At 66.8% G+C, this 48448-nt stretch carries 43 protein-coding genes, 7 tRNA genes and 1 pseudogene (1 of these 51 only partly in view); 30 read left to right on the forward strand and 21 right to left on the reverse strand.

Annotation, left to right across the window (positions count from 1 at the left end):
* Window positions 1–2154, reverse strand: partial view of a beta-glucosidase family protein gene (locus AC5P6E_RS07285; RefSeq protein WP_329835070.1) — the 5' portion only. The gene continues 642 nt to the left of window position 1, outside the view; 2154 of the gene's 2796 nt are visible here — the first part of the coding sequence; the start codon lies at window positions 2152–2154; its stop codon lies beyond the left edge, outside the window.
* Between the two features lie 338 nt (window positions 2155–2492).
* On the opposite strand from AC5P6E_RS07285, the gene AC5P6E_RS07290 reads away from it, so the two are divergent.
* Window positions 2493–2927: a VOC family protein gene (locus AC5P6E_RS07290; RefSeq protein WP_010485036.1), complete on the forward strand. Its 435-nt coding sequence runs from the start codon at window positions 2493–2495 to the stop codon at window positions 2925–2927.
* Between the two features lie 287 nt (window positions 2928–3214).
* On the forward strand, window positions 3215–3919 hold the full coding sequence (locus AC5P6E_RS07295; protein ID WP_010485034.1) for a helix-turn-helix domain-containing protein: 705 nt from the start codon (window positions 3215–3217) through the stop codon (window positions 3917–3919).
* A gap of 9 nt (window positions 3920–3928) precedes the next feature.
* Here AC5P6E_RS07295 and AC5P6E_RS07300 read toward each other — a convergent pair whose 3' ends face one another.
* Window positions 3929–4807 (reverse strand): sterol desaturase family protein, encoded by an 879-nt coding sequence (locus tag AC5P6E_RS07300; RefSeq protein ID WP_227199619.1) that lies wholly within the window; start codon window positions 4805–4807, stop codon window positions 3929–3931.
* 116 nt (window positions 4808–4923) lie between these two features.
* Between AC5P6E_RS07300 and AC5P6E_RS07305 the strand changes: the two genes are divergently transcribed.
* The 7 genes from AC5P6E_RS07305 to AC5P6E_RS07335 all read left to right on the forward strand — a co-directional run bounded on the left by AC5P6E_RS07305 (window position 4924) and on the right by AC5P6E_RS07335 (window position 13640).
* Window positions 4924–5874 carry a LysR family transcriptional regulator gene (locus tag AC5P6E_RS07305; RefSeq protein WP_329836078.1) on the forward strand — a complete coding sequence of 317 codons (951 nt, stop codon included), beginning with the start codon at window positions 4924–4926 and terminating at the stop codon, window positions 5872–5874.
* 92 nt (window positions 5875–5966) lie between these two features.
* Complete coding sequence (locus tag AC5P6E_RS07310) at window positions 5967–6617, forward strand: DsbA family oxidoreductase (RefSeq protein ID WP_010485027.1); 651 nt, start codon at window positions 5967–5969, stop codon at window positions 6615–6617.
* A 35-nt stretch (window positions 6618–6652) separates the two neighbouring features.
* Window positions 6653–7660 (forward strand): cyclase family protein, encoded by a 1008-nt coding sequence (locus tag AC5P6E_RS07315; protein WP_329836076.1) that lies wholly within the window; start codon window positions 6653–6655, stop codon window positions 7658–7660.
* A gap of 241 nt (window positions 7661–7901) precedes the next feature.
* Window positions 7902–8516, forward strand: coding sequence for a translesion DNA synthesis-associated protein ImuA (gene imuA, locus AC5P6E_RS07320; protein ID WP_191863645.1), 615 nt, complete (start codon window positions 7902–7904; stop codon window positions 8514–8516).
* A gap of 9 nt (window positions 8517–8525) precedes the next feature.
* Window positions 8526–9935, forward strand: coding sequence for a Y-family DNA polymerase (locus tag AC5P6E_RS07325; RefSeq protein WP_329836073.1), 1410 nt, complete (start codon window positions 8526–8528; stop codon window positions 9933–9935).
* A gap of 6 nt (window positions 9936–9941) precedes the next feature.
* A complete protein-coding gene (locus AC5P6E_RS07330; RefSeq protein ID WP_099560285.1) occupies window positions 9942–13052 on the forward strand; it encodes an error-prone DNA polymerase in 3111 nt (1036 codons plus the stop codon).
* 81 nt (window positions 13053–13133) lie between these two features.
* The gene (locus tag AC5P6E_RS07335; RefSeq protein ID WP_019336451.1) at window positions 13134–13640 is read left to right on the forward strand and encodes a hypothetical protein; all 507 of its coding nucleotides are present in this window, start codon (window positions 13134–13136) and stop codon (window positions 13638–13640) included.
* A gap of 102 nt (window positions 13641–13742) precedes the next feature.
* Here the strand turns inward: AC5P6E_RS07335 and ptsJ are convergent, their stop codons facing one another.
* Window positions 13743–15029, reverse strand: coding sequence for a MocR-like B6 salvage transcription factor PtsJ (ptsJ, locus tag AC5P6E_RS07340; RefSeq protein ID WP_010485015.1), 1287 nt, complete (start codon window positions 15027–15029; stop codon window positions 13743–13745).
* A 76-nt stretch (window positions 15030–15105) separates the two neighbouring features.
* Between ptsJ and AC5P6E_RS07345 the strand changes: the two genes are divergently transcribed.
* The 9 genes from AC5P6E_RS07345 to AC5P6E_RS07385 all read left to right on the forward strand — a co-directional run bounded on the left by AC5P6E_RS07345 (window position 15106) and on the right by AC5P6E_RS07385 (window position 22999).
* Window positions 15106–15879 (forward strand): YggS family pyridoxal phosphate-dependent enzyme, encoded by a 774-nt coding sequence (locus AC5P6E_RS07345; protein ID WP_329836069.1) that lies wholly within the window; start codon window positions 15106–15108, stop codon window positions 15877–15879.
* Window positions 15876–16577, forward strand: a complete 702-nt coding sequence (locus AC5P6E_RS07350; protein ID WP_329836067.1) for a glutamine amidotransferase — start codon at window positions 15876–15878, stop codon at window positions 16575–16577. Before AC5P6E_RS07345 ends, AC5P6E_RS07350 begins: the two co-directional genes overlap by 4 nt.
* Complete coding sequence (locus AC5P6E_RS07355) at window positions 16574–16798, forward strand: hypothetical protein (RefSeq protein WP_010485009.1); 225 nt, start codon at window positions 16574–16576, stop codon at window positions 16796–16798. The genes AC5P6E_RS07350 and AC5P6E_RS07355 overlap by 4 nt, the downstream gene beginning before the upstream one ends.
* A gap of 108 nt (window positions 16799–16906) precedes the next feature.
* Window positions 16907–17413, forward strand: a complete 507-nt coding sequence (locus AC5P6E_RS07360; protein WP_043402059.1) for a hypothetical protein — start codon at window positions 16907–16909, stop codon at window positions 17411–17413.
* 124 nt (window positions 17414–17537) lie between these two features.
* Window positions 17538–18047, forward strand: a complete 510-nt coding sequence (locus AC5P6E_RS07365) for an RNA polymerase sigma factor (RefSeq protein ID WP_019336455.1) — start codon at window positions 17538–17540, stop codon at window positions 18045–18047.
* A complete protein-coding gene (locus tag AC5P6E_RS07370; RefSeq protein WP_329836062.1) occupies window positions 18044–18970 on the forward strand; it encodes a FecR family protein in 927 nt (308 codons plus the stop codon). The genes AC5P6E_RS07365 and AC5P6E_RS07370 overlap by 4 nt, the downstream gene beginning before the upstream one ends.
* A gap of 64 nt (window positions 18971–19034) precedes the next feature.
* Window positions 19035–21506 (forward strand): TonB-dependent receptor, encoded by a 2472-nt coding sequence (locus tag AC5P6E_RS07375; protein WP_329836060.1) that lies wholly within the window; start codon window positions 19035–19037, stop codon window positions 21504–21506.
* A complete protein-coding gene (locus tag AC5P6E_RS07380; RefSeq protein ID WP_191849583.1) occupies window positions 21493–22293 on the forward strand; it encodes a ChaN family lipoprotein in 801 nt (266 codons plus the stop codon). Before AC5P6E_RS07375 ends, AC5P6E_RS07380 begins: the two co-directional genes overlap by 14 nt.
* Window positions 22286–22999: an energy transducer TonB family protein gene (locus AC5P6E_RS07385; protein WP_329836059.1), complete on the forward strand. Its 714-nt coding sequence runs from the start codon at window positions 22286–22288 to the stop codon at window positions 22997–22999. The genes AC5P6E_RS07380 and AC5P6E_RS07385 overlap by 8 nt, the downstream gene beginning before the upstream one ends.
* On the opposite strand, the gene AC5P6E_RS07390 is transcribed toward AC5P6E_RS07385, so the two are convergent.
* The 8 genes from AC5P6E_RS07390 to AC5P6E_RS07425 all read right to left on the reverse strand — a co-directional run bounded on the left by AC5P6E_RS07390 (window position 22996) and on the right by AC5P6E_RS07425 (window position 33057).
* Window positions 22996–23430 (reverse strand): RidA family protein, encoded by a 435-nt coding sequence (locus AC5P6E_RS07390; RefSeq protein ID WP_143994892.1) that lies wholly within the window; start codon window positions 23428–23430, stop codon window positions 22996–22998. The two genes, AC5P6E_RS07385 and AC5P6E_RS07390, sit on opposite strands and share 4 nt — an antisense overlap.
* A gap of 185 nt (window positions 23431–23615) precedes the next feature.
* Window positions 23616–24518: a cation diffusion facilitator family transporter gene (locus AC5P6E_RS07395; protein WP_227199625.1), complete on the reverse strand. Its 903-nt coding sequence runs from the start codon at window positions 24516–24518 to the stop codon at window positions 23616–23618.
* Between the two features lie 28 nt (window positions 24519–24546).
* The gene (locus AC5P6E_RS07400; protein ID WP_043402035.1) at window positions 24547–26835 is read right to left on the reverse strand and encodes an Orn/Lys/Arg family decarboxylase; all 2289 of its coding nucleotides are present in this window, start codon (window positions 26833–26835) and stop codon (window positions 24547–24549) included.
* Window positions 26836–26855: 20 nt separating this feature from the next.
* On the reverse strand, window positions 26856–28208 hold the full coding sequence (gene adiC / locus AC5P6E_RS07405) for an arginine/agmatine antiporter (protein WP_006461445.1): 1353 nt from the start codon (window positions 28206–28208) through the stop codon (window positions 26856–26858).
* A 76-nt stretch (window positions 28209–28284) separates the two neighbouring features.
* Complete coding sequence (locus AC5P6E_RS07410; RefSeq protein ID WP_329836054.1) at window positions 28285–29718, reverse strand: DcaP family trimeric outer membrane transporter; 1434 nt, start codon at window positions 29716–29718, stop codon at window positions 28285–28287.
* A 514-nt stretch (window positions 29719–30232) separates the two neighbouring features.
* A complete protein-coding gene (gene dsbG, locus AC5P6E_RS07415; RefSeq protein WP_171954463.1) occupies window positions 30233–31075 on the reverse strand; it encodes a thiol:disulfide interchange protein DsbG in 843 nt (280 codons plus the stop codon).
* 30 nt (window positions 31076–31105) lie between these two features.
* On the reverse strand, window positions 31106–31909 hold the full coding sequence (locus tag AC5P6E_RS07420; RefSeq protein ID WP_329836052.1) for a redoxin family protein: 804 nt from the start codon (window positions 31907–31909) through the stop codon (window positions 31106–31108).
* A gap of 80 nt (window positions 31910–31989) precedes the next feature.
* Window positions 31990–33057, reverse strand: a complete 1068-nt coding sequence (locus tag AC5P6E_RS07425) for a GlxA family transcriptional regulator (RefSeq protein ID WP_019336511.1) — start codon at window positions 33055–33057, stop codon at window positions 31990–31992.
* 186 nt (window positions 33058–33243) lie between these two features.
* Here AC5P6E_RS07425 and AC5P6E_RS07430 point away from each other — a divergent pair, with 186 nt between their 5' ends.
* The 7 genes from AC5P6E_RS07430 to AC5P6E_RS07460 all read left to right on the forward strand — a co-directional run bounded on the left by AC5P6E_RS07430 (window position 33244) and on the right by AC5P6E_RS07460 (window position 34581).
* Complete coding sequence (locus AC5P6E_RS07430) at window positions 33244–33657, forward strand: heavy metal-responsive transcriptional regulator (protein WP_010484978.1); 414 nt, start codon at window positions 33244–33246, stop codon at window positions 33655–33657.
* 89 nt (window positions 33658–33746) lie between these two features.
* Window positions 33747–33822 (forward strand) — tRNA-Ala (locus AC5P6E_RS07435).
* 54 nt (window positions 33823–33876) lie between these two features.
* Window positions 33877–33952 (forward strand) — tRNA-Glu (locus AC5P6E_RS07440).
* 184 nt (window positions 33953–34136) lie between these two features.
* Window positions 34137–34212 (forward strand) — tRNA-Ala (locus AC5P6E_RS07445).
* A 48-nt stretch (window positions 34213–34260) separates the two neighbouring features.
* Window positions 34261–34336 (forward strand) — tRNA-Glu (locus AC5P6E_RS07450).
* A gap of 46 nt (window positions 34337–34382) precedes the next feature.
* Window positions 34383–34458: transfer RNA gene (locus AC5P6E_RS07455), tRNA-Ala, on the forward strand.
* 47 nt (window positions 34459–34505) lie between these two features.
* Window positions 34506–34581, forward strand: a tRNA-Glu gene (locus AC5P6E_RS07460).
* Between the two features lie 96 nt (window positions 34582–34677).
* On the opposite strand, the gene AC5P6E_RS07465 is transcribed toward AC5P6E_RS07460, so the two are convergent.
* The gene (locus AC5P6E_RS07465; protein ID WP_043403080.1) at window positions 34678–35094 is read right to left on the reverse strand and encodes a GNAT family N-acetyltransferase; all 417 of its coding nucleotides are present in this window, start codon (window positions 35092–35094) and stop codon (window positions 34678–34680) included.
* 77 nt (window positions 35095–35171) lie between these two features.
* Between AC5P6E_RS07465 and AC5P6E_RS07470 the strand changes: the two genes are divergently transcribed.
* Window positions 35172–36128, forward strand: coding sequence for an SOS response-associated peptidase family protein (locus AC5P6E_RS07470; protein ID WP_329836050.1), 957 nt, complete (start codon window positions 35172–35174; stop codon window positions 36126–36128).
* 45 nt (window positions 36129–36173) lie between these two features.
* On the opposite strand, the gene AC5P6E_RS07475 is transcribed toward AC5P6E_RS07470, so the two are convergent.
* Together AC5P6E_RS07475 and AC5P6E_RS07480 are read right to left on the reverse strand one after the other, a co-directional pair.
* A complete protein-coding gene (locus AC5P6E_RS07475; RefSeq protein ID WP_010484956.1) occupies window positions 36174–36371 on the reverse strand; it encodes a hypothetical protein in 198 nt (65 codons plus the stop codon).
* A gap of 69 nt (window positions 36372–36440) precedes the next feature.
* Window positions 36441–36821 carry a response regulator gene (locus tag AC5P6E_RS07480; protein ID WP_010484954.1) on the reverse strand — a complete coding sequence of 127 codons (381 nt, stop codon included), beginning with the start codon at window positions 36819–36821 and terminating at the stop codon, window positions 36441–36443.
* 132 nt (window positions 36822–36953) lie between these two features.
* Between AC5P6E_RS07480 and AC5P6E_RS07485 the strand changes: the two genes are divergently transcribed.
* A tRNA-Leu gene (locus AC5P6E_RS07485) sits at window positions 36954–37039 on the forward strand.
* 89 nt (window positions 37040–37128) lie between these two features.
* Here AC5P6E_RS07485 and AC5P6E_RS07490 read toward each other — a convergent pair.
* Window positions 37129–37428 carry a hypothetical protein gene (locus tag AC5P6E_RS07490; RefSeq protein ID WP_224328272.1) on the reverse strand — a complete coding sequence of 100 codons (300 nt, stop codon included), beginning with the start codon at window positions 37426–37428 and terminating at the stop codon, window positions 37129–37131.
* Between the two features lie 109 nt (window positions 37429–37537).
* Here AC5P6E_RS07490 and AC5P6E_RS07495 point away from each other — a divergent pair, with 109 nt between their 5' ends.
* Both AC5P6E_RS07495 and AC5P6E_RS07500 read left to right on the forward strand, forming a co-directional pair.
* Window positions 37538–37996 (forward strand): carboxymuconolactone decarboxylase family protein, encoded by a 459-nt coding sequence (locus AC5P6E_RS07495; protein ID WP_019336516.1) that lies wholly within the window; start codon window positions 37538–37540, stop codon window positions 37994–37996.
* Between the two features lie 98 nt (window positions 37997–38094).
* Window positions 38095–38616 (forward strand): annotated as a pseudogene (locus AC5P6E_RS07500) (GGDEF domain-containing protein); the annotation flags it as partial.
* On the opposite strand, the gene AC5P6E_RS07505 reads toward AC5P6E_RS07500, so the two are convergent.
* Together AC5P6E_RS07505 and AC5P6E_RS07510 are read right to left on the reverse strand one after the other, a co-directional pair.
* Window positions 38613–40439: a methyl-accepting chemotaxis protein gene (locus AC5P6E_RS07505; protein WP_329836048.1), complete on the reverse strand. Its 1827-nt coding sequence runs from the start codon at window positions 40437–40439 to the stop codon at window positions 38613–38615. The pseudogene AC5P6E_RS07500 and the gene AC5P6E_RS07505 overlap by 4 nt on opposite strands.
* Before the next feature lie 255 nt (window positions 40440–40694).
* Entirely contained in the window at window positions 40695–41240 is a 546-nt protein-coding gene (locus AC5P6E_RS07510; RefSeq protein WP_329836047.1) for a GNAT family N-acetyltransferase, read from the reverse strand.
* Between the two features lie 152 nt (window positions 41241–41392).
* Between AC5P6E_RS07510 and AC5P6E_RS07515 the strand changes: the two genes are divergently transcribed.
* On the forward strand, window positions 41393–42481 hold the full coding sequence (locus AC5P6E_RS07515) for a DUF5694 domain-containing protein (RefSeq protein WP_043403094.1): 1089 nt from the start codon (window positions 41393–41395) through the stop codon (window positions 42479–42481).
* Between the two features lie 39 nt (window positions 42482–42520).
* Here the strand turns inward: AC5P6E_RS07515 and AC5P6E_RS07520 are convergent, their stop codons facing one another.
* The 4 genes from AC5P6E_RS07520 to AC5P6E_RS07535 all read right to left on the reverse strand — a co-directional run bounded on the left by AC5P6E_RS07520 (window position 42521) and on the right by AC5P6E_RS07535 (window position 48016).
* Entirely contained in the window at window positions 42521–42751 is a 231-nt protein-coding gene (locus AC5P6E_RS07520) for a hypothetical protein (protein WP_010484939.1), read from the reverse strand.
* Window positions 42752–42813: 62 nt separating this feature from the next.
* Window positions 42814–45003: a PAS domain S-box protein gene (locus AC5P6E_RS07525; protein ID WP_019336521.1), complete on the reverse strand. Its 2190-nt coding sequence runs from the start codon at window positions 45001–45003 to the stop codon at window positions 42814–42816.
* 208 nt (window positions 45004–45211) lie between these two features.
* On the reverse strand, window positions 45212–47593 hold the full coding sequence (locus AC5P6E_RS07530) for a Tex family protein (protein WP_100446061.1): 2382 nt from the start codon (window positions 47591–47593) through the stop codon (window positions 45212–45214).
* Window positions 47594–47800: 207 nt separating this feature from the next.
* A complete protein-coding gene (locus AC5P6E_RS07535; protein ID WP_005410085.1) occupies window positions 47801–48016 on the reverse strand; it encodes a hypothetical protein in 216 nt (71 codons plus the stop codon).
* Window positions 48017–48448: the final 432 nt, after the last annotated feature.

The following is a 48448-nucleotide window of genomic DNA, read 5'->3' on the forward strand; positions in this document are numbered from 1 at the left end:
CGCCAGCCATGGCGTGCGCACCGGGCCATTGGTTTCCAGCACCAGCACGGTCTTCGGGTTGGCCTTGGCCACCGCCGAGATCAGCGCGTCCTGGTTGTCCGGCAACTGCATGTCCGGCAGATCCACCGATTCGGCGGCCCACTGGGTGGCGAACACGATGGCGACGTCGGCCTGCGCGGCAGCCCTGGCCGCGGCGGCGGCGTTGGTGCCGTCCACGTACTCGATGGTCGCCTCCGGACGCGCTGCGCGCAGCGATTCCAGCGGCGAGGACGGGTGGAAGATCACCGGGCCCGGCCAGGTGGTCGGCAGCACGCCCGGCACTGCATTGGTGCCCTTGGCGGTCACGCCCACCATCGATGAACCGCCGCCGCCAATCACGCCCTTGTCGGCGTGGCCACCGATGATGACGATGCGCTTCACCGTGTCGGCCAGCGGCAGCAGGTTGCCTTCATTGCGCAGCAGCACGCTACCCTCTTCCACCGTGCGCTGGGCGACGGCGAAGCCGGCCTCGGCATCGACCTTCTGGTGCTGCGGCGGGTTGTCGAAGTTGCCATGCAGGAACATCGTGCGCAGGATGCGCGCGACCATGTCATTCAGGCGCGCCTGCGGCACCACGCCGCCATGCACGGCCAGGCGCAGCGGCTCATCGAAGAACACCGCCGCGTCGAACACTTCGCCGGCCGACTGCTGGTCCAGGCCGGCCAGCGCCGCCTTCGAACCGCTGTGCACGCCACCCCAGTCGGACATCACGAAACCGGGGAACTTCCATTCCTGCTTCAGCACCTGGTTCATCAGGTAGCCGTTCTCGCAGCCGTAGGTGCCGTTGATCTTGTTGTACGAGCACATCGCCACGCCCGGGCGGCCGGCTTCCAGCGCGATCTCGAAGGCCAGGAGGTCCGACTCGTGCATGGCCTGTTCGCCAATGCGCACGTCGTGGAAGTTGCGGCGGGTCTCCATGTCGTTCAGCGCGAAGTGCTTCATCGAGGAGATCACGTGCTGGCTCTGCACGCCCTGGATCAGCGCGCCGACCATCGAACCGGCCAGCAGCGGATCTTCACCGGCATATTCGAAGTTGCGGCCATTGCGCGGATCACGCTGCAGGTTGACGCTGCCCGACAGCAGGATGTTGAAGCGCTGCTGCCATGCCTCGCGGCCCATGGTCGCGCCACCCGCGAAGGCGACCTGCCGGTTCCAGCTCGATGCGGTGGATGGGCCCGATGGCATCGCCGTGGCGAAATCACCGGGGCGGATGCCGCCCGGATTGGTCACGCCGACGCCGGCATCGGCCGACTGCTGCGACGGAATGCCCAGGCGCGGCACTGCCGGCACGAAGCCGGCCGAACCGACCGCGCCTTCCGGCAGCGGGCCACCGTCCTTGCCCAGCCCGAAGTAACTGTGCAGCATCTGGAACTTCTCGTCCTCGGTCATCGCCTTCAGCAGCAGCGCAGCGCGCGCATCGGCGTTGAGGGTGGTGTCCATCCACGGCCTGTCGCCATGTTTGTCGGCGGCATAGGCCAGGGTCAGCAGGGTGGCGCGCAGGGTGTTGCCTTCCAGCTTGAACGGCGCACTGCTGGCGGCCTGGAAACCATCGCTGAAATAGCTGGCATCGGCTTCCAGGGCGACACGCGCCGGATCGAAGCCTGCGGCCTTGGCCGATTCACCGGCCACCGCACCGAGCAGCACCGCCGGTGCACCCAGCCGCGAACGGGTGACCAGCGCTGGCAGCTGCGCGGCACCTGCACCGGCATCGGTATAGACCGCCACCGTGTGGCGGCCATCGTCCAGGCGCAGGTAGCTCAGGCCCGGCTGGTCCGGGCCGGATTCAGCGGCGATCGGCAGCCGGGTCAGCACGGCCTGGCCGCGCTGGATCTGGCCATCGTCACTGCCGGCGGCGATGAAGCGGTACTCGTAGCCCAGGCCATCGGCCAGCACCTGCAGCGGATCGACCTGGCCGATGCCGCGCTGCACCTGGCGCACGCTCACCGCGTCCACCTGCAGGGTCTTCAGCTGGGCGGCCAGGGCCGGCATCGTCTCGGCGGTCGGGGCCTGTTCCAGGGTCAGCACAGTGAACGCGGCGGGGTCGGCCCAGGCCGGGGCGGCCAGTGCGACAGACAGGGCCAGGGACAGTGCAAGCGGCTTTGTAAACGTTTTCATCGGCAGGCGTAATTCCGTTGCCAAGGCAATCGGTCCAGGGAAAGTGCCGCCGAAGGGTGCAGCGTTCATGCCGCGCAGGAATTGCCAGGCAACCTCCCGCAGGCCGAAGGACGGGCCGGTCTGCGCCTGGGACCCTCCTCCCGGCGTGACAACCTGCCTGTCCGGGCCGCGCAGGGCGACCCAATCCTGTGAAGATTGTGCGAGGGCGTTCACACCTGTCAACAGGACCTAAGTCACAGAGGCAACCCGGCCAGCGGTTATCAGGCCATCACCGGCGGTCATCAGCAGGCTGCGTGGGGCTGCCGATAATGAGGTGTCACCGGCCCTGGACCCCGCCCATGAACATACACCGCGACTTCGATCATCTCTGGCGTGACCGCTGTGATACCTCCACCCAGCGCAGCCCACGCGTGCTGATCCGGGTATTCGTTGCCCCTGGCGAACTGGAGCGCAGCGTGGCGTTCTACGAGCAGTTGCAGGGTGTGGTGGCCGATGCGGGCTTCCCGTTTCCCGATGCCGGCCTACGCCTGGCGATGGTCGGTGCATTCCTGCTGATCGAAGGTTGCGATGAGGCGCTGGCGCCATTCACTTCGACCACGGGGACGCTGCTGGTCGATGACGTTCGGCCCTATCACGACAAACTGGTCGCGGCCGGTGCCGAGATCATCTTCCCGCTGCAGGTGGTGCCGACCGGGGCGGCGTTCAATGCGGTGCATCCCGATGGCACGGTGGTCGAGTACGTGCATCACCGGCCGGATCCGCACGGGCGGTGAGAGTGCGCGCGGCCGGGCTGCGCCCGGCACCCGCAGAGGCAACGGCCAATGCAACAGCAGAAGCAAAAGCTGGGTTCCTGTGGGGTGGCGGGGTGGGTCCGGTTGCGGGGGACGGCGCAAGTACGTCCATGTAGCCTCGGTCGCGCCATCCATGGCGCTCACGCCCCCGCAACCGGACCCACCCCGCCTTCGACAATTCGCCGCAATCTGCAGTAGATCCACGCCAGGCGTGGATGCTCTTCGATCAATCGTCGAATTAATCGATTTCGATGGAGATTCATCCACGCATGGCGTGGATCTACAATCCCTCCATGTCCTCCCCCGCCCTGCCCTGGAATGGCACGCTGCTGCTGGATGCTCACGTGGCGGTGCTGCAGGGCCATGCCGGTGACAGCAGCGTACATGCGCACTACGCCCATCAACTGCTGCTGAGCGACGGTACGCCCTGGCAGGTCGAAGTCGATGGCGTACGGCAGCAGGGCCAACGGCTGTGGCTGCCCTCCTTCCAGACGCATGCGATCCTGTCGGCGCCGGAAGCGGGCTGCACGGTGTTCCTCGAACCCGCGCATGCCGATTCCACGCAGATCCAGCAGCATCTGCACGCACTGCCGGGCAATACCATGGAGCTACGCGACTGGCTGCCACGGCTGAGCCGCCCACAACCGCTGGACCGCCGCGTGCAGGCGGCATTGGCCCGTATCGCCCAGCACCTGCCTGACCCGGTGCCGGCCGCCGATATCGCCGAGGCGGCGCACCTGTCGGCCAGCCAGCTGCACCGGCGTTTCCAGTCCGACCTGGCGGTGACACTCCGCGGCTGGGTACTGTGGCAACGCCTGCGCAATGCACTCACGCATCATCTGCACGGCCACAGCCTGACCGACAGTGCGCATGCCGCTGGATTCGCCGATCTGGCCCATCTGTCGCGCAGCCTGCGCCGCATGTTCGGCATCAGTGCCGCGCAACTGCAGGGCCTGCAGCTGCACGCGGCCTGACACGACCCATCATCCGCGCCTGCGCAGACCTTCCGGCAGCTCCGGCACCTCGCCATGTGGCAGTTCTCGGAACGGCGCCAGCAGTTGCCCGGGGTAATCGCGCGGATAGTCCGGCTGGCTGCCGATGCCGAGGTCGTGCTGGCGCAGCCGATAGCCCGGCGCATCGAAGGCAGTCCCCAGCAGGTGATCCCAGACGGTCAGGAACAGGCCGAAGTTGACGTCGCCGGCGGTGCCGTAACGCATGTGATGGAAGCGGTGCAGCGGCGCCCAGGCCATCACCCGGCCCAGCACGCCGGGACGCATGTCCACGTTGGAGTGCTGCAGCAGCAGCTGGATGGCAATGGCGAAGGCCAGCACCGCCGCCACCGGCATCGGCAGGCCCAACAGCAGCAGCGGTAGCACGCCGCCCACCGCTTCGGCGGCCTGGTGCAGTGGGTGTTTCATCAGCCCGTTGAAGCCATACATGCGGGTCACGCTGTGATGCACGGCATGCAGACGCCATAGCCAGCCGATGCGATGGCTGGCGTAGTGCACCAGGGTGATGCCGAGATCGGCAGCGATGATCGCCACCAGTAGCTGCAGTGCGAACGGCCACTGCAGCGGCCACAACTGCCACGGAATGATCGCCGCCAGCAGCGGCACCGCCGCGATCGACAACAGGTTCAGGCCTTCGTTGACCAGCGCGTGCAGGGCGTCACGCACACGGTCGCCGTGGTCGCGGTTGAACGCAGGGTCATACGGCCAGGCGCGCTCGGCGACGAACGAAACCGCAATGGCGATCGCCAGCAGGGCCAGCAGCCACAACGGATCGCCATGGCAGTGGCCGACCCAGACGACGGCAGTGGCGACGAATCCAAGCAGGAACAGCGGGGCATACAGGCGGAGCATCCAGTGCTTCATGGGCAACCCGGGAAGTGAGGGGCCAGCATGCTGGCGTGGCGTGTGGGTTGCTGGCTTGAACAAACGGCGCAACCCTGCGGGCACCACGCTTCCCACATCCACGCATGGCGTGGATCTACAATGATGCTCTCATCGCGCCCGGGACCGGCATGGACTCCTTCAACCTGATGCGCGCCTTCCGCCGCATCGTCGAACGCGGCGGGCTCGCTCGTGCCGCCGAAGACCTGGGCATGTCGCCGGCCGGCCTGAGCAAGCAGTTGCGCACGCTGGAAACGCACCTGGGCGTGGTGCTGCTGCAGCGGACCACGCGGCGCATGAGCCTGACCGAAACCGGCCACGCCTATTACCGCGAATGCTGCCGCCTGCTCGACGAGCTGGAAGCGCTGGAACGCGGCATCGCCGAACAGCGCGGCGAGGTGGCCGGGCGCCTGCGCGTGAACGCGCCGCAGTCATTCGCACTGAGCACGCTGTCGCCGCTGCTGCCGCGCTTCCTGCAGCAGCATCCACAGTTGTCGCTGGACCTGGTGATGGAAGATCGCCTGCTCGATGCAGTCGGTGAGGGTTTCGATGTGTCGCTGCGGCTGCGTGCCGAACTGGATGATTCACGCCTGGTGGCGCGCCGGCTGGCGTCGCTGCAGCAGGTGCTGTGCGCGGCCCCGTCCTACCTGCGGCAGCATCCGGCACCGCAGGCGGTGGACGATCTGCAGGCGCACAGCGTGCTGGCCTACAGCCTGTCCGACTCCCCCGGCAGCTGGCCGCTGCTCGGTCCCGATGGCCAGGTGACCATCACACTGCCCGCGCGCGTCACCGTCAACAACAGCTTGCTGCTGCGCGACCTGCTGGTGGCCGGCATGGGCATCGGTGCCCTGCCCTCGTTCCTGGCCGCTCCGGCACTGGTGCGGGGCGAACTGCAGCAGGTGCTGCCCGACCACCGCTATCCGCCGCGCTTCGTGCATGCGGTCTATCCCACCTCGCGCCACCTGCAGCCCAAGGTGCGCGCCTTCATCGATTTCCTGCACGCCGAGCTGCCCGGCTGCGCCGGCCTGGATTCGTAACCGCCAGCGAAAACTGAGCTGCCCGCGGCGTGCTGTTTCGGCCACGCCGCGCTGCCTAATCTGCCGCCTCCCCTCTCACCGATGGCAGGCAGATGTCTTCCGTTCCTTCCCCCGCCACCGCCGCGCCGGTGGTCGATTTCTTCCACGACGTGGTCTGCGGCTGGTGCTTCGTGCTGGCCCCGCGCCTGAAGCAGGTCTCCGCCGAACTCGGCATCCAGGTGCGCCACCGCAGCTTCGTGCTGCAGGACTCGCGCGCACAGATGGTCGAGGTGTTCGGCTCGATGGAGCGCGCCAAGGCGATCATCCTGCGCCACTGGACCGACTGCGCCGCGCATGAAGACACCGCGCGCATCGATATCGAAGGCATGCGCGCGCAGGACTTCGAGTATCCCTCCGGCTGGCTCGGCGCACTGGCCTGCCAGGCCGCCGGCATGCTCGGTGGCAACGACGCCCATGGCGCGATGTTCGATGCCGTGCAGTGGGCGCACCTGCACCAGCACCGCAACATCGGCGACGCCGAAGTCCTGCTGGATATCGCCGAAGCGCTGGGCCACCCGCGTGGCGCCTTCGCTGACCACATGCGCAGCGACGCAGTACGCCAGCGCGTGCAGGTCGATCGCGCCGAAGCCGCTGCCCTCGGCATCCGTTCCATACCCACCGTGATCGGCGGCAACGGCCTGCGCCTGCAGACCCTGCCGCTGCCACACCTGCGCCAGGCCCTGGCGCACCTGGTCGCGGCCTGAGCCGCACCCTCCCCCACCCTGCAAGGAGATTCCCCATGACCCCACGTACCCTGGCCACCGCGCTGGCCCTGCTGCTGGCCGGCACCGCAGCTTCCACCACCGTGTCCGCGCACGAACGCGCACCCTCCGGCCAGCAGGTCGGCACCAGCCCCTGGGGGCCGAAGGACGAGATCGGCCGCCTCAACCTGATCACCGAGGCCTCGCGTGCGGCGATCCTGTCGCGGGTCAGCGGCGGCAAGGCCTATGACCTGGCCACCGAGTACTACGTCGGCATGCCCAGCTGGCAGGATGCCGGCGACCCGCACTACCAGTTCTGGATGACCCACACCCCGCGCGGCACGGTGATGGATGATCCGATGGGCGTGGGCGAAACCATGAACCTCACCCGCAGCTACACCGGCACCGCGTTCTCGATGTACAGCCACACCGGCACCCACATCGATGCGCTGAACCACTTCGGCATCCATGGAAAGATCTGGAATGGCTTCGAGGCCGACAAACACCTCGGCGACCGTGGCTGGAATGTCACCGGCATCGAGAAGTTCCCGCCGTTGATCGCGCGTGGCGTGCTGATCGACGTGGCCACCGCCAAGGGCGTGGACATGCTGCCGGACAGCTACCGCGTCACCCGCCAGGACCTGAAGGATGCGCTGGCACGCCAGAAGGTGAAACTGCAGCAGGGCGACGTGGTGCTGATCCGCACCGGCCGCATGCGCCTGTTCGAACAGCCCAAGGCCTACATGGCCAACCCGCCGGGCATGGGCCTGGACGCAGCGCGCTTCCTGATCGAGGACAGCGGCGCGATGATCGTCGGTGCCGACAACCTCAGCTTCGAGACCTTCCCCTCGGAGGTGTCCGACGACTACGTGCCGCTGCACACCTACCTGCTGGCCCAGCAGGGCGCGCCGATCATCGAGCTGGTGGCGCTGGACGAACTGGCCCACGACAAGGTCTACGAGTTCGCCTTCATCGGCGGCCCGCTGAAGATCCGCGGTGGCGATGCCGCGCCGCTGCGCCCGGTCGCGCTGCCGGTCCGCCCGTAACCGGGGGCATACCCGGGTAGCGCCGGGCCATGCCGGGGGGCCGACCTTGGTCGGCACCCCTACCCCTTCAGCAACCTGAAATCCGACCCTCCGATTTCATTAGTAATTCTACTCACAAGGCGAGTAGCATGTCCGGTCTCAGCCCCTGATACCGGCCCGTCGATACTCGCGTCATGCCCGCCGTTTCCGCCCGTTCCTGCCGCTTCCAGCCTGCCCGGCGCCTCCCCTGGAGGACCCGCTGATGGGTGCCGTCGTCGCCCTCGACCGGCTGCTTGACGGCCGCCAGCTGTGGCGCGGCCCGGCCCGCCAGGGGCCGGCCAGCGACCATCTGGCCAGCGGTCACCCGGCACTGGATGCGCGCCTGCCCGGCGGCGGCTGGCCCAGCAGCGGGCTATGCGAGGTACTGCAGGCCGCGCCCGGCGTCGGCGAACTGGCTCTGGTCTGGCCAGCGCTGGCGAAGCTGAGCCAGCGCGACCGCCCGATCGTGCTGGTCGCCCCACCCTATCGCCCGCACGCTCCGGCCTGGGCAGCGGCCGGGCTGGATCTGACCCAGCTGCAGATCATCCACGCCGCGCCGAAACAAGCGCTGTGGGCCACCGAGCAGTGCCTGCGCTCGGCCGCCTGTGCAGCAGTGCTGTGCTGGCCACACCAGCCCGATGACCGCTCACTGCGCCGCCTGCAGGTGGCGGCCGACAGCGGCCAGTGCCTGGGCTTCGTGTTCCGCGAGGCGCAGGCAGCACGCAATCCTTCCCCGGCCAGCCTGCGCCTGCAGCTCGACCACGGCCAGGTGCGGGTGCTGAAGTGCCGTGGCGGCCTGCCGCCAGCGCAGCCGTTGCCACTGGCCATCGCCCACTGAGGCCGCGCCATGCACTGGGCCTGCCTGTTGTTGCCGCAGCTGGCGCTGGACAGCGTGCTGCGCCTGCAGCCCGACCCGCAGCGGCCACTGGTGCTGCTGCAGGGGCCGGCACAGCGTCGCGTACTGCGTGCGGTCAGCCCGGCCGCCCGCGCAGCGGGGCTGCGCCCGGGCATGCTGCTGTCGGCTGCGCAGGTACTGGTGCAGGACCTGCATCTGCACGATTACGATCCCAACGCCGAACAGCAGACCCGGCAGCTGCTGGCCAGCTGGGCCTATGCCTACAGCTCGCAGGTCAGCCTCGATTTTCCGCATGCGCTGGTGCTGGAGATCGGTGCCAGCCGTGCCCTGTTCGGCGATTGGCTGACGATCGAACAACGCCTGCGCCACGGCCTGCACGAACTGGGCTTCCGCCATCGCCTGGTCGCCGCCCCCAACCCGCATGCCGCGCGCGTGCTGGCCAATGTGCACGATGGCCTTGGCATCGACGCGCAGCAACTGCCCGCCGCACTGGCGCAGCTGCCACTGGCGCGCAGTGGCCTGCCCGTTGATGCGGTGACCGTACTGGCACGCTCCGGCCTGCGCACGCTGGGCGCGGCCTTCGATCTGCCACGCGAAAGCCTGGCCCGCCGCTTCGCCCCCGAGGTGCTGCAGCAGCTGGATGCCGTGCGCGGCCTGGGCAGCGCGCCGTTGCGCTATTACCAGCCGCCGGACCGGTTCGATGCGCGCATCGAATTCGAATACGAGATCGAATCCAGCCAGGCCCTGCTGTTTCCGCTGCGGCGCCTGCTGCTGGATCTGGCCGCGTTCCTGTGTTCGCGCGATGGTGGCGTGCAGCGTTTCGACCTGCATTTCGAGCACGACATGCTGCCGGCCAGCGTGCTGACCATCGGCCTGCTGGCGCCCGAGCGCGATCCCGCGCTGCTGTTCGAGATCGCACGCAACCGCATGGAAGCGTTTGCCCTGCCGGCCGGCAGCCGCGCACTGCGCCTGCAGGCCGAGCAGCTGCCACCGTTCGTGCCCGCCGCGCGTGACCTGTTCGATACCCGGCCGGCACAGGCGATGCCCTGGAACCAGCTGCGCGAGCGCCTGCGCGCGCGGCTGGGCGATGACGCCGTGCAGCCGCTGGCGGTGCAGGCCGACCATCGCCCCGAACGCGCCAGTGGCATCCAGCCGCCAGCCAAGCCTCCGTCGTACTGGCCACTGCGCCCCGGCTGGCTGCTGGACACGCCGCAACCACTGCGTGATCCGCGGCTGCGCATCGTCACCGGACCGGAGCGGATCGAATCGGGCTGGTGGGACCAGGCCGATGCACGGCGCGACTATTACGTGGTGGAAACTGCTCACGGCCAGCGCGGCTGGGTCTTTCGTGAGCGCAACGACCCGCATGCGCCGTGGATGCTGCACGGCTGGTTCGGCTGAGCCGCCATGCACGACGAACTGCCCGGCTACGCCGAACTGCACTGCCTGTCGGCCTTCAGTTTCCAGCGTGGCGCCTCGATCGCCGAAGAACTGTTCGCGCGCGCCGCCGGCCAAGGCTATCGAGCGTTGGCGATCACCGACGAATGCTCGCTGGCCGGCATCGTACGCGCTTGGCAGGCGGCGAAGACGCATGGCGTGGCGCTGATTGTCGGCGCCGAATTCCAGGTCGAGGATGGGCCGAAACTGGCTCTGCTGTGCACCGACCAGGCCGCCTATACGGGGCTCTGCCAGTTGATCACCACCTGCCGGCGGCGGGCCGCCAAGGGCGAGTACCGCTGCCTGCGCGAGGACCTTCTCGGCCTGCCCGTCGGCCTGCTGTGCCTGTGGCTGGACCGGCAACCGGCCGCCACCGACCTGGAACTGCTGCGCGCCGGCTTCGATGATCGGCTGTGGCTGGCGGTGGAGCTGCACCACGAACACGACGATGCACGCCGCCTGCAACAGCTGCAGTCCTTCGGCGAACGCCATCGCCTGCCGCTGGTGGCCAGTGGTGATGTGCACATGCACGTACGCCGCCGCCGCGCCCTGCAGGACACGCTGACCGCGATCCGCCACCGCTGCAGTGTGGCCGAGGCCGGCTGGCGCCTGTTTCCCAACGGCGAGCGCCACCTGCGCCCGCGCACCGCGCTGGCCCAGCTGTACCCGCCTGAGCTGCTGGTCGAGACCCTGCGCATCGCCGAGCGCTGCCACTTCACCCTGGAACAGCTGCAGTACACCTATCCGCGTGAGCTGGTGCCCGAAGGGCATGATCCGGACAGCTGGCTGCGCGTGCTGGTCGAGCGTGGCATCCCGTGGCGCTGGAAGAACGGCATCCAGCCGGCACAGCGCGAGCAGATCGAACACGAACTTGCGTTGATCAAGCAGAAGAACTACGCCTCCTACTTCCTCACCGTGCAGGACATCGTGCGCTTCGCCCGCAGCCAGGACATCCTCTGCCAGGGGCGCGGCTCGGCGGCCAACTCCGCGGTGTGCTTCGTGCTGGGCGTGACCGAGATCGACCCGGCGCGCAGCAACCTGCTGTTCGAGCGCTTCATCTCCGCCGAGCGCGACGAGCCACCGGATATCGACATCGATTTCGAGCACGAGCGCCGCGAAGAAGTGCTGCAGTACGTGTTCAAGCGCTATGGCCGCGAGCGCGCCGCACTGACCGCAGTAGCAATCAGCTACCGTGGCCGCAGCGCGATCCGCGACGTGGCCCGTGCACTCGGCCTGCCGATGGACCAGGTCAACGAACTGGGCGCGGCGATGGACCACTGGGGCGGCCACGTACCACTGCCGGAGACCCTGCGCGAGCGCGGCTTTGATCCGGAAACACCGCTGATGCGGCGGCTGCTGGCACTGACCACCGAGCTGATCGATTTCCCGCGCCACCTGTCGCAGCACCCGGGCGGCTTCGTGATTTCAGAGCACCCGCTGTCGACGCTGGTACCGGTGGAAAACGCGGCGATGGCCGACCGCACCGTCGTCCAGTGGGACAAGGACGATCTGGATGCCACCGGCCTGATGAAGGTCGACTGCCTGGCGCTGGGCATGCTCACCGCCATCCGTAAATGCCTGGCGATGCTGCAGCAGCACGGCCTGCACAGTGGACGCATGGATGCGATCCCTGCCAAGGATACGAAGACCTACGACATGATCTGCGCCGCCGACACCATCGGCGTGTTCCAGATCGAATCGCGTGCGCAGATGGCGATGCTGCCACGCCTGCAGCCGCGCTGCTTCTACGATCTGGTGATCGAAGTGGCGATCGTGCGCCCCGGCCCGATCCAGGGTGACATGGTGCACCCCTATCTGGAACGGCGGAGGATCCTGCGCGAGCAAGGCCCGGAGGCACTGAACGATCCGGACAATCCGCTCTACCCACCGCAGCTGGAACGCGTGTTCGCGCGTACGCTGGGCGTGCCATTGTTCCAGGAACAGGTGATGCAGCTGGCAGTGGAAGCAGCAGGTTACACACCTGGGCAAGCCGATGCCCTGCGCCGCTCGATGGCGGCATGGAAGCGTCGTGGCGGCCTGGAACCGCATCGGGAGAAGTTGCTGGCCGGCATGTTGAAGAATGGCTTCAGCCGCGACTACGGCGAGCACCTGTTCGAGCAGATCAAGGGCTTCGGTGATTACGGTTTCCCGGAAAGCCATGCTGCCAGCTTCGCCCTGCTGACCTATAACAGCTGCTGGCTGAAGTGCCATCATCCCGCCGCGTTCACCGCCAGCCTGATCAACAGCCAGCCGCTGGGGTTCTACAGCCCCGACCAGCTGCTGCAGGATGCACGCCGCCATGGCATCGGCGTGCTGCCGGTGGACGTGCGCCACAGCGACTGGGACTGCACGCTGGATTTCAGCAAGGGACCGGCGGCGATCCGGCTCGGCCTGCGCCTGATCGATGGCTGCAACGAACCCGTCGTGCAGGCCATCATGCGCGAACGTGCGCAGCGCCCGTTCGACGATGTGGGCGACCTGTGCCAGCGCACCGCACTGGACCGCCGCCAGCAGGGCCTGCTGGCCGATGCCGGTGCACTGCGTGGGCTCAGTGGCCATCGCCATCGTGCACGCTGGGATATCTCCGGCGTGGAAAACCGGCTGCCACTGTTCGACCAGGCCCGCGCCACTGCCGAAGCCCGTGTGCCGTTGCCCCTGCCCAGCGCCTGGGAGGACATGCAGGCCGATTATCGCAGCACCGGCACCACACTTGGCCGCCACCCGATCTCGTTCCTGCGCGCGCAGCTGCGCAGCCGTGGCTGTCTGGACGCTGCACAACTGGCCGGGCATGGCCATGGCCGTCGCGTGCGCATCGCCGGCCTGGTACGCATGCGCCAGCGCCCGCAGACCGCCAGCGGCGTCACCTTCCTCACGCTCGAAGATGAGACCGGCATGGTCAACGCCGTGGTCTGGCGACACCTGGCCGATCGCCAGCACCGGGTGCTGGTCGATACCCAGCTGATGCAGATCGATGGCCGCCTGGAACGCGTCGATGGCGTGCAGCACGTCATCGTGCAGCGCATGCACTGCCTGGATGAACTGCTGCAGGGACTGCGCAGCCACAGCCGCGATTTCCACTGACGATACACAACGTCACACAACGAACTGGCCATTGCCGGTCCGCATCCGCTATCGTCGGCACATCCAAGGAAGGACGACCCGATGCCCCGTGCGCTGCTGCTGACCACCCTGGTGGTCTCGACCCTCGCCCTGCTGGTTTCCGGCTGGACCGCCTGGAGCCTGCATCGCAGCCAATCACCACAGCGCATCATCGAGGCGCGCGGGCTGGTCATCCACGATGCAAGCGGCCAGCCGCGGGTGATCCTCGGCGCACCGGTTCCCGATCCGCTCAGCCAGGGCCGCACCCAGGGGCCGCGTGCCACCGCCCTGTCAGGCCTGATTCTGCTCGGTCCCGATGGTTCCGAACGCGGCGGCTACGGCACCAGCGACCGCGGCGGCGAAGCCCTGCTGACCCTGGACGATGCCACCGGCACCACTGAAGTATTCAAGGTCGTCGCCAACCCGGACCGCGGCGCCAGCCTGATGGTCAAGCACCAGAACAACACCGGCGCCATGCTCACCTCCTGGCAGGGCAAGCCGGAGCTGATGTTCGTCGATGACAGCGGCCAGTCCTACTACGTGCGCCCCGGCGCCAACGCCGCGCCCTGATCTGCTTGTGTAGCGTCGAGCCATGCTCGACTGCTTCTATCAACAGCAGCCGAGCATGGCTCGGCTCTACAAAGGCGAAGCAACGTCGAGCATGGCTCGACGCTACAGAGCGAACACCGCCGCCAGGTCATCCGCCAGCTGCCGCAGCTGCGCTGCCCCCAGCGCAGCGCAGGTGATGCGCAGGCCATGCCCCGGCGCTGCCACCGAGAACACTTCGCCCGCGCGCACATGCCATCCACGCGAAGCCAGGGCCAGCACCTGCGGATGGCTGTCGGCCTGCAACGGCAGCCACAGGTTCAATCCTTCCATCGGCAACGGTGTCGGCAGGCCACGCGCATGCAGCAACTCCTGCAGCGAGCGCAGGCGCTGCTGGTAACGCTCACCTGCCGAAGCGATCTTCGCCCGCTGCGTTGCCGACGACAGCACCGAGGTCGCCGCATCCTGCAGCAGGTGACTGACCCAGCCGGTGCCGGACGCCAATCGCAGCCGCAGCCGCATCGCGGTCTCTTCATCGCAGGCCAGCCAGGCCAGCCGCAGGTCCGGGCCGAGCGGTTTGGACAACGAACGCAGCAGCGCCCAGCGCCGGCCATCCAGCGGCAGCACCGAGTGATAGGCCTGCTGCGAGAGCAGCGCGTAGTGATCGTCGATCAACACCGCCACCTGCGGGTAGGCCGCCAACAACTGCCGCAACGCCCGCGCCCGCTTCGCATCCAGGCTGGCCCCGGTCGGGTTGTGTGCCCGCGGGGTCAGCAACACCGCGCGTGCACCGGCCTCCAGTGCCTGCCGCAGCGAATCGACCTGCATGCCATGCGCGTCCACCGCCACCGGCAACGGCGCGTGGCCCACAGCGTTGAGCACGTTGAGGCTGCCGAGGAAGCACGGATCCTCCACCGCGATGCGATCCCCCGGCAGCAGCCACGCCGACAGCAGGCGTTCGATGCCATCGACCGCGCCATGGGTCAGTTCCAGCGCATAGCCCTCCGGGCAGTCCGCATCCAGCGAGGCGCGTGCCAGCGCCTCCAACCTCGGGTCGACCGTGCCCACGCCATACAGCCGTGGTGCGGCCGGGGCCAGGCGCAGGTTCGGCAGCAGGCGTGGATCCGGGTTGCCACCGGCCAGGTCCTGCAGGGCCAGCCCGGGCGTACTGCCTTCACGCGCCAGCGGCGGCGGCAGGCCACGCACCACCGTGCCGCGGCGGCCCGCCGTGCTGGCCAGGCCCGCCGCATCCAGGCGCTTGTAGGCAGCAGCCACGGTGTTGCGGTTCACTCCCAGCTGCTCGGCCAGTTCACGCACCGGCGGCAACACGCTGCCGGCCGGAAGGCGGCCCTTGCCGATGCCGTCGCGGATGCTGTCGAAGATCGACTCGGCGCTATGCCCGGTGATTTTCATTTTGTCCTATGCCAAAATATCTCTTGTCCTGTGCCAGTGTATCCCACCCTGGCCACCCTGCATTGGAGGTGCCCGCATGCCCCTTGCCGCTGCCGACTGGCCCGTCGCCCAGTCCGTTGAACAGATCGCCGCCAACCTGGTCACGGTGCGCCAACGCATCGCCGATGCCTGCGCCCGCGTCGGCCGGGACCCGGCCAGCGTGCGCCTGCTGCCGGTCAGCAAGACCGTCGATGACGCCCGCATCCGCATGGCGGTAGCCGCAGGCTGCCACGAACTGGGCGAGAACAAGGTGCAGGAGGCACAACGCAAGGCTGAAACGATGGCCGACCTGGGCGTGCACTGGTCGGTGATCGGCCATCTGCAGACCAACAAGGCGCGCTACGTGGCGCGCTTTGCCAGCGAGTTCCAGGCGCTGGACAGCCTGCGCGTAGCCGAGGCCCTGCAGCAGCGCCTGCAACTGGAAGACCGCACGCTGGATGTGTTCGTGCAGGTCAACACCTCGGCCGAACCGAGCAAGTACGGCCTGGAACCCGACGCGGTCGAGGCCTTCGTGCAGCAGCTGCCGGCCTTCGATCACCTGCACGTGCGCGGCCTGATGACCCTGGCCATCTTCACCCCCGATGTCGAGCGCGTGCGCGCCTGCTTCGTGCGCCTGCGCGAACTGCGCGACCAGCTGCAACGCACCGCCCCGCCCGGCCTGGACCTGTCGCAGCTGTCGATGGGCATGTCCGGTGATTTCGAAGTGGCCATCGAGGAAGGTGCCACCGTGGTCCGCGTCGGCCAGGCCATTTTCGGTGCCCGTGCCACCCCGGACAGTTTCTACTGGCCGAACAGCGGAGCACCGGCATGAAGCACGCGGTTGTCCTGCAACACGTTGCCTTTGAAGACCTCGGCACCCTGAAACCGTTGCTGCTGGCGCAGGGCTGGCAGCTGCACGTGCTGCAGGCCGGCGTCGATGTGCTCGATGGCACCGAAACCGCCGATCTGCTGGTCGTGCTGGGCGGTCCCATCAGTGCCAATGACACAGGGACCTATCCCTTCGTCAACGACAGCATTGCCCTGCTGCAGCGCCGGCTGCAGCGGCAGCGGCCGACCCTGGGCATCTGCCTGGGTGCACAGCTGATGGCGCGGGCACTCGGTGCCAGTGTCGCTCCCAGTGGTGGCAAGGAAATCGGCTTTGCGCCACTGCTGCTGACCGATGAAGGCCAGCGTTCTCCGCTGCAGTCCCTGCAGGGCATTCCGGTACTGCATTGGCATGGTGAAGCGTTCGAACTTCCGGCCGGTGCACGCCGCCTGGCCAGCACGCCGGCCTGCCGTCACCAGGCATTCGCCATCGGCAGCCACGCACTGGCCCTGCAATGCCATCCGGAACTGGACGCCCGCCAGTTCGAGCGTTGGCTGATCGGCCACACGCTGGAGCTGGCCCAGACCGGCATCGATCCCAACGACCTTCGCGCGCAGGCGCGTCGCTATGGCGCACCACTGGCTGCGGCCGCCACCGCGATGTTCGACCATTGGCTGCAGGACCTGCCGGAGACACCACAATGAACTACCGATTGCAGATCCACCGCGATGGCGCCCACTGGGGTCACTTCGACTGCAGCGGCCCCGATGCCCTGCAACGCATGGACGCCATCGCCGCACAGCTGCCTGCCGATCAGGGCTTCCAGCTGAAACGGCAGAAAGGGGTCAGCGAAGAGCGCATCCTGTCCAGCAATGCCGATGGCCTGCGCGTACTGGCTTCGCAGATCCAGTACCGCGACATCTGACCCGACGATGGTAGTGCCGGCCGCTGGTCGGCATCCGACGGGAGAACAGGTTTGCCGGCCAGCGGCCGGCACTACCCTGGCTGTTCGCCCGCGTGCGAAGCTTCACGGATGCTGACCCTGCAACGCGGCAGCCACCACGGACTGCTGATCGCCCCGCGCTGGCCCTCCACCCGTATCCAACTGGAAGAAGAGGTACTGCAACGCCTGCTCGACGCGCAGGCAATGCTGCCTGCCGGGCTGCGCCTGCTGCTCACTCGCGGCTTCGAACCCAGCCACAGCCGTATCGGTGGCTTCCGCGGCGTGGTGCGACGGCTCGGCATTGCAGTGTTCCGCACCTGCTACCCGCAGCGCCGCGATGAGATCGATGCCATCTTCGGTGCCAACGGCCACGACATCGATGGCCGTCATATCGATGTCTCACTGGTACTGCACGGCAAGCGGCTGCGGCTGCTGCCTCTGGGCGTATTCACCCCACCGCGCTGGCAGGATCGTCGCGTCGCCCATCATGCCGAAGCGGTCGCGCAGGTGAAGCGCAGCCTGCAGCATTGCGGCTTCGAGCTGCATCGCAACCCCACCGAAGCCCTGCAGATCCACTGCGACTACCGCCCGCGCTGACGCTGCGGTGGCCCATGTGTACTGCGCCTCATGCCATAGATGCAAATGATTCTCTTTTGCTGTAAGGTGCAGCCGCTGCCCTTGCCGCCGCGGGCTGTTCCCTTTCCCAGTTGTCGCCCGCCACGTGTCCACGCCTGTCGAACCGACGGATGTCGCGCAGCTGTGCGCAGCCCATTACCGGCCGCTGCACGCCCATGTCCGCCGCAAACTCCCGCAACGCAGCGACGCTGATGACGTCGTCCAGGAAACCTGGCTGCGTGTCGTCAAAGTCGCCACCAGTGGCCTGCTGGGCAATGGCCGCGCCTATCTGTACCGCGTCGCCCACAACCTGATCGCCGATCACTACCGGCAACGCCAGCGCCGTCGCGAAGAGGTGCTGGATGACACGCAGTTGAATGCCATCGCCGATCCTGCGCCCCTGCCCGAGCAGCGACTGCTCGACGCCGAACAACTGCGCCACCTCGACGCGATCATCGCCGCGCTGCCGCCACGCTCGCGCCAGGTGTTCCTGCTGGCCCGTGTGGAACAGTTGGCGCTGGCCGAGATCGGGCGCCAGCTGGGGATCAGCCGGCAGACCGCGCACGGCCATCTGCTGCGCGCCCTGGTCGCATTGCAGCAGGTGCCGGGCGCATGAGCCAGGAGACCATTACACGCGAAGCTGCACGCTGGTGGCTGGATGCGCACGACGGTGACCGCGATGAGAACGCGTTCGAGCAATGGTGCCGGGCCGATCCACGCCATGCGGCGCAGTACCTGCACCTGCAGGAGTTGTGGCAGGCCGGTGCGGCGACGCCCAGCCTGCAGCGGCAACAGCAGCGCAGGCAACGCCGTCGCCTGCGCGAAGCCGGCATTGCGGTTCTGTTGCTGTGCGCGCTGGGTCTCTACAGCCGCCATGCCTCGCCACCCGTGGCACAGGTACTGCGTACGGCCGCTGGCGAGATCCGCGAGGAAACTCTTCCGGATGGTTCGCATGTCCTGCTGTCACCTGGCAGCGAAGTGAAGGTGCGCATCGATGGGCAGCGCCGCCAGCTCCAGCTGCAGCGCGGCCAGGCCTGGTTCCAGGTCGCCGCCGATGCCGACCGGCCATTCCAGGTGCATACCCCACAGGGCACCGTCACTGCACTGGGGACCGCATTCGATCTTGCCGTGCAGGGCAACAGCAGTGTGGTCACCGTTACCGAGCATCGCGTGCGCGTGGACAGCGGCAACGTCAGCATGCTGGCCGACGACGGCGAGCAGCTGCGCTTCGATGGGCAGGCAACAGCCCATGCAACAACGGCTGCCCCCGGAACATTGGCCTGGCGCGAGCGGCGCCTGCACTGGGTCTCGGCCCCGCTGGCCGACGTCACGCAGGGCCTGGACCGCTGGCATGGCGGGCATACGTGGGTCGTCGGCGAGCAGCTGCGCCAGCAGCCGGTCACCCTGCTCGGCAGTGCCGACGGTGCAGCCAGCAATCGCGACCAGCTGGCCACGCAACTGCAGGTGCGCGTGCTGCGCCTCGGCGCGGGCATACAGGTGTGGCTGCCGCCACGCAGGGAGCAGCGTGATGGACCCTGACATCCGGCCTGCGACTGCGTCTACCCAGGATGACGACGTTCTGCGTCAGCCCCTGGAGCCCCCGATGCTGTGCCCCCGCCCCCTTGTCCTTGCCCTGTCGCTGGCCTGCACCAGCGCCCTTCCGCTGCTGCCCGGCAGTGCCCACGCACAGACCGCCACACGCACCTACGATCTGCCCGCCCAGCCGCTGGCGGCCGCGCTGGACGCCTACAGCCGGCTGACCGGTGTCGACCTGGTGATCGGCGCGGCGCTGCCTGCCGGTCATTCGGCCCCTGCTCTGCGCGGTGACTTCGACGATGCGCAGGCCCTGTCACGCCTGCTGGCAGGCAGCGGCCTGCGACCGCGCTTCGTCGATGCGCGCCGCGCCGCCCTGGAACCGGCGCCGGCTGAACGCATCGATGGCAGCCGTCGCACCGGCCCGCTGCGGGTGCAGGGCACTACCGCGCACGGCCAGGCACCGGGGGCCGGCGCCAGCCAGTATGTACCGGCCATCCGCGATGGCTTTGCGCCCTCGGTCGGCAGCGAGCGCGTGGCGATGGCCGAACGCCAGGAAGGCAACAGCCTGCTGCGCTCGATGCCCGGCACCCACAGCTTCCATTCGCGCAGCCAGCCGGGCCTGCAGGTCAACATCCGCGGCATGACCGGTGCCGGCCGGGTCAACACCATGATCGACGGTGTCACCCAGACCTTCCGCAACAATGCCGGGCATGGTTCGGGCGGTCCGTTCGCCTATGTCGATCCCTTCCTGCTGGCCGGTGTGGACGTGCAGCGCGGTGCGGTCGCTGGCGGTGACGGCGCTGGTACGCTGGCCGGCAGTGCCAACTTCCGCACCCTGGATATCGACGATCTGCTGGGTGAGGGCCGTGACTGGGGCCTGCGCGCCGGCTATCGCCATGGCAACAACGGCTATGGCAGCGGCCGCACCTTCGCCGGTGCATGGCGCCACAGCGAAGAAGGTGGCGACCGTCAGTTCGGCCTGCTGGCCGCCGCCAGCAGCAGCCGCAGCAGCGAATACGCGACCGCGCGTGGGCAGAAGAACAACGCCGACCCCGGCAGCCAGCAGCCCAGCAGCTGGCTGCTGAAAGCACGCCTGCAGCCCAGCGACCAGCATCGGCTGGACCTGAGCCACATGCGTTACGAAAACGACTTCTACCACAACTACCCGTGGCAGATTTCCGCGCGCAACCAGCGCGCCAGCTACCACTACACACCCTATTCGCCATGGATCGACCTGCGCGCGACCTTCGCGAGCAACAAGACCCGGCTGTTCTATCCGCCGGTGGAAGATTCAAGCTACATCGGCCGCCGCACCCACAGCAGCCTGAGCAGCTGGACCCTCGACAACACCAGCCGCTTCGACATCGGCGCACTGCAGGCGCGCTGGAACACCGGCATCAAGCACCAATCGGACATCTACGTCGCCGATACGCCCATCCTGCGCGGTGCCAACCCGCAGGGTCGCAGCCAGTTGGACAGTGTGTTCAGCACGCTGGAGCTTCAGTACGACATCTATGCCCTGACCGCAGGACTGCGCCAGGACCGCTTCGGCATCCGTGGCCATATTCCGGTGTGTTCGGATGTGCCGGGCCAATGCACGGAGATCAATGGCGGCGACATCGGCGTGCGTCGCACTGAGCGTGCACTCAGCCCGAGCCTGGCGGTTTCACTGCAAGCTACCGACTGGCTGCAGCTGTTCGCCGAGGTCTCGCGCACGTCGCGGCCGCCGCGCGTGCAGGAAATGTTCTTCGAGAAGATCCCACTGGAGGACGCCAGCGTCGCCGACGGCATCGGCGCCAATCCGTTCCTGCGCCGCGAGCGCTCGCGCAACCTGCAGTTCGGCGCCAACCTCAGCACCGACTCGCTGCTGGTCGAGGGTGACCTGGCACAACTGCGGGTCACCCGCTTCGACAACCGCATCCGCGACTACATCAAGCCGCAGTACCTGCTGATCGTGCATCCGCCGGAAGTGGAACCGTTCGTGGTGCCGATCGACAGCGATCCGCAGCTCAATGCCTGGACCGATGTGCTGGACGCCGACGACTTCAGCGCCACCACGCGCTGGATGAACCACCCAGGCATCGTGCGCATGCGCGGCATCGAGCTGGAGGCGCACTACGCCAGCGAGCACTACCACGCCACGCTGAGCTGGACCCGCTCGCGTACCAGTGCGCCGGCCATCGAGTTCGTCAACCTGGAAGACATCACCGCGCTGCCCGACCGCTACTGGACGCTGGACGTGGGTGGCCGCTGGTGGCAGCAGCGCGTGCAGGCCGGCCTGCGTGCCGAGTACTCCGGGCCGACCGAGGAAGGCTACGACTTCTTCCAGACCCGCAAGACCGGCGGCACCGGCGTGCTGCTGGACTTCTACGCCAGCTTCAAGCCGCAGGCCAATACAACCCTGTGGCTGAACATCGAAAACCTGCAGAACAAAGCCTATGACAACAATGCCTCGATCGACAGCATCTTCAGCCCGATCCTGGACCGCGGCAACGGCCGTGGCCGCACCGTCTCGATGGGCGTCAATGTGGCGTTCTAGCCGTCGCTGGCTGCCCGTATGCATGCTCGCGCTGGCCACAGTGACCAGCGCGCAGCCGATGCCCGGCACGGTGATCGACCTGGCCAGTGGCCAGCCCCTGGACGAGGCCGCCTTCGTGAAGCGCGCGGCCACAGCCCAACGGATGCTGCTCGGCGAGCGCCATGACCTGGCCGGCGACCACGCCGCCCAGCGCTGGTTGCTGCAGGCCCTGCAACACCAACGCCCGCAGGCTGCCCTGGTACTGGAGATGATCGCCAGTGAGCGCCAGCCACGCCTGCAGCGGGTGCAGCGCTGGCTGGCCAAGGGCAACCACGCCGACGATACGCGCCTGCAGGAGTTGCTTGACTGGGATGCGCGCTGGCCGTGGACGGCCTATGGCGGGCTGGTACAGGACGCCACCGCTGCGGGTACGCCCCTGTTCGGTGGCAACCTGTCACGCGCCGAGGTCAACACACTGCTGGCTTCGACCAAGGCAGTCCGGTTCCCGGTTGCCACTGCACGGCAACGCCTTTCGGCGGTGGTGCTGGCCCAGCATACAGAGGCCGCGCCGATGCTGGACGGCATGCTGGCCGTGCAGCAGGCCCGCGATAGCCGCATGGCGCAGGTGCTGACCCATGCGCCTGCACCGGCGCTGCTGGTTGCCGGCCGCTGGCATGTACTGCGCGGCACCGGCGTGCCTGGCTACCTGCCGCCAGAAGCGCCGTCTCTGGTGATCGCACTTGCGTCACCCGGCGAATCGGTCGACGCCGCCGATGCAGATCTGCTGTGGGTGCTGGACGATGAGTGAGCGCGGCCAACACTGGCAGGCCATCGCGATCACCATCGGCCTTCATCTGCTGCCCTTGCTGCTGCTGGTGCATTGGGTCGCGACGCCACCCATGCTGCCGCCACCGGAACAGGACGTGCGCATCAGCCTGCGCCTGCTGGCACCGGCCGCGCCGCCACAGCCGGTAGAGGAACGCCAGGCCGAGACCCCCAGCCAGGCGCAGCAGGCCCGCGCCTCGCAGCCCACGAAGTCGCCGCCGCCACCCAAGCCTACGGCGGCGCGCGAGGGAGAGCTGGCCGCCAGCGAAACGGGTGGGACGGGCCGCCAGCCACTGCCAGTCGCCCCGCCTGCGGCCGCGACCGATGCAAGTCCCGCACCGGCATCGATCACGGCCGCGCCGCCCGCTCCAGACGCGCCACCGGCAGACTTCCAGGCCGGCGCCGCCAGCGACCAGTGGGAAGCCCGCCTGATGGCGCGGCTGGAGCGTTACCGCTACTACCCTGCCGCCGCGCGCTCGCGCCGGCAGCAGGGCACTGCGTGGGTCAGGGCCAGCATCGACCGCGAAGGTCGCCTGCTGGCGCTGCGGCTGGAGCAGTCCAGTGGCCAGCCGATGCTCGATGACGCCGCGCTGCAGACCTTCCGTCGCGCGCAGCCGCTGCCGCCCATTCCCGATGAACTGAAGGCACCGCAGGAGCGGGTGGTGCCCGTGGAGTACTACCTGCGCTAGGCGGCATAGGCCTCCGCCTCGATCTCGAACAACATGCCGTCCAGCGCCAGCCGCGGCACCGGGATCAGCGTGCAGGTGGGCGCCGCGCGGTTCGGCCAGCGCCGCCGCACCTGATGGGCGATGATGCCCAGCCGGTCCTCGTCGTGGTCGACCACCAGAATACGCAGCCGTACCACGTCGGCCAGGCTTGCCTGCGCCGAGCGCAGCGCAGTCTGCAGGTTGTCCAGCGCCTGCCCGACCTGGTCTTCGAAGCTGGGTGAGAGACGGCCCTCGGCATCTTCACCGCCCTGCCCGGCGATATGGATCACGCGCGCCGGCAACCGCACCACGGCAACGTGTGAGTACCCGTTGGCGGAAGAGTCGTAAAGCCCCGGGGGATTGAACAGTTCCAGCAGGCCATGACTGAGGTCCGGGGTGGTCAGCAGGTTCATGCCGCATGCCTCGTAGGGGATGCGAGACAGTCTGCGACCTCAACTCTGGTTGAGGTCAAACAGATCCGGTGCAACAGACTGGTCTGCCACGCGTAACGATCACGCCGACGTGTAGAGCCGAGCCCGTGCTCGGCTGCGCTGCGCGAATGGCAGCCGAGCATGGGCTCGGCTCTACCGTTCCCCGCTCACGTCCACGCCGGGTCTGCCGTGAAATCGATGGTCAGCCAGAACGTGCTGCCCCGCGCATCCAGGCGTACCGCGATTTCATCGCGCATCGCATCAACCTCGCCCACCGACCCCAGCGGCGTACCTGGGTCGGCCAGCACATGGATCTCGATGAAGCGCATCCGCCCCATCTTCGCCACGTGACTGGTAAAACCGGCATAACCGCGCTCGGCCACGAATGCCTGCATCACCTGCTGCACGCGCCGGTCCAGATCATCCGGCGCCACCTGCAGTACTTCACGCATGGCCTTCCACGCGCTGCGCGCCGGCACCGGCAGCACCGCCAGGCTGATCAACGCCAGCACGATCGAATCCAGGTACGGCACCCAGTGGTGCCATTCGCCCCCCTGCAGGGCCAGGGCCAGTACGAAGGCCAGTACCACCGCCAGGCTCATCAACCCACCCAGCAGCCAGCCACGCACGTCCAGCCACAACAGCGCCGAGCGCAGATGCCGCGCTCGTTGGGCGACAAACAGCGCCATCGCCAGGTTGCTGGCACTCAGCAGTGCCGCCCACCACAGCGCGGGCCCGAGTTTCACTTCATGCCCGCCCGTGGTCAAGCCAATCACCGCGTTGGCCAGCGCATACACGCAGGCCAGCGACAGGATCACCCCACCGAGTGCCTCGACCATTGGCTCCAGGTGCCAGTAGCCGTACTGGAAGCGCGGGCTCTGTTCCCGCGCCACCAGCCGCAGCACCGACAACGACACCAGGGTCAGCGCGACGTCGACCAGGCTGTACACGCCATCGAACAGGATGGCCTGCGATCCCACCAGCAGGCCACCGCCGAAGCCGACCGCGCTCACCGCCAGGGTGACCCCGATGGAGAACTTCAGGATGCGTTGCTCGCGCGCGGTATCCATCGTCCGCCGAACGGCCGACCGTTGCCGGTCAGGCCTTCAGCACCTCCACCTTGTACGAAACCGCATCACCCTCCTGCTCGATGATCAGCCCGTGCACGTCCGACTCGAAGCCCGGGAAACGAGCGTTCTGTTCGCGGGCGATGCGCAGCGACTGGATGATCGGCTCGTCACTGTCGCCAAAGCGCTCGCCCGGCATGATGGTCGGAATGCCCGGCGGGTACGGCACCAGCATGGTCGCGGCGACGCGGCCACTGAGCTGCTCGATGTCGACCCGCTCGATCTCGCCCTTGACCAGGTGGTTGTAGGCATCGGCCGGGGTCATCACCGGGGTCGGCAGATCCACGTACATCTCGCGCATCACCTTGGCCACCGCAAATTCCTGGTTGAACGCATGCAGTGCATCGCACAGGTCACGCAGGCCCCAGCCGGCGTAGGCATTGGGATAGTCGGCCGCCAGCGTCGGCAGTGCCTGGCTCAGCGGCGCGTTGCGGTCATACAGCTCCTTGAATGCCATCAGCTCGGTGACCAGCGTGCTCCACTTGCCCTTGGTGATGCCCATCGAGAACAGGAACAGCACCGAGTACAGGTTGGTCTTCTCCACGGTAATGCCGCGGCCCCACAGGAACTTGCTGAGCACCGCCGCCGGGATGCCCAGCTTGCCCATGCTGCCGTCCATCGCCAGGCCCGGGGTCAGCAGGGTCACCTTGATCGGGTCGATCAGCACGTAGTCATCGACCAGGTTCTCGAAGCCGTGCCAATGGGCATCCGGTTGCAGGTACCACTCCTCGCGTTTGGCCACCAGCGGCGCCGGCGTATCACCCTTGTCCAGGCTGCGCTCGACCTGGGTCGGCTGCCACACACTGAACCACCAGTCGTCGCGGCCCAGATCGTCACGGACGTGCAGCATCGCGCGGCGGAACGCGATCGCCTCGTCGTGCATCTCCTGCACCAGCGAACGGCCAGCCTCGCCTTCCATCATCTTCGAGGCCACGTCGCAGGCCGCGATCACCCCGTAGTGTGGGCTGGTCGAGGTGTGCATCATGAACGACTCGTTGAAGCGCTCGGCGTCCAGGTTGCGTTGCGCCGAGTTGCGCACATGGATCATCGAGGCCTGCGAGAACGCCGCCAGCAGCTTGTGGGTTGAATGCGTGGTGAAGATGATCGCATCCTGCTCACGGGGCTTGCCTTTGGCCATGCCGTAGTGGTTCTCGTAGAACGGATGGAACGCGGCGTAGGCGTACCAGGCTTCATCGAAGTGCAGGAAATCGACCGCGCTGCCGATCTCATCAGCGATCTTCTCGGCGTTGTAGCACAGGCCGTCATAGGTCGAGTTGGTGACCACTGCGATGCGTGGCTTGGAACCGGCCTGGTAGGCCTGGCTGGCCAGCGGGTTGGCAGCAATGCGCTGCTGCAGCGACTCCGGCGTGAACTGGTCCAGGCTGATCGGGCCGATGATGCCGTGCGCGTTGCGGCTTGGGGTGAAGTACACCGGCACTGCACCGGTCATGATCAGCGCGTGCAGCAGCGACTTGTGGCAATTGCGATCGACGAACACCACGTCACCGCGCGCCACCGTGCCGTGCCAGACGATCTTGTTGGCGGTGGAGGTGCCATTGGTGACGAAGAAGGTATGGTCGGCGCCGAAGTTGCGTGCCGCTTCTTCCTCGGCATCCTTGATCGGGCCGGTGTGGTCGAGCAGCGAGCCCAGCTCCGGCACCGAAATCGACAGATCGCTGCGCAGGGTGTTCTCGCCGTAGAACTGGTGGAATGCACGCCCCACCGGCGACTTGGTGAACGCCACGCCACCGGCATGGCCCGGCGTATGCCAGGAATAGTTCGACTCGGCCGCATGATGGATCAGCGCCTTGAAGAACGGCGGCAGCAGGTTCTTCATGTAGTCTTCGGCTGCGCGCATCACCTGCCGCGAGATGAAGCTCTTGGTGTCTTCGAACAGGAAGATGAAGCCGTGGATGTACTTGAGCAGCTTGCTCGGCACCTTCTCGATGGTGCGGCGCTCGCCGTACAGGAACACCGGCAGGTTGGCGCGGCGCGCACTCTGCTCACGCAGGAAGGCAGTCAGGCGCTGGAACTCGCCGTCCACCTCTTCGCTGCCATCGATCGAAATCAGCACTGCCGAGGCCGCTACGTAGGTGCGGGCGCCAGCACGGGCATCATCCAGGTTCAGGCCGCACAGCACGCGCTGGTCGTTGCTGCGCAGTTCTTCCACCAGGGCGCGGATCAGGATGCCGCCGATGCGCGGCGACTCGTAGTCGTTGTCGATGACAATGACCGGATAGTCCAGGGACTTGAAGTACACGTTGATTCTCCTTGTCGAACTCAGGAACGCTGGGCGCCGGCGCTGATGGCCGATGCCTCGCGGGCGCGCTGCCGCTGCTGGCGGCGCTCCTCGCTGAAGAAGGGATAGAACACGGTGATGAACAGCACGAACAGGAAGGCGTACTGCACGATGGTTCCCGACGAGCCGTAGATCGCCCACAGGCAGTACACAACGGTCAGGCTGGTCAGGGTCCAGAACGCACCGGTATGGACCAGGGTGTGCGAACGCTCGACCACGAAGTAGCAGGCCACGCACGAGTAGATGTAGGGCAGCAGGGTCAGTACCACGGCGGCCGACGTGATGACGTCGAACTGGGCCGACGCGGTTTCCGAGGTGGAGGTGACCAGCACCGCCAGGGTCATCAGCACCGCTACGATCAGCACGCCCTTGACCGGCACGTCATCCTTGTTGGTCTTGCTGAAGATGCTCGGGAACAGCCCGTCGTCGGACGCCGCCTTGGCGCTCTGTGCGGTCAGCAGGATCCAGCCGCCCAGCGAACCCGCCGCGCCGATGAAGGCGCACAGGCTGACCAGCGCACCGCCCCAGCCACCGACGGCCTTGGCCGCAGCCAGCGCGAACGGCGCATCGGAGGTCTGCAGCTCGCCGTTGGGCACCATGCCCATGATCACCGAGGAACTGGCGATGTAGGCGATGGCAGCCAGGAACACACCGGCCAGGGTGGCACGGGCCACGTTCTTTTCCGGGTTTTCCACCACGCCGGCGGTGACCGAAGCGGATTCGACGCCGATGAAGGCCCACAGGGTCAATGCCGCAGCACTGGAGATCGCGCCGAAGTTGGATTCACCGGACACGTTGTAGGCGCCCTTGAAGATGTCGGCATCGAAGAAGAACCAGCCGAAGATGGCGATGCCCAGGATCGGCACCAGTGCGAAGCTGGTGGTGACCGTCTGCACACGGCTGACGAAGGCCGGGCCGATCATGTTGGCGAAGCTCAGCGCCCACACCAGCACCAGCACCGCGATGCAGCGCACCAGTGGCTCGGACAGGATCGGGAAGAAGTAGCTGAAGTAGCCGACCGCCGCAATCGGGATGGCGACGTTGCCGATCCAGTTGGCGAACCAGTAGATCGTATTGGTCTGGAAGCCCATGTAGGGCCCGAACCAGTCGCGCGCATAGGCGTATGGACCGCCCGCTTTGGGCGCCAGCTTGCCCAGCTTGGCGAACACGAACGCCAGCAGCAGCGCACCGGCGGTGGTGATCAACCAGCCCCAGATCGAGGCGGTACCGATCTTGGCCAGGCTGGAGGGCAGCAGGAACACGCCTGAGCCCATCATGTTGCCGGCGACGAGGAAGGTGGCTCCGACCACCCCGATTTTCTTTGCTTCTGCCATGACAATCTCCTGTACTGGCATGAGCCCGGTGCGGCCGGGCGTGGGGACGGTTGCGCTGGCGTAACGCCGCTGGCGCTTACTTGATGAAGTTGTATTGCAGGCTGCCCTGCACCCGGACCGTGTCGCCGCGCGCGCCGCCCTGCTGTTCCAGGCGCCCGTACAGCAGCTCCATGCCCATCGTCCACGACGGTGCCGGGCTCCAGATCAGGTTGAACACGCCGTAGCGGCTCTGACGGAATGCGTCGGTCGCCAGTGCAGCATTCCGCTCCAGGGTCAGCTGGCCGACGATCAGGTTCGAACGCCACAGCTCGGACCAGTAATGGGTGTAGCCAACGAAACCACCGTGCAGGTCCAGCGCATCAAGGCGGCCATCGGCACCGACCACCGCGTCCAGCCCGGAGCCGGTCAGGTCAGCGGTGTAACGGCTCAGGCCGCGCCCACCGAGGGCACCGAACAGCAGCAGGTCGCGCTCGCCCACCGACGCCGATCCGCTCAGCTGCAGGCCACCGGCCATGCGCCGGTCGCGCTCATCGTCACCGTCATAGGCCAGGCTGCGTGCCACCGCGCCCAGTTGCAGGTGGCCCCAGTCGCGCTCCATGCGCGCCGTCACCGTCACATCCGGCAGCCGGTTCACCGCCGTGCGCTCATCGCTGGCACCGGCAAGTTCAGTCTTAGGATCTTCGGCGGCAACAGTCAGGGTGTTGCCCTTGCCCATCGCAAAGCTGTGGTGGATGCCGGCCACCAGCAGATAGCCCGCACCACCCGGACCTGCAAAATCCAGCGTGTCAGGCAGGCTGTCCGGATCCATGAAGCTGGAATAGCCGTAGCCCGCGTAGGTATTGCCGAGCTGGCCATAGGCGTGTCGCAGGCGGAATTCGTAACCATCACTGCTGCCGAAGAAGTCGTTCTCCAGGTAGAAGCGCAGGTTCCCGTGCGAGGTCGGGCGCCGCGCCTCGAAACTGAAGCGGGTCTGCTTGGCATGGATGTTGAAATTGGACACGTCACGATGACGGCCGCCCACTGGCATCGACGAAGGAATGAACTGATCTTCGTCGCCGGCTGCGCGCGAATCGGCGATGGCATCGAGCTTGGCGTAGCCGCCGATGCGGATCACCGTATCGGTGCCGGGAATGGCGAAGAAACCCTTCAGATCCGGGTCGGTTGGGCCGGCCGCACTGTCCGGTCGCGATGCCGCGGTGGAAGGATCGGCCACCGATTCACGCTGTGGCAGCACCGGTTGTGCCACGCCCGGCACCTGGGTGGGATGCAGCAGATGGGTAGCGCCTGCAGGTGCAATTGCAGGCGCAGGGATCTGCGCGATGGCAGGCGCAACCGCGCCATCGCGCTGCTCAAGCCGATCCAGCCGCTGCTGCATGCCTTCCAGTACCTGACGCATCGCCACGATCTCACGGCGCAGCGCCTGCGCGTCCTCCTTGTCATCAGCCTGTGCATATGCCGGCGTGATCGCCAATGCGGTCAAGCAGGCCAGACTCAGTACCGCCACGCGCATTGCATCCTCCCTGGACGTCCATGTTCATCTCGCAGGCCGAACGCACGCATGCGCGGCTCCGGCCCCACGTTGCCGTTGCTGGAAATGCGGATACTGCGTCGACGGCGGCGGCCAGCCTGCGCACTGCAGGCAACAGGACGATGACACTGCCCTGCCCGCACCGACGTCGACTCCATCAAGGCCGCGCTGCCAAAGAGGTGGCGACCGCAGCGGTCTGGGTAACAAGCACGGAGTGAGAATGTCGTGAATGGCTGTGCCGGCCGACCCTGATCAGGGCGTGGCGAGCGCGGCATCCGTCGCGCAGTGACGCTGTATTCCATGCGTCACAGGCTAATCCGCCTGTCGTTTTTGGCCTTGATTGGAATCAAGGCGCGATGCTTGATGTCAGTCACGATTCAGACGTGACGATGAACCAACGTTGCGCAGGCCTGCAACCGGAAGACCGGCCACAGAATGCGACAGGCCCGCATGCTGCCATGCGGGCCTGTGCAATGTTTCATGAGGCTGGCGCCACTCAGCGCGGGCCAAGCACCGTCTGCAGATCGGCACCCTGCGGCAGGCCCGCACGACGCTGTACCTGGCCCTGTGCGTCCTGGAACAGAATGCCCGGCGTGCCCTGGAAGCCCATTTCGATCATCAGTACCTGATTGGCATCGAGCTTGCCAGCAATCTCGCGGCTGATGTTCGGCAGCGCCTTGATGCCACCGCGATCAAAATCGTGCTCGTTCTGCAGCAGCGCTGCACTCGGGTCACGGGCTGCGAGGATGGCCGCCGCTTTGGCCGGGCTGTCCTCGCGGATGACGCCGACCATGATGTGACGCAACTGCACCTTGCCCGCATCGACCCACGGCCGTGCCGCTTCCCAGAACTTGTGGCAGTAAGGGCAGTTGGCATCGCTGAAGGTATAGACCACGCGCGGCGCATCGGCCTTGCCGTCACGTACCCAGGCGCTGGATTCCAGTTTGGTCCACATCTTGGCCGACATCGGCGAGGCCACCAGCTTCTCAACGGCCTCAGCGGCTACATCGTTGCCCTCCGCATCGAACAGGCTGCCGACCAGTACATGCTTGCCATCAGCAGTGACATAGGCCGCTGCCGGCTGCTGGCCGCCGACCACGCCGGCGAAACCTCGCAGGCCACCGGGGGCATCGAATTCGGCGACGACCTCGAACCCATGCTTCTCGATGCCCTTCAGCACCACAGGGCGATCGCCCTTGTTGGCAGCGGCTGTGGCGCTCGCTGCCGGTGCCGCGGCGGTCTTGCCCGGCGGCGTCTGTGCCTGGCTGCAGGCGGCCAATGCCAGCAGGACCGGCAGCAACAGCACCGCCGGGGCGGTGCGCAGGGAAGTCGACAACATGGGAACTCCGTAGTGAGATGCCCGCGCAGGCTACCGCAGCCGGCGCAGTTTGTGTTCAAGACCCGCTGCCGTCAGTTCGCCGAGGTGCAGTTCACGCAGGCGCCCTTCGGCGTCGAAGAACAGGGTCGAGGGATAGGCCCGCACACCCAGCACCGTGGATGCCGCAGCGTCATCGTCCAGCAATACGTTGCCCAGCAGGAGCCGTTCGCGCGCAACGAAACCCTGGACCTCCTCAAGGGTTTCACCCTGGTTGAGGAACACGAACTGCACGTCCGCATGTGCCTGCTGTGCCGCTGCCAAGACCGGCATCTCGCGCCTGCAGGGACCACACCAGCTGGCCCACAGGTTCAGCACCAGTGGCTTGCCACGAAACTGCTGGAGATCCACTCTGCCCCCTTGCAGATCAGCAACCTGCAATACCGGCAAGGGCATCCGCCGCTCCTGCCAGGCGGACAACAGCTGACTGCCGCCCGCCCAGAGCAGCACACCTGCCAACGCCGCGCCCAGCACCGGGGCGCGCAACGCCCGCCATGGGCGCAACCGCCACAGTCCCCATGCCAATCCCGCAACCAGGACAACCGCGAGGTGGTAGCCACCATCGGCAATCTGCAGAATGCTCCACGGCGCCTCGCGATACAGCGCGAAGTTCAAGGCCACGAAGCTGATGCGACCACACAGCAGGCCCACCAGCAGCATGTCCAGAACCATGCTGGGTGCGGAAGGCAGCGGCCTGCCGTCCTTCCTGCGTGGCCACAGACGCGCCACGGCCATCGCCAGCACTACGCACACGAGAATCAATACCACCGGCATCGGCACCGGCCCAACGCTCGACATCAGACCACCTGTTCAATCGTCCACTGGCTGCATGGTCGAAGTGTCGCGCTCCGGTTGCAAGCCCGACGATGCTGCCCGCATCAGGCCGCGCTGCGCCCCAGTTGCATCACCGACGGCGATTGCAGCCCGCGCAGACTGCCCGCCACCGACGGCATCAAGGGCCGCTCGCGGCGCTTGCTGCTGACGTGACGCCGATAGTTCGCCGGCGTCATGCCAACGATGCGCAGGAACAACCGGCGAAACGCACTCTGATCGGCGTAGCCGACGCCCCAGGCCACCTCATCGATACCCGCTCCCTGCTGCAACAGGGTCTGCGCCTTGGCGATGCGCAGCCGTTGGCAGTACTCGATCGGCCGCAGGCCGGTGGCCTTGAGGAACCGCCGCTGCAGCGTGCGCGGCTCCAATCCGGAGACTTCGCAGATCGCGGCGAGGGTGGCGCCGCGTGCCGCCGTGGTGTGCAACCAGCGCTGTGCCTTCAATACATCACGATCGCCATGTGCGAAGTTGGCGCTGAAGCGTTCCAGATCCTGCTGGATCGTGGCGGGCACGGTGATGCCCAGCTGCTGCGCCACCGCACTGGCCACGCCCTGCCCATGCAGCCGGTACAACAGCCGCAGGCCCAGGAAGCGCCAGGCCTGGCCCCCGCCGACCGTCAGCAGGTCGCCGTCATCCACCAGCGCCCGCTCGCTCGGCACCCAGCTCGCGGCCTGCGCCTGCAGGCCTGGATGGCGCCCGAGATCGGGGCCACTGACCGTACGCCCGGCCAGCAATCCGGCCCGTGCCAGCACGCTGACGCCATCACTGGCGGCGGCCAGCAGGCTGCCACCGTCATAGTGCGCGCGCAGCCAGTCCAGCAGTACCTCATCCGCGCGCAGGCACGCGCCGGCACTGATCTGGCCGGGAACCGCAATCACAGCCGGGATGGCCGCATCGAGCATTTCCGCACCCGCAATACGGTGCACACCAGTCTGGCTGGCCGGCACGATCCAGCGGGTGACCAGCACCCGCTTGAACGGCCGGCGCTGCTGCTGGGCAAGGCGATTGGCAACGTGCGCCATTTCGGCCAGTACGGAGGCGGCAGACGGATCACCTCCCGGGTATTCAACCACCGCGATCTCGACGAATCCTTCGTTCCTGAATCCTTCCACAGACCACCTCCTCGGTTCGTTGCAGGCCATCGAACGGCCGGTTCAGGCGAAGGGTAGGAACTGGCCCATCGGCGGGGCTATGAAGAAAGTTGCAAAGTGCGCTGAATGCGCGCACCCGGTCCAAGCCTTGACTCTCGACCAGACTCCAGGCTTCACAATGGTCGGCAGCATCCGCAGGAATCCGCCATGAACATTGGACAACTGGCCCGCCAGGCGGGCGTGCCGATCGATACGGTGCGCTACTACGAACGACAGCAGCTGCTGCCGACCGCGGCCCGCTCGGCGGGTGGCTACCGCATCTTCGGCGAGCAGGATCTGCGCCGGCTGCGATTCATCCGCCGCGCCAAGGCGCTGGGCTTCAGCCTGGAAGAGATCGGCGAGCTGCTCGTACTGAGCGATCAGCACTCGCAGGACATGGGCAGCGTGCGCGACACCGCGCAGGCCCGCCTGCAGGACATCGCGCAACGGATGGCCGAGCTGCAGCGCATGCACACCGCACTTTCGCAGCTGGTCGACGCCTGCCCCGGTCACGGCACGCTGGACCAGTGCCCGATCCTGGCGGCACTGACCGACAACGTTGCACAGGCGAAAGGCGACTGACATCGCCTTCGCAACGCACGTGAAGAAAAGTGCAACAAATGCTTGCCAACCCCCTGGGGCAAGGCTATTATTTCGCTCCTCAGCGACGTGGGGCCATAGCTCAGCTGGGAGAGCGCCTGCATGGCATGCAGGAGGTCAGCGGTTCGATCCCGCTTGGCTCCACCAATCTTTCGGCATTAGGCCGTCGAAAGGTCGCTAAAGAACATTGATGAGAATTGCGTCCCCATCGTCTAGAGGCCTAGGACATCACCCTTTCACGGTGGCGACCGGGGTTCGAATCCCCGTGGGGACGCCACTCATCACGAACAACGAGGACCCGGCCGATAACCGGGTCTTTTTTGTTCACCGCCTACCAGCATTCAGGTAGTGGCGTTGCGGTTCCCCTGCCCTCGTGGCCGCGGTTGAACCGGAACGAAAAAAGCTCAAAAAAAGCTTCCACAAACGTGAACACGCAGGTATGATAGGCGGCTCGGTAACACGGGGCCATAGCTCAGCTGGGAGAGCGCCTGCATGGCATGCAGGAGGTCAGCGGTTCGATCCCGCTTGGCTCCACCACTTTCGACATTAGGCCGTCGAAGGTTCTACAACTTGAAGTTTTCGTGCGTCCCCATCGTCTAGAGGCCTAGGACATCACCCTTTCACGGTGGCGACCGGGGTTCGAATCCCCGTGGGGACGCCAGTTTCGAAACGGACTCTGCTCCCGGCAGATCATCCGGAGTTTCATTGGGGCCATAGCTCAGCTGGGAGAGCGCCTGCATGGCATGCAGGAGGTCAGCGGTTCGATCCCGCTTGGCTCCACCACTTCGACATTAGGCCGTCGAAGGATCTACAACTTGAAGTTTTCGTGCGTCCCCATCGTCTAGAGGCCTAGGACATCACCCTTTCACGGTGGCGACCGGGGTTCGAATCCCCGTGGGGACGCCAATTCTTTAAAACCCCGGCTTCGGCCGGGGTTTTTCTTTGCCTGTGATTCCTGGGAAGGCCCGAGCCGCGCATGGCTGGCCTCAGCCTGGACACACCTCAGAACCGGCGATACATCCCGATCGATGCAGGTGCGGTAGGTGCGAAACCAAACTGCGCGTACAGCCGGTGCGCTTCACCATCTGCCAGAAGGCTGACGTATGCCGACGGCGGCAGGTTTGCCTGCATCCAGCCATCCAGGCGACGCATCACTTCCTTGCCCAGGCCCTGCCCCTGCAGGCGCGGCAACACGGCGATATCGCAGACCTGCAGGTGGCAGCCCCCATCGCCGACGATGCGCCCCATCGCCACCAGCTCGTTGCCCTGGTAGGCGCACACGCCATACAGGGTATTGGGCAGCGCGCGTGCCGCCGCCTCCTGGCTCTTGGCACTGAGGCCCGCCAGCACACGCAGCTGGCAATAGTCCTCGACCGTGGGCACGGCGTCGCGGAACTGGCAGGCGACGGAATCATTCATGCGCTTTCTCCCTGTAGGTCGGGCTATCCTGCCTCATCCATGTCGCAACTGCTGCGACCCGCGCCTGCAGAGTTCCCATGTGCTATTCCGCCCTGATCCGCGCCGACTACGCCAAGCTGGTGCGCGAGTTCGGCGCCATCCTGTCGCTGGAAGAATTCGCGGAGCTGTACGCGCACGATCCCGGCAAGAAGCGCCCCAGAACTCCCAAGGCCATGGATGACGGCTTCGCCGGTGCGCGCACCGAGCAGGGCCGCGACATCGTCGCGAAAATCCAGCAATGGCATGCGCAGGAGCGCCAGGATCTGGAAGCGGAGCTGGCCCGCCAGCGCGAGCGACGCGATATCGCCAACGCCACGCTGGCGACCCGCCCCACCCAGAAGGCACGCAACGACCTGCGCATAGCCGGCAACCGCATCGATCGTGCGCAGGCCCGGCTGGAAGACCTGCACCGGGTGCAGCTGCTGCCGCGCGACAACCGCATTTTCCCTGGCACCTACGCACCGGTCATGGTCAGCGAGGGCGGCAAACGCGTGATCAAGCCGATGCGCTACCAGTGCCGGCTGCCGGACAAGCCGGTGCGCAACGACATCCTCTATCCCGGCACCTACAACGCGAGGCGCGATAGCCTGGAAGGCTATTGGCGCGGTGCGTTCGGCCTGCGCCACGGCGTGGTGGTGGTGCAGGCGTTCTATGAGCACGTACCGCGTCACGCCATCGCCGGCCGTACGCTGGGTGCCGATGAGAAAGAGCAGGACGTGGTGCTGGAGTTCCGGCCTGATCCCCCGCGCGATCTGCTGCTGGCCTGCCTGTGGGCGGAATGGGAAGGACCGGAAGGTCGCCTGCTGTCATTTGCCACCATCACCGACACGCCTCCGCACGACGTCGCCGCTGCGGGCCACGACCGCGGCGTCGTTCCCATCCGCAGGGAACACCTCGATGCCTGGCTCAATCCCGATCCGGATGATCTGGCGCGGCAGTACCGCATCCTCGACGACCGCGAAGAGATCCGCTACGTGTACGAAGAAGCCGGCTGAATACCGCGCACAGATGAAAAACCCCGCCTGGGCGGGGTTCATGGATCAGGGATTGCCGCCGCACATCGCCTCTTCGCAGAAGGCCTGTTCCTGCAGGCATTGTTCGACCTCACCACCCCGCGCGATGCAGCTCTTGTAGAGCTGGAAACAGGGCTGGCCGCACCACGCGGCAGAGGCCGTACCACCGAAGACCGCCATCGAAAGGACACCCGCAGCAACCATGCGCTTGATCCACTTCTTCATGCCACTCTCCTTGTAGGCCTGAGCATTCAGGCCCGGGCAGGATACGCCCACCGCTTCAGCATGCGCCAATCAGGCCCTGGCGCTGGCGCGGCCCACTGCGCGTACCAGTGCCTGGCTCAGGTCTGCCGAGAGATACGGCTTGACCAGCAGCACGCCGGCCAGCATCGGCTCGGGCAGCTGCTCGGCCAGCATGCCGGTGGCCAGCACGAACGGCACGCCACGCGCCGACAGCGCCGCGGCCACCGGCTCGCTGGTTTCATTGCGGGCCAGGCGGTAATCAAGCAGGGCAACGTCCGGGGTCGACGCCTCCAGCAGGCGCAGTGCCTCAGCGACGCTCGCGGCCAGACCCACCACCGTCGCACCGGCGTGCACCAGCTGCATCTGCAGCAGTGCGGCACTCATCTCGTCGTTCTCGACCACCAGCACCCTCAGGTCCTGCAACACTGTCATCGGCTACCACTCCTGGAGGCATTCAAGCCGCCGCAGTATAGCCATCACTGGGCCGAAGCCGACAGGACGCGCCCTGATCGGCCTCCCCACTATGAAAGCCGTGCCGACCTCGTTTACAATCGCACGCTGCCTGCCGGTGTGGCGGAATGGTATACGCAGCTGACTCAAAATCAGCCGGGGGTGACCCCATGAAGGTTCGAGTCCTTTCACCGGCACCAAAGACCCTTGCGGCATAAGGGTTTAAAAGAAAATGGCGTAATGGAGTCGTGAATCTTCCGGCTCCGCCTTTTTTCTTCATTCTCTCTCGCTACACACCGCCGCGCATCTGCTGCAGCCCCGCCCTCAACCGCGCCTTGCTGCGGATGTCCCTCGCTCGGGGTTTCGTCTCCGCCGGCGGCTTGCGCGGCTCCAGCGCTGCCTTGATCCGCTCGATCTCCTTCGCCCCAGCCTCAGCCAGGCGCCGGGCCTGTTGCTGCTGCTCGCGGGTCGGGGGTAGGCCCGGCAGAGGCGTGGCCGGCGCGATGAGCGTGCTGTCGGTCAGGGGGTCCACGGCCTCGCGCGGCGGCAGGCCCGGGTAGAGCCCCACCGCACACCAGTGCTCAGCCAAGCGCCTATTCTGGCGCACGCTATCAGCTGTCACGAACCGTCCCTGCTCGGCGTCCCTACCTTTGAGTGGACCGACTCCGGCCCACACTTAGAGGAAAAGGACGTTAGAAATGAACCGAGCGAACTGGTTTGTGGTCTCTCCCGAGGGTGCCAAAGCGGTTGGACAGCTCCATCACTTTGTGACCACCGGCACATCGTTGCCCTCAAAATTGATCCACCTGGTGTTCTTGCGCGTTTCTCAACTGAATGGATGCGCGCACTGCATAGACATCCACACACGCGATCTACTCAAGGAAGGCATGCCCTTCGACACAATCACCCTTCTGCCTGTTTGGCACGAAGCCTCGTACCTGTTCTCGGAGCAAGAGCGCGCCGCGTTGGCATGGTCTGAGGAAGTGACGCTTGTCAGCGAGACCCACGCATCTGACGAGGCGTATCAGGCCGTGGCCGCAGCCTTCAGCGAGAAGGACCTTGTCGATCTTACGCTCACCATCGCGGCAATGAACGCGATCAATCGGCTAGGCGTGAGCTTTAGGCTCAAGCCCCGTGCCAAGCCCGCTACCGAGTAACGACACCGGCGAGCGCTGGGCATTGGCCCAGCGCCGCGTCAGCGCCGCTTTGATCCGACTTTTGCCTCCCTCAACCGAGCCTTAGCGGGATCCGTCAGTCTGGGCTTGGTCTCCGCCGGCCGCCGGATCGGCTCCAGTGCCGCCATCACCCGGGCGAACGCGGCAGCAGCCGCCTCGTCCAGGGACTCGGGCTGGCGGTACTGATGATCGACATCGACCACTTCAAACGGCTCAATGACACCTACGGCCACCCGGAAGGCGATCGTCGCCTGCAGTCGGTGGCTGCCATCCTTGATGGCTGCCTGCAACGGGGTGACGATCTGCTGGCCCGCTATGGCGGCGAAGAGTTCATCGCCGCCCTGCCCTCGCCCGATGCCGCCCACGCCCTGGGCCTGGGCGAACGGCTGCGCGCTTCGGTCGAAGCCGCAGCCCTGCCCGCCCCTGAAGCCACCGTCACCATCAGCATCGGCGTGGCCTGTCAGGCACCGGGCGAAGACCGCGATCCGCGCGACCTGGTCGAACGCGCCGACCAGGCCCTGTATCGCGCCAAGCATGCCGGCCGCAACTGCGTACGCGGCGACACCGGCACCACGGAAGACTGGTCCGGGCGCCGCGTCTAGACCGCGTGCAGCGCCGCCGCTCCATGCCGATGCCCGGCCCCGCCCTGCACGCGGAAGCTGGCCACGGTCTGCAGCAGCTGCGCCGACTGTTCTTCCATGCTGCGCGCCGCCGCCGACGCCTCCTCGACCAGGGCCGCGTTCTGCTGGGTGCCCTGATCGATCAGGTCAACCGCATGATTCATCTGCTGGATGTCGTCGCTCTGCTGCTGCGAGGCAGTGCTGATTTCGGTCATCAGGTCACTGACCCGGCGCACGTTGGTCACGATTTCATCCATGGTGCGGCCCGCGCTCTCAACCTGCGCCGTGCCGGCGCCCACATTGGCAACCGACTCATCGATCAGGTGCTTGATCTCCTTGGCTGCGCTGGCCGAACGCTGCGACAACTCGCGGATCTCGGTTGCAACCACGGCGAAGCCACGGCCATGTTCACCGGCACGCGCAGCCTCCACCGCTGCGTTCAGCGCGAGAATGTTGGTCTGGAAGGCGATGCCGTCGATCACCCCGATGATGTCGACGATGCGCCGCGACGAGGCATTGATCACCGCCATCGTCTCGACCACCTCATGCACCACATTGCCGCCTCGCGCGGCGACGTCGGCCGCTCCACCGGCCAGCTGGCTGGCCTGGCGCGCGTTGGTGGCCGTGCGCTGCACGGTCTCGGCCAGTCCCTTCATCGACACGGCGGTTTCCTCCAGCGAGGCCGCCTGCTGCTCGGTGCGCTGCGAGAGGTCGCTGTTGCCCTGTGCGATTTCAGTCGCGCCGACTGCGATGGTGTCCGCAGCGAACTTGATCTGGCCGATGATGGCCGCCATCGCCTCGACCAGCGAATTCACGCCTTCGCACAGTTCGGCGATCGGTCCGTTCTTGTCGGTGGTGGCCACGCGCTGGGTCAGGTCGCCCTGCTTGGCGGCAGCCACCACCTCGCGGGTCTGCGCCACGGCGCGCTGCATGGCCTGGTTCTCATGTACCTGCACGGTGATGTCGGTAGCGTACTTGACGACCTTGAACGGCTTGCCGTTGATGTCCAGGATCGGGTTGTAGGATGCCTGGATCCAGACCTCGCGCCCGCCCTTGCCCAGGCGCCGATACTGCCCGGCGTCATACTCGCCACGCCCCAGTTTCTCCCAGAACTGGCGATATTCGACGCTGCTGCGATGCTCGGGCTCGACAAACAACGAATGGTGCTGCCCGCGCACCTCGTCCAGGCTGTAGCCGGTGGCGGCCAGGAAATTGTCATTGGCCGACAGGATGCGGCCATCCATGCTGAACTCGATCACCGCCTGCGACTTGGCGATCGCGGCCAGTTGCCCCGCCGAGTCGGCCGCCTGCAGCTTCTGCGCGGTGATGTCGGTCGCGAACTTGACCACCTTGTACGGCCGCCCCTGGCGGTCCAGCACCGGGTTGTACGAGGCCTGGATCCAGATCTCGCGCTGGCCCTTGCCGAAGCGGCGGTACTGTCCGGCGTCATATTCGCCGCGCCCCAAGCGCGCCCAGAAGTCGCGGTATTCAGCGCTGCGCGCCTGCTCGGGGTCGACGAACAGGGAATGATGCCCGCCCTGGATCTCCTCCAGCCGGTAGCCCATCGCCTGCAGGAAATTGTCATTGGCCTGCAGGATGGTGCCGTCGAGCGCGAACTCGATGACGGCCTGCACGCGATGCAGCGCGGCCACCTGCGCTTCCAGCTCGGTGCGGTCGGTCACCGCCTTCTCTGTGCGGGTGCGTTGCTGTGGCGCCAGTACGCCAAGCAGCGCACGCCACGGCGACCAACGGGTATGCAGCTCGGCCGGCGCCTGCGCGCCCGCCGTGAAGCCTGGAATGAGCATTGTCTGATCCTCGGTGTCCGGTAAGCGGTTGTGACCCGACGGGCGGGATGCCCGGCGGCAACATCAGTTGCCAGGGACTACAGGTGCCAACCGGCACCTCTCGAGCGACTGCCAAGAGCGTCTGCTGCGGGTGCGATCGGCATCTGGAAGCGGCGGAACACACTGCGCGGACCGCCCATCGGGGGCAGTCCCGGGTCCTGCGGCGGGTGACTGGAGCGGGATCCAGAGGGAGTATCGGCGATGCCGTCGGCCGCTTTAGCGGGATTCCGCGACGTCCGTCGCAACTCCATGCATTGCAGCCGGAATGCGGTAGACGATTGCTGTGTACTTCACGCCCCGCTCACGTGCCACCGCCTGCCCACCGAGGGACTCAGCCAGTGAACGGCTGGACCGGTTCCGTTCCGCCACCGGGTAGCGGAACGCCGCACAGCGCAGGCGCTCGGAGGCCGCCGACCACACCGCCGCCATTGCTTCGCGGCCATAGCCGTGCCCATGCATCACTTCTGCGATCCAGATGCCCAGCTCGGGTTCTGCTTCCCCGGCTCGATGCAGGCCTGCCAAGCCAAGGAATACATCATCCTCGCGCCTGCGGATCACGAACGTGATGTCGGTCCCGTCGGCAATGGTGGGCAGCCACGTCTGCCAGACCGCAGCAAACGCCGCCTCCGACGGAGGCGGCTCGAAGGCCATGTAGCGGGTCAGCCCGGGCGTGATTCCCGCAAATGCCTCGTCGGCGTCACCGGGCGTGAATGGCCGGAGGTGCAGCCGCGGACTGTCGATGGTCCAGTCGTCGGATGTCATGTTCTGCATTGCCTAAGCGCTGAGTACAGCATCGCTCAGCAGAAGGATGCAGCTCAAGGCAGAAAGGTTTACATGACCAATGCGGGATTCCCCAGCCGGAGAAAATGACCAGCATGAAGGTCCCGCAGGACGCTTATCGACATGGAGATCGCATGTTCCCTCGCTTTGCCAGCCTTCTCTTCCTGGCCGTGTGCAGCAGCAGCGCGCTGGCCAACGACACCGCCTATCGACCGGCGTTCCACCCGGACCAGCTGAAGGGACCGCCCGCAGGACGCCCGAACGAAGTACTGGTACTGGGCAGCCCGCACCTGTCCAGCCTGCCGGAGACCTTCACGCCGGCGATGCTGGAACCTCTGCTGCAGCGCCTGGAAGCCTGGCGGCCCACCGCGATCGCAGTGGAGAACCTGTCCGGCCTGCAGTGTGACTTCATGCGCCGCAATCCAGCCCGATACGCGGAGAGCGTAGCGGACTACTGCGTCGATCCGGCCCCGGCGCAGGCCGCCACCGGCCTGGACGTGCCCAGCGCGAACGTGGAGATGGAACGCCTGCTTGCGGAATGGCCGAAGGCGCCAACCGCTGCCCAGCGACGCCGATTGGCCGCAGTCTTCCTGGCCGCGGGCGAAAGCAGCTCGGCAGTCGTCCAATGGCTGCGGTTGCCCAGGGAAGAGCGACGTGCTTCGGACAGCCTGACGCCGGAGCTGGTGCGGTTCCTCGACACGCGCATGACCCGCCGCAACGAGGCCGGCCTGGTGGCCGGCGTCCTTGCCGCACGCCTGGGACTGGAGCGCCTGTGGTCGGTCGACGACCACACTGCGGATTCGCCAACACCGGAATCGCAGCAGAAGGCCTACGCTGCCGCCATACGCGGTGCCTGGGACAATTCCTTCGTCAAAGCGCGCAGGGCGGCCGATGAACGGCTCGAAGCCAATCTTGACCAAGCGGATGGGTTGCTCGCGATGTATCGCGCCTACAACGCACCCGAGGCCGTGATGGCGGCCTTCAACAGCGATTTCGGCGCGACGCTCGTCGAACCCTCGCCGGAAGGCTTCGGCCGCAACTACGTGGGCTACTGGGAAACCCGCAACCTGCGCATGGTCGCCAACATGCGCGACATACTGGGCCAGCATCCAGGCACCCGCATGCTGACCATCGTCGGTGCCTCGCACAAGGGCTACTACGAGGCTTACCTCAACCTGATGCACGACGTGCAGCTGGTCAGTTCGGATGAAGTTCTGCGCTGACGCAACATGACATGGGGGATGCGGTGACCATCCACCGCATCACTCCACCGCGTTCCTGCCCGCCCGCCAGAGCACGATGCAGGCGGCACCGATGCAGGACAGCGTGAATACCAGCAGGGCGACCGCGCCGCCCTGCAGCACCGGCAGCAGGGCCTGCGCGTGCAGGTCGCCGCGCAGCTGTTCCGCACGCAGGCAGGCGGCCAGGGCCAGGCACCAACCGACCAGGGCCGGGGCGAAGGCACGCACCGTCACCGGGTTGCAGACATTCATGGGATCACCTGTACGAGGGGAAGTGCACGGAGTATTCGCGCACGCCCTCTCACAGGCTGAGATCAGCCCTCGATCGGGTCGATGTCGTCGCTCGGCAGCTCACTGGCCTCGCCCTGCACCTGTACGTTGTTGCGACCCATTGCCTTGGCCCGGTAGCACTGGGCATCAGCCGCCGCTACAGCCTGGTCCACGCTCATCCCGCCCGCCAATGGCGCGATACCGATGCTGGCGCCCACATGCAGGCGATCCCGGTCCCACGGAATCGACAGCGATGCCAGGGTGTGCAGCAGTTCACCGCCGATGCGCGCTGCACGACGCGGTGTGCAGCCGGACAGGATCACCGCGAATTCGTCGCCGCCCAGCCGCGCCACCACGTCCGAATCGCGCACGCCGTGGCGCAGCACGCTGGCCACCGCCCACAGCACGGCATCGCCGGCCAGATGGCCCCAGGTATCGTTGACCGGCTTGAAGCGGTCCAGGTCGATGTACATCAACGAGGCGGCCTGGCCGGTACGCTCGACGCGGGTGATCGCCTGCTGCAGATGCACCTCGAAGCCGCGGCGGTTGCTCAGCTCGGTCAGCGGATCGATCTCGGCCAGATGGCGCGCCTCGCGCTGGCGCGCGCGCTGCTGGGTATCGTCGCGCAGCACCCACACTGCGCCCCGTACATGACCTTCATCATCACGCAGCCAGGCACGGGTCAGGTCAACCGGAATCGTGGCTGTGCCCAGGCGCAGCAACAGGTCAGCGTGCAGGTCCACTGCGTTGCTTTCCGGGTCCAGCAGCACGGAGACATCCAGCACTGAACCGGGTGCATACTCAGTGGTCAGTGCCAGCACATCCTGCACCTTGTGCCCGGCCAGCGACAGCGCGCCATCACCGGCCAGGGTGCGCACCGCGGCGGCATTGGCGTAGTCGATGCGACCATCCAGGCTGACACTGAGCACCAGGTCGGCCACCGCATCAAGCGTGATACGGCTGCGCTGCTCGCTCTCGAACAGGCGCTGCTCGCTGCTGCGCTGGGCGCTGATGTCCTGGATCTGCGACACGAAATGCAGCGGCTCGCCGTGCTCGGTGCGCACCAGCGAAACCGACAGCCGTGCCCAGATCACCTTGCCGTCGCGATCGAGATAACGTTTTTCCAGGTGGTAGTGGCTGCGCCGCCCGGCCAGCAGGTCCTGCACCAGGGCCAGGTCGGTCTGCAGGTCGTCGGGATGGGTCAGGCGCTGGAAATCAACCTGCAGCAGTTCTTCGCGGGGGTAGCCCAGGATCCGGCACAGTGCGTCATTGACGTCCAGCCAGCGCCCTTCCAGCGACACCAGCGCCATGCCCAGCGCCGCCGACGTGAACGCACCGGCGAATTTCTCTGCCGACAGGCGTGCTTCGGCACGCGCCTGCAGGATCTCGGTAATGTCGATGGACATGCCGACATAACCGATCCGCGCGCCGCCGGCACCATCCATGCGGCTGATCGACAGGCGCACCTGGCGTGGCTGGCCATCCTTGCGCCGCAGTGTCCACTGCCGTGAATAGGTCTGCTCATCGGCGCGAGCGCTGAGTGCTTCAAACGCGCCCGGCAGGCTTCCGTCCGCAGCCGCCAGCGGACGCAGCCAGGCCGCCAGCTCGTCCGGATCGTGGAAATCACCCAGTCGCCGCTGGCCGACCACTTCTTCGGCGCTGTATCCCAGCAGGCGTTCCGCGCCGGTATTGAACAAGGTGATGGTGCCTTCGGTATCGGTCGCGATCACCGCCACCTCGTCGGATGCGTCGACCACGGCCTGCAATCGCTGCCGGCTCTCGGCCGCATCCTGTCGCGCCTGCTGCAGCTCGGTCACGTCGGCGTGTGCACCGGCCATCCACAGCGGTCGTCCCTGCCCGTCCCATTCGAACACGCGGCCACGGTCGTGGATCCATATCCACTGGCCATTCTTGTGCCGCATGCGCAGCAGGCAGACATAGTTGTCGCTGCGGCCTTCGAAATGGTCCTCCAGTGCCGCATCGGACAGGACGATGTCGTCGGGGTGGACCAGCTTCAGGAACGTCTTCTGGCACACCGGCTCCAGCTCTTCCAGGCGATAGCCGACGATCTCCGCCCAGCGCGCATTGACCCGCATTTCGCCGGTCTGCACGTTCCATTCCCAGGTGCCGGCTGCGGTGCCGTCGATGATCATCGCCAGGCGACGGCGCTCCTCGGCCAGCTCCTGCAGGCGCCGTTCGAGCAGCCCGTTGCCGTTGCTTCCCTGGCCCGCCATCAACCCGCCCCGCGGCCCGCACAGGCGGGCAGTGGCCGCAGCACAACGCTGCAGCCCTCGACGAAGACAACGGGTCCTGCTGGCGTCATGGCCCTCCCCAGCGACAGCGGGGTGGCCGAACGCCTCCCCTCAAGCGCAAGTGTGCGCAATCACGGGGAAAACCGACAAGTCCCTCACCACGAATCAAGCGTGACGGGGGACACGGTCCTCAACTGCGCTTGGCGCGGGCGAAGGCCTCGGCCAGGGCATTGTTGGCCGGGGGCGCGGACACGGCGGGACGGCCACCATTGCCCTGGCCCCGGTTCGGCCCGCGGTTCGGGCCGCCTGCGTCGCGGCGCGGCCCCTGCCCGCGCTCATCGCGCTGGCCCGAGCGGCTGGTGGCCTGCCCGGGGGTGTCGTCCAAGCGCCGGGTCAGGGCGATGCGCTTGCGGGCCACGTCCACCTCCAGCACCTTCACCTTGACGATATCGCCGGCCTTGACCACGTCGCGCGGATCCTTCACGAACGTATCGGAGAGCGCCGAAATGTGGATCAGGCCGTCCTGGTGCACGCCGATATCGACGAAAGCACCAAAGGCCGCCACGTTGCTCACCACGCCTTCCAGCACCATGCCCTCGCGCAGGTCCTTGATGTCCTCGACACCCTCGGCGAAGCGCGCCGCCTTGAACTCCGGACGCGGATCGCGGCCCGGCTTTTCCAGTTCCTTCAGGATGTCGCGAACGGTCGGCACGCCGAAGGTGTCGTCGGTGAACTGTTCTGCTTTCAGGCCACGCAGGAAGCTGCCATCACCGATCAGCGCCTTGATCGGGCGCGCGGTGCTGGCAACGATGCGCTCGACCACCGGATAGGCCTCCGGGTGCACCGCCGAGGCGTCCAACGGCTGATCGCCGTCGGCGATGCGCAGGAAGCCGGCGCACTGCTCGAAGGTCTTCTCGCCCAAGCGCGCAACCTTCAGCAGGTCTTTGCGACGCTTGAACGGGCCGTTGTCGTCACGATGGCGCACGATGTTCTCGGCCACCGTGGCCGACAGGCCGGACACCCGCGACAGCAGCGCGGCAGACGCGGTGTTCACGTACACGCCGACCGCGTTCACGCAGTCCTCCACGCGCGCGTCCAACGCCCGGGCCAGACGGTACTGATCCACGTCGTGCTGGTACTGGCCGACACCGATCGCCTTGGGTTCGATCTTGACCAGTTCGGCCAGCGGGTCCTGCAGGCGGCGGGCGATCGATACCGCGCCACGCAGCGACACATCCAGGCCCGGAAACTCCTTGGCCGCGAACTCGGAGGCCGAGTACACCGAGGCACCGGCCTCGCTCACCACCACCTTCTGCAGCTTCGGGTTGCCAGCGGCCTTGATCGCTTCACCGGCCAGCTTGTCGGTTTCGCGGCTGGCGGTGCCGTTGCCGATCGCGATCAGCTCCACGTTGTGCTTGGCGCACAGCTGCTTGATGGTCTGCAGCGACTGCTCCCACTGGCGGCGCGGCTCATGTGGGTAGATGGTATCGGTGGCGACCAGCTTGCCGGTGGCATCGACCACGGCAATCTTGCAGCCGGTCCGGATGCCCGGGTCCAGGCCGAGCACGGTCTTCGGGCCGGCCGGTGCCGCCAGCAGCAGGTCCTTCAGGTTGTCGCCGAACACCGCGATGGCTTCGGCCTCGGCCTTTTCGCGGGCCTGGTTGAACAGGTCCAGCAGCAGATGGGTATGCAGCTTGGCGCGCCAGGTCAGGCGGCAGGCGTCCAGCAGCCAGCGGTCGGCGGCACGGCCCTGGTCGGCAATGCCGGCCTTGCGCGCCACGCGCCCTTCGGCGTACTGGTGGCCAGCCTCGGCATCACTGCCCGGGTCCAGCTCCAGGAACAGGATCTCCTCGCGGCGCGCGCGGAACAGCGCCAGCAAGCGGTGCGAGGGAATCTTCGCCAGCGACTCGGCGTGTTCAAAATAATCGCGGTACTTGGCGCCTTCGGTTTCCTTGCCCTCGGCCACGCGGGCACGGATCACGCCGGATTCGCCGAGCCAGGTACGCAGTTCGCCGACCAGCGCAGCGTCTTCGCCCCAGCGCTCCATCAGGATCGCACGCGCGCCTTCCAGCGCAGCCTTGGTGTCGGCCACGCCCTTGTCGGTGTCGACGAAGGTGGCCGCGAACGTCTGCGGGTCCTGCGTCGGGTCGGCCAGCAGGCCATCGGCCAGCGGCTCCAGACCGGCCTCGCGGGCGATCTGGGCGCGGGTGCGGCGCTTGGGCTTGTACGGCAGGTACAGGTCTTCCAGGCGGCTCTTGGTGTCGGCGGCGAGGATGTCGTTGCGCAGTTCGTCGCTGAGCTTGCCCTGCTCGCCGATGCTGGCCAGCACCGCCGCGCGGCGGTCCTCCAGCTCGCGCAGGTAGGTCAGGCGCACTTCCAGGTTGCGCAGCTGGGTGTCGTCCAAGCCCCCGGTCACTTCCTTGCGGTAGCGCGCGATGAACGGAACGCTGGCGCCCTCGTCGAGCAGGCCGACCGCGGCGCGTACCTGGGCGGACTGGGCACCGATCTCATCGGCGATGGTCTGGGCGATCTGCTGGGCGAGCGCGCTCTGTGCGTTCTTGGCGTCGTGCATTGCTTCAGGTCTGTGCCGCGGTACGGGAAGACCCCATTCTGGCAACCCACGACGGAGCCGGACAAGGCATTGACAGGGGGCGAGGTTCAGCGGCGGGGCCGGATTGGACGCCGGCATCCTGGCAAGGAGAGGGCTCGGACTGGCCCTGGGCTGGGATGCCGGCGCGGGCGCGCGATGGTGGGCGCGCCCTGCCGCGTGTTGCGGAGGTCAGCGGTAGTGGCGGGCGGCGCGCTGCATGACGATCTCGTCACGCATGCCTTCCAAGGCCATCAGGCGGACCTTGCCGACACCCTGCAGTTCCATGAACCGCTCCGTGTAGAACTCCGGCCCCAGCGCGGTGTCGGCGCGGGATTTGCTGAAGCCGTAGGGCACCACGCCCTTCTCGCCATCCTTGCTACCACCGACATAAAGAACGATTGCCATGTGATGTATTCCTCCAAATTGCTACTGCGTACTGCACTCGATGAGCGATGCTGCGAGCTCATCGAGGGAGAGCTTACCGCGTCGAACCTGACTGGAACGTCACGAAGGCTAATGACGATCGGTTGCATGCAGATGACGGCGGGATCGCAGCAGAATGCTTACGGATCTTTAACTTCCGGCTAACGAATCGGTGGGGGATTCCTGCCAACGGCGCAGCCCCTGGTGGGTGGTTTGGTTGGTCGCGGAAAGCCGGTTTCCTGCGGGCTGGCCGGGAGGGTGGGTAGGCCGGGGACGCCGTGAACCTGTGGTGGTCAAGTATTTTTGGACACTCCCAAAGGGAGTTCAGGCCACCTGCTCTTCACAAAGCGCAGGTGGCACAAGGCCGTTGGCACTGTGCGGCCGACGGTGGTTGTACCAGTCCACGAATTGCTC

It is taken from the genome of Stenotrophomonas sp. YJH_SMC_16 (assembly GCF_059367875.1).

Coding starts and splice junctions, on each gene's coding strand:
- AC5P6E_RS07290 (WP_010485036.1), top strand. CDS start 2,493: ATGAACATACACCGCGACTTCGATCATCTCTGGCGTGACCGCTGTGAT.
- AC5P6E_RS07295 (WP_010485034.1), top strand. CDS start 3,215: ATGGCGTGGATCTACAATCCCTCCATGTCCTCCCCCGCCCTGCCCTGG.
- AC5P6E_RS07300 (WP_227199619.1), bottom strand. CDS start 4,807: ATGCTCCGCCTGTATGCCCCGCTGTTCCTGCTTGGATTCGTCGCCACT.
- AC5P6E_RS07305 (WP_329836078.1), top strand. CDS start 4,924: ATGGCGTGGATCTACAATGATGCTCTCATCGCGCCCGGGACCGGCATG.
- AC5P6E_RS07310 (WP_010485027.1), top strand. CDS start 5,967: ATGTCTTCCGTTCCTTCCCCCGCCACCGCCGCGCCGGTGGTCGATTTC.
- AC5P6E_RS07315 (WP_329836076.1), top strand. CDS start 6,653: ATGACCCCACGTACCCTGGCCACCGCGCTGGCCCTGCTGCTGGCCGGC.
- imuA (WP_191863645.1), top strand. CDS start 7,902: ATGGGTGCCGTCGTCGCCCTCGACCGGCTGCTTGACGGCCGCCAGCTG.
- AC5P6E_RS07325 (WP_329836073.1), top strand. CDS start 8,526: ATGCACTGGGCCTGCCTGTTGTTGCCGCAGCTGGCGCTGGACAGCGTG.
- AC5P6E_RS07330 (WP_099560285.1), top strand. CDS start 9,942: ATGCACGACGAACTGCCCGGCTACGCCGAACTGCACTGCCTGTCGGCC.
- AC5P6E_RS07335 (WP_019336451.1), top strand. CDS start 13,134: ATGCCCCGTGCGCTGCTGCTGACCACCCTGGTGGTCTCGACCCTCGCC.
- ptsJ (WP_010485015.1), bottom strand. CDS start 15,029: ATGAAAATCACCGGGCATAGCGCCGAGTCGATCTTCGACAGCATCCGC.
- AC5P6E_RS07345 (WP_329836069.1), top strand. CDS start 15,106: ATGCCCCTTGCCGCTGCCGACTGGCCCGTCGCCCAGTCCGTTGAACAG.
- AC5P6E_RS07350 (WP_329836067.1), top strand. CDS start 15,876: ATGAAGCACGCGGTTGTCCTGCAACACGTTGCCTTTGAAGACCTCGGC.
- AC5P6E_RS07355 (WP_010485009.1), top strand. CDS start 16,574: ATGAACTACCGATTGCAGATCCACCGCGATGGCGCCCACTGGGGTCAC.
- AC5P6E_RS07360 (WP_043402059.1), top strand. CDS start 16,907: ATGCTGACCCTGCAACGCGGCAGCCACCACGGACTGCTGATCGCCCCG.
- AC5P6E_RS07370 (WP_329836062.1), top strand. CDS start 18,044: ATGAGCCAGGAGACCATTACACGCGAAGCTGCACGCTGGTGGCTGGAT.
- AC5P6E_RS07375 (WP_329836060.1), top strand. CDS start 19,035: ATGCTGTGCCCCCGCCCCCTTGTCCTTGCCCTGTCGCTGGCCTGCACC.
- AC5P6E_RS07380 (WP_191849583.1), top strand. CDS start 21,493: ATGTGGCGTTCTAGCCGTCGCTGGCTGCCCGTATGCATGCTCGCGCTG.
- AC5P6E_RS07385 (WP_329836059.1), top strand. CDS start 22,286: ATGAGTGAGCGCGGCCAACACTGGCAGGCCATCGCGATCACCATCGGC.
- AC5P6E_RS07390 (WP_143994892.1), bottom strand. CDS start 23,430: ATGAACCTGCTGACCACCCCGGACCTCAGTCATGGCCTGCTGGAACTG.
- AC5P6E_RS07395 (WP_227199625.1), bottom strand. CDS start 24,518: ATGGATACCGCGCGCGAGCAACGCATCCTGAAGTTCTCCATCGGGGTC.
- adiC (WP_006461445.1), bottom strand. CDS start 28,208: ATGGCAGAAGCAAAGAAAATCGGGGTGGTCGGAGCCACCTTCCTCGTC.
- AC5P6E_RS07410 (WP_329836054.1), bottom strand. CDS start 29,718: ATGCGCGTGGCGGTACTGAGTCTGGCCTGCTTGACCGCATTGGCGATC.
- dsbG (WP_171954463.1), bottom strand. CDS start 31,075: ATGTTGTCGACTTCCCTGCGCACCGCCCCGGCGGTGCTGTTGCTGCCG.
- AC5P6E_RS07420 (WP_329836052.1), bottom strand. CDS start 31,909: ATGTCGAGCGTTGGGCCGGTGCCGATGCCGGTGGTATTGATTCTCGTG.
- AC5P6E_RS07430 (WP_010484978.1), top strand. CDS start 33,244: ATGAACATTGGACAACTGGCCCGCCAGGCGGGCGTGCCGATCGATACG.
- AC5P6E_RS07465 (WP_043403080.1), bottom strand. CDS start 35,094: ATGAATGATTCCGTCGCCTGCCAGTTCCGCGACGCCGTGCCCACGGTC.
- AC5P6E_RS07470 (WP_329836050.1), top strand. CDS start 35,172: ATGTGCTATTCCGCCCTGATCCGCGCCGACTACGCCAAGCTGGTGCGC.
- AC5P6E_RS07475 (WP_010484956.1), bottom strand. CDS start 36,371: ATGAAGAAGTGGATCAAGCGCATGGTTGCTGCGGGTGTCCTTTCGATG.
- AC5P6E_RS07480 (WP_010484954.1), bottom strand. CDS start 36,821: ATGACAGTGTTGCAGGACCTGAGGGTGCTGGTGGTCGAGAACGACGAG.
- AC5P6E_RS07495 (WP_019336516.1), top strand. CDS start 37,538: ATGAACCGAGCGAACTGGTTTGTGGTCTCTCCCGAGGGTGCCAAAGCG.
- AC5P6E_RS07505 (WP_329836048.1), bottom strand. CDS start 40,439: ATGCTCATTCCAGGCTTCACGGCGGGCGCGCAGGCGCCGGCCGAGCTG.
- AC5P6E_RS07510 (WP_329836047.1), bottom strand. CDS start 41,240: ATGACATCCGACGACTGGACCATCGACAGTCCGCGGCTGCACCTCCGG.
- AC5P6E_RS07515 (WP_043403094.1), top strand. CDS start 41,393: ATGTTCCCTCGCTTTGCCAGCCTTCTCTTCCTGGCCGTGTGCAGCAGC.
- AC5P6E_RS07520 (WP_010484939.1), bottom strand. CDS start 42,751: ATGAATGTCTGCAACCCGGTGACGGTGCGTGCCTTCGCCCCGGCCCTG.
- AC5P6E_RS07525 (WP_019336521.1), bottom strand. CDS start 45,003: ATGGCGGGCCAGGGAAGCAACGGCAACGGGCTGCTCGAACGGCGCCTG.
- AC5P6E_RS07530 (WP_100446061.1), bottom strand. CDS start 47,593: ATGCACGACGCCAAGAACGCACAGAGCGCGCTCGCCCAGCAGATCGCC.
- AC5P6E_RS07535 (WP_005410085.1), bottom strand. CDS start 48,016: ATGGCAATCGTTCTTTATGTCGGTGGTAGCAAGGATGGCGAGAAGGGC.